We start from the raw sequence: 57,671 nt of genomic DNA on the forward strand, positions 1-57,671 counted from the left end.
ATTGGCAAAAAGCGCGGTGAGTCCAAGAAGGTTTCTTTCGAGAAACCCAAGGAAGAAGAGCCCAAGCAGCTAACCCAAGAGCAAAAGTCCGGCAATTACCAGGCGAAGTCTGGCTTCAACTTTGCCCCAGCGGGTTCGAAAGAACCCGAGAAGGCAGCGCAAGAAAAGCCACATAAGGCCCAACCACAGCAGGCTAAGCAGGAGCAGCAGCCGGCACCATCGGAGCAGTCGGAGCCCACCGCCACCGATATCGCGAATGCCCAGCTCAACGGTGAAGAGCCGCCGGCAACCAAGCGACCTGAACCGGCTAAGGATAAGGACGCTGCCCCCGAAAAGGCAGCCAAGCAGGAAGAAACGCAGCGCCAAGAACCTGCAGCCGGTGAGCAGCCAAAGAAGCCCGCAGAAACCAAGCAGCCTGCAGACGCCGATGGCGCCGGTGATGAGGCTAAAGTCGAGTCTGCTTCCACTCCGGAACCCAAGTCCAAGCCTGCCGCGGATAAGACCGAAGGTAAGGGTGCTGCCGGAACGGCCGCTGCCGCTGCAGCCGCCACTGGGGGAGTCGGCGCCGCTGGAGCTGCCGCTTCTGCTGACAGCAAGGAATCCGCCGCAGATAACGAAGCGGAAAAGGAAGCTGCAGGCCAAGCAGAGGATCACTCTGGCAAGCCGGATTCCGCACAGGCTTCTACGCCTGCTTCTGGTGAGAAGGAAGCAGAAGAAAACGAAGCAAAGGGCAGCGAGCAATCCGCTCCATCTGCCGCCGAGAAACCTGCGGCAGAGAGCACAGGCGACCACGGCACGCTGGACCATGAAGAAAAAGACCCAGAAGACGTTGTATCCGTCGAGGCCGCCGAGGTAGAAGACGAATCACCGGTCTTTGACGCGGTGGTAGATGATAAAGACGCAGACCACATCGAGGAACGCGTCGATAACCACGAGGAAGCCGAAGAAGCTGCGGCTGCAGCCGATGCACAAACGGATGCTGCAGAAGCGGCCAAGGAACAAACCCCTGTGCCGGAGGGCGAGCCTGCCGCGGCGGGCCAGCCCACCGAAGACATCGCTCCTGCGGGAGGCCGTCTCGGCCGACTGCGCGGCCGCCTCTCTCGTTCCCAGAACGCCATCGGCCAAGGACTGATGGGAATCCTTTCCGCCGGAGACCTGGATGAAGACGCCTGGGAGGAAATCGAAGATACCCTCATCATGGCGGACCTTGGCACCAAGTCCACGATGAAGGTCACCGATTCTCTGCGTGACAAGATCGCTGAGCGTGGCGTGTCAAGCGAAGAAGAAGCGCGTGCGATGCTGCGTGAATGCCTCATCGAGGCCTGCCACCCAGAAATGGATCGCTCCATTCGGGCGATGCCTAATGACGGCAAGCCTGCCATCGTCATGGTCGTGGGCGTCAACGGCACCGGTAAGACCACCACCACCGGTAAGCTCGCCCGCGTCCTCGTATCGATGGACCACAGCGTATTGCTGGGTGCGGCAGATACCTTCCGCGCCGCAGCAGCCGATCAGCTAGAAACGTGGGGACGCCGCGTGGGCGCCGAAACCGTGCGTGGCAAGGAAGGCGCAGACCCTGCCTCCGTGGCCTTTGATGCCGTGGCCACTGGTGTGGAGCAGCAGGTCGATGTCGTCTTGGTTGATACGGCCGGCCGTTTGCATACCTCGACCGACTTGATGGATCAGCTAGGCAAGGTCAAGCGCGTTGTAGAAAAGAAGACCGAGGTTGATGAGGTTCTCTTGGTCCTCGATGCTACCGTGGGCCAAAACGGCCTGGCACAAGCACGGATTTTCCGCGAGGTCGTTGACATCTCCGGTGTCGTACTCACCAAGCTGGATGGCACGGCGAAGGGCGGCATCGTCTTCCAGGTGCAAGAAGAATTGGGTGTTCCAGTCAAGCTTGTGGGCTTGGGTGAGGGTGCCGACGATCTTGCGCCATTCGAAGTCGAAGGATTTGTCGATGCCTTGCTAGGCGAGAAATAGGGACTCCTTCCACCGCCTTAGATAACTCCCCAGTACCCCGGCTGCTGACAAAAGTGAGAAAGCCACGGGCGCTGGGGAGTTTTCTCTCGCCTCTGTGCCGTGCACGTATGCCCCCGCCAGCATGGGGTGCCGTGGATTACTGTGATCTGGATTGGGCTGGTGAGCAATGGTAATCTGATAGGGCTGTATTTAGTGATTCGGTGCGAAATTCGCACCAATCCAAGACAAGGTTCGTGAGGCAAGTATTTCGTGACGCTACTTTTTGCTGTCCTCCTTGCGGCATTGGCAGTGATCTTGGCACCGGTGACCGTAAAGGTCATGGACCGACAGGCGGGCTATCCATTAGCTGGCCTTTTTCTCATTGCAGCGGTGCTCATTGCTAAGGATTTTTCTGCCATTGCAGCGGGGGAGGAACTCAGTTTCCAAGCCACCTGGGTACGCGATTTTATTGCACCGGGGGTTGACGTAAGTTTCGCTCTGCGTGGAGATGCATTGAGCATCTTCTTCGCCATGTTGGCTCTTGTCATTGGCGCTGTTGTGTTGACCTACTCGGCAGCCTATCTCCCTAAGAATGAGGGGAATACGAGCTTTTATACACTGATGACGGCGTTCACGCTGTCCATCTTGTTGCTGGTTCTGGCCAATGACGTTGTTGTCCTCTTCCTCGCCTGGGAGCTTGTCTCCTTGGCTTCTTTCATGCTCATTGCGCGCTCTGGCTCTGGGGGAGAGGCAGGTTCCCAGCGCACCCTAATCCTGACGTTTATTGGTGGCCTTACGCTGTTGACGGCATTGGGCATTGCCGCAGTGACCACCGGCTCGACCACCATTTCTGAGATTCTCGCCTCCTCGGTATGGGATGATCGTCCGGGCGTGACCGCGAGCGTTGCCGTGCTAATCGCGGCTTCTGCCTTTACCAAGTCCGCTCAATTCCCATTCCACTTCTGGTTGCCAGAAGCCATGGCAGCCGCGACGCCAGTCTCGGCGTTCCTACACGCTGCGGCCGTGGTCAAGGCGGGCATCTACTTGCTCATTCGCTTCTCCACGATCTTTTACGACGTCGCGGTATGGAACTGGGTGCTCATCGTCGTCGGTATGGGTACGGCGGTTATGTCCGCGGTATTCGCAGTGCAAAAGACGGACCTGAAGAAGCTGACCGCTTATTCCACCGTGTCTCACCTGGGTTGGATCGTCGCCACCATCGGTGTGGGCACCCCGTTTGCTATCGGTGCGGCACTGGTACACACCTTGGCACACGCGCTCTTCAAATCCTCGCTGTTCATGCTCATCGGCGTCATTGACCATGAAGCAGGTTCGCGCGATATCCGCCGCCTTGGCCCGCTGTGGAATAAGATGCCGTGGACGTTTGGCTCTGTGGTCATCGGCGCTGCATCCATGGCTGCGGTACCACCACTTTTGGGCTTCGTGTCCAAGGAAGGCATGCTTACCGCCTTCGAGGACGCCCCAATCGGCGGCGCAGGCCAAGCGATCTTGCTCATCGTGGCAGGTATCGGTGCCTTCTTTACCTTCACCTACTCTGCAAAGATCGTCTTCGGCGCATTCTTCGATGGGCCACGGTCCATGGACGATGTCCACGAAGCCCCAGTTTCCCTGTGGCTTCCGGCAGCACTGCCGGGCTTTATGTCCCTGCCGCTCGTCTTCGTCCTGGGCATTTTCGATGAGCCTTTGGAGCATGCCGTTGGCGCCGTGGGCATGGAAACGCATTCTCACCTTGCGGTATGGCATGGAATCAACGTGCCATTTATCATCTCGTTCCTCGTGTTGGTGGCCGGCATCGCGGGCATCTTTGTCCGCAAGAAGATATGGTCGGCTTTCGAGGGACGCAACTTCATGCCGCGCAGCGGCAACGAGCTCCTGCAAAGCCTGCAAGATGGCTGCGCCAAGCTCGGCCAAGTATTGGGCAAGATGTCCGATTCCCACAATCCGTCCCGTCATATTCTCCCGATTGTCATCGTGGTTATTGTTCTTGCCGGTACTACCTTGTTCGGCGAGGGAGTCGACGGCGTACCGCTGCAGCCGCGCGTCGATGGGCTCGACAACCCGTGGGACCTATTGCCTTTGGGCATCATTGCGTTGTCCGTATTCGGGCTGGTGCGCACCAAGAACCGCCTTACCGGCGCCGTTATGATTGGTATCGCGGGTACGGGTGTTACCTTGCAGATGTTCCTCTTGGGCGCACCGGACGTGGCACTCACCCAGTTCATGGTGGAGGCCTTGTCTGTGGTCGTCATGATGATGGTGCTGCGCTACCTGCCGGAGACCTTCCAACCGGTTACGGATAAGTCCCGCAAGGTGGGCTCCATCGTTATCGCCGTATTGGCCGGTATTGCGGCCTTCCTCGGCGTCTGGGGCCTGATGGGCCGTCACGAACGCTCGGATCTGGCGCTGTGGTACCTCGACAAGGCACCGGATATCACGGGCGGCGATAACGTCGTGGCCACCATCATCGTGGAATTCCGTGCACTCGATACCTTGGGCGAGCTGTCCGTGCTGGGCATGGCCGCCGTCGTTATCGCAGCCATTACCACCACGCTGCCGCGCTTCCCGTTCAGCTCGGGCACGCGCCCAGCGCCATTCGGCCAGTCGCAGCTGAACTCCGTGCCGCTGCGCAAGGGAATCAATATTGTCATTCCTTTGCTCATCATCATGTCCGTCATCGTGTTCTTCCGCGGGCACAATTCCTCCGGCGGTGGATTCCCCGCTGCGCTCATCATGGGTGCGGCCATCGGGCTGACCTACCTTTCCCGTGGCTCCGATGAAATTGTCTTCGGCCGCATGACCCCAGTGCACCTGACCGGCATTGGCATTATTACGGCACTGTTAGCAGGCTTTATTGGCTACTGGCACGACGGCTTTGGCAATGGTGGTTTCCTCACCGCCTTGCACGGTGAGGCCTTTGGCCAGCACTGGACGACGTCCCTCATCTTCGACCTCGGTATTTACCTGGCAGTGTTGGGTATGCTCACGATGGCCATCAATGCCTTGGGCGGTTACCTCAGGCCTGGTACCGAGCGGGACTACCTTCCATGGATCCATGATGATGACTCGGCCCTGCCGGCGACGCCGCGCATTGCCGTTGAGGATGCGGACGATCCGTATCCAGACCCAATCAACCCGTCGACGGATCCGCTCGCTTTGCTTAGCCCCAAAGAGGCAAAGACAAAGAGAAAGCAACGTCGCCGTTCTAACGCCAACCGAGGAGGGGAGAAGTAATGATTCTCGCGTTAACTATCGCCATCCTCATCGGTGGCGCCGTCTACCTCATTCAACAACGCGGCTTGGTCCGCATTGTATTGGGCATGATGGCATTCGGCCACGGTGCCAACCTGACCTTGTTGGCCACTGGCGTGTATTCCTACCGAGGGGAGTCCTTTCCTTCGGAAGTCCCCCACGACCAGATGGCCGATCCGCTACCGCAGGCTTTCGTTCTGACGGCCGTTGTTATTTCCATGGCAACCTCGACCATCCTGTTGACCATGGCGGCAATGGGCAAAAACGATGACACCGATGTGGTGGAACCCGTCGATGACAACACCATCGACCACGCATTTTCTACCCTGGGCCGCGATGCCCAGAACCGAGCGATCTTGGAAGAATCCGCGAATGAGCTCGATCGCATTGGCCGGGTCGACCACGACACTCCCGTGGCTGAGCGCGGGGTAAATAGGAAGAAGGAGGATGAAAAATAATGGCTGATGTTGTAGCCCAACTTCTTCCGCTTTTCCCGGCAATTCCGCTCATTGCCGCGGCTTTTGCCTTGCTGGCGCCGTGGCGCGCTGTCCGCGATGCGATCATGCTCATCATCCCCGGAGTCGGTGTCTTTGCTGGTCTGGGGCTGTTGATCTACACCATGAATAATGGGGTAGTGGCGCATACCGTGGGCCTCTACGTAGGCAATGTGGGTATTCCTTTTGCAGCGGATGCCTTTTCCGCACTGATGATCATCACCACGATGATCGTGGCCTTTGGCGCTAACTGGTTCGCCATTGTGGGAGGGGAGACGAAATCTCGTTACTATCCTTCGCTCACCCTGATTCTTATTACCGGTGTGTGCGGTGCGCTGCTGACCGCTGATCTCTTTAACTTCTTCGTGTTCATCGAGGTCATGCTGCTGCCGTCCTACGGCCTTATCACCATGTCCGGCACGTGGTCACGCCTGGCGGCTGGTCGCGCGTTCGTCCTCGTCAACCTTTTCGCCTCCACGCTGCTGGTGGTTGGTGTCGGTTATATCTATTCCGTCACCGGCTCGGTTAACTTGGCTGCATTGCAGGGAGCTGCCGCCGGCAATGGCCCAGTGACCGTCGCCGCGGGGATTATTCTCATCGCGATTACCGCCAAGGCCGGTGTCTTCCCAGTGCAGTCCTGGCTGCCGCGTACCTACCCAGGAACGTCGGCTGCGGTGATGGGCCTTTTCTCCGGCCTGCACACGAAGGTTGCTGTGTACATGCTCTACCGGCTGTACGTGCAGCTTTTCGATCTTGAGCAGCGGTGGAACGTGCTCATCATCGTCCTCATGCTGATCTCTATGATGATCGGTGCGTTTGGCGGTCTGACCGAAAAGACCATTCGCCGCGTGCTGGGTTACCAGATGCTCAACGGCATGCCGTTCATCCTGGTGATGTTGGCCTTTACGTCGGAAGATCCGAGCCGCGCGCTGGCCGCCGGTATCATGTACACGATTCACCACATGGTGACCGTTGGCTCGTTGATCCTGGCTTCCGGTGCCATCGAAGAGACCTACGGCACGGGTGACTTGACCAAGCTATCGGGCCTCGCGCGCCGCGATACCATCATCGCCTGGATTTTTGCCGCTGGTGCTTTCTCCGTTGTGGGCTTCCCGCCATTCTCCGGCATGTGGGGCAAGCTCATGATTGTCTTCGAGGTCGCCCGCAACGGTGGCGCTTGGGCCTGGATTGCGATTGCCATGATCATCATCGCTTCCTTCGCAGCATTCTTGGCGATGTTGCGCGTCTGGCGCGAGGCCTTCTGGGGACAGGACTTACCCTCGGACAAGGTTCCCGATGAGCTCATCATCCGCAAGAAATTGATGGCGCCTTCTGCAGCGCTCATCTTGGTCTCGCTGGGCATGTTCATTTTCTCCGGCGTGGTTATTGATGCGGTGGAAACCGCAGCCGACCAACTGCTGGACACGACGGCTTATACTGACACCATCTTGGGCGATGACTCAGCCGCACTACCTAATATCGATGACATTCAGGAGGGCCGATAAATGCATGCCGTAGCTTATGCACTCTGGCTCATCAAAGAAATTTTCATTGCTGGGTTTACCCTGGCGATGTCAGCATTTAAGCCCGATAACGAATACCACCCGGTCATCATCCGGTATCCACTGCGCGTTACCAGCGCCTGGGAGATCTTCTGGTTCACCTCGTCCATCACCGCTACCCCTGGCACGCTGTCCTTGGGGCTCCGCGAACCACCGCGGAAGGGCTTGCCCCGCATCGTGCTAGTACAAGCGGTCCAGGGTTCCGATCCTGCGGCGATTGTGGCTGACTTAGCCGATATGGAAGAGCACTTGGCCCCGCGCGTCAAGAGCATCGACTATGGCGTGCCTGGGCAAGGGGATACGACGGAACTCGATGAGGCTTTCTACGAATTCCCCTTGGATACGCTCGGCCGCTATATGCGCTCACCGGATCTCGCGCGGGCGGAGGACACTCCGCTTTCGGAGAGGCAGGCGGACGTCGAAAAGCCCAAGCACCTCGCCCGGAAAATTCAACGCAGGAAGGAGACCGACCGATGATTGATTTTGCAACATTGTCCCCATTCGGTTGGGTTGTACTGGTGTGCGTGTTCATTATGGGCGGGGCCGCCTGGTGCGGGGTGCTATTGGCACTGCGCACCCGCGATGAGCTCACCCGCGCGGTGATGTCAGATATCGTCTTTTATGGCATGATCTGCATGTACCTCGGATGGTCAATGATTAACAACGCCCCATTGGCCTATGACATTGCCCTAATTGGCGCCATCGCGGCCGGTATTTTGCCGACCTTGTCTATGGCCCGCATCATTTCGAAAGGGCGGCGATAAGCCATGGCTGTTTACGAGATTATTGCTTCGGTTCTGCTCATTGTGGCGACCATCCTTGTGGTGGCAACGGTGGTTTCCTTGTGGCGCGCACCGGATGCCTTGACCCGTGCCAACCTGATGGGCCCGACCGTGGGGCTGGCGGTGCCGCTTATCATCCTCGCCAAGCTAGTGGTGGATTTTGGGCAGGATGGCTTTTCACTAGGCCTCCTTATCAAGGGCCTCATCGCGTGCTTTGGTGTCTGGATTATCGGCTCGGTGGGTTCGTTCTACCTGGGGCGTTCCATCTACGGTGTTGCGGTTACTGACGTTAAACACGCCAAACACAATAATGAGAAAATTCAGACCGTCTACGCTGATGAAGACGAAATCTAGGGTTATCCTTCCCTAGTGTGCAGCGCGGGTTCGTACTTTCTCCATGGAGGATGTACGGCCCGCGTTTCTTTTGGGCAGATGCGGTGCGTACAGCAGCGGATCCAGCCTTAATTTACCGGCTGCAACTGTAATTCGGGCACATTCGGAAGTTGTGCGGGGTTAGACTAGAACGCAGCATATCCGCGCCGCGCCTGGCCGCCGACTTATACTTTTCTTCAGGAGGATTAAATGAAACTAATTACCGCCATCGTTAAGCCGTTTACTCTGCCGGATATCCGGGAGGCATTAAAACAGCAGGATGTACACGGCCTTACAGTGACCGAAAGCCAGGGCTTTGGGCAACAGAGTGGGCACAGCGAGGTCTACCGCGGCGCCGAATACGCGACGGACTTTGTACCCAAGGTGAAACTAGAAGTTTTGACCGCTGATGACCAGGTGGAAGAGCTCATTGACGCCATCGTGGATGCCGCTTATACCGGCAAGATTGGCGATGGCAAGATTTGGATTACCCCGGTAGAAGACGTCATCCGTATCCGCACCGGGGAGCGCGGCGAGACCGCCCTTTAAGCAAAAATGGTGGCAGCATCCGCTCTTCGCAGCGAGGCTTATGACGCGGCGGTGCGCCTGCTTCAGGATTTAGATCTGCCGCCGCACACGGCGCTAGCTGCAACTGGCTCTTTAGCCAGGCAGGAGATGACTCCCTATTCCGATATTGATGTCATCTTGATCTTTCCGGAGGATTACGAGCCAGATCCCCGCTTGGTAGAGGACTTATGGTATCCGGTGTGGGATGCCAAGTATCGGCTGGATTTCGCCCTGCGTACCCCGCAGGAGTGCGCCGAAATAGCCTTGCAGGACACCTCGGCTGGCTTCGCACAATTGGATCTGACGTATATCGCCGGCGAGAAGCCGCTTGTCGATGACGCCCGTCAACGCCTCCTACACGCGTGGCGTCGACAGCTGCAGCGGGGGTTTGACCGCTTCGTCGATACCGCCATCGCACGGTGGAACCGTTCTGGCGCCGTTGCCACCATGACTAACCCGGACTTAAAAAACGGGCGCGGGGGATTGCGCGATATTCAGCTCCTGCGCGCTTTAGCCCTAGGAAATCTGTGCGATCTTCCTGCGCTGGAAGAAGAGCGGCGGTTGTTACTCGATGCACGGACCCTGCTGCACGTCAAGGCTCGCCGGCACCGCGATATTTTGGATCCGGACTTTGCCGCAGATGTCGCTGATGAATTGGGCTTCAGCAGCCGCTACGAGCTCACGGCGGCATTGGTTACTGCGGCTTCTGCTGTCGATGAAGCGGTAGAGCGTAGCTTGGCCACTGCCCGCGGCGTTTTGGGTAGCCGGGGCGCTGGTCCGGCGCAGGGGCGCGACCGTGTGCGCAGGCCCCTTGACGTGGATGTCGTGGCCGATGGCGCCGTGATCTCCCTAGCCCGCACACCCAATCGTGGGGATCCATGGCTGTTGACCCGAGTTGCGGCGGCCGCAGCGCGGACGGGTTATTCCGTTTCTGCGATGACATGGAGGGCGCTGCAGGAGTTACCGCCCCCGCCGGAGCGGTGGCCGAGGGCGGCCGTGGATGACTTTTTCGCCATTTTGTCTTCGCCATCTCATACCCCACGGGTGATTGCCGAGTTGGATCGCTATGGGCTGTGGGAGCGCTTGGTCCCCGAATGGGGTCATGTGCGCGGATTACTTCCTAGGGAACGCAGCCACATGCATTCCGTGGACTACCACTTGGTTGCCACCGTGACGCGCTGCGCCGAGGTACGAACCTCGGTGGCCCGCCCGGACCTTCTCCTCTTGGCCGCGTTGTATCACGATTTGGGCAAGGGGCATGACCGTCCGCACGAGCAAGTAGGGGCAGAGTTGGTGGCGCGGCAGGCCGCCCGCATGCGGTTTAATCTTGCTGATATTTCCCGCGTACAAACCGTGGTGGCAGAGCATACGACCCTGGCGCGATTGGCGGCGACGATGGATCCGAGTTCGGATGCCGCGCGCGATGCCCTATTAAATGCGTGTCATTATGACCAATTGACCATTTCGTTGCTTGCCACCTTATCCAAGGCGGATGCCTTATCGACGGGCCCTGGGGTGTGGTCCGCTCGCACCGCACAAGCACAGGCCCTTATCGTCGCCCGGGCCTTGGAGGCAAATAAGCCGCGCATAGTGACCCGCCCCTTAGTCCGGGTTCCGCAGGACGAGCATGGGGTAGGGCTTGCGGTTGATTGGCAGGAGGAAGTGGTCACCGTGACCTGGTCTGGTGCCAATAAAGCAGAGTTTAAGCGCATTTTTGCGCTGATTTCTGCCCTGGGGTGGACCATTGTGCGGGCCAATTTCGTGCGCGGTGATGCTAGCGGTTATCAGGCGGAGTTTGTCATCCGCACCGTGCAAAAGACACTTAGAGAGGCTGCGGAACCGGATAGGTTTATCCAGTCTTATAATTCGCGCACGTACACCGAGCTTCCCGATATCGCAGGTGAGCCCACGACGGCGGCCTTTAACGTGGGCGGCATTTTGGAGATTCGCACCGTGGAGAGAATAGGCGCGTTGGGCTATCTGGTGGAGGCATTGCCGGAGTTTATGTGGCTGCGCCATGAGATCCTGGGTGCCACGATGATTGTGCATGTGTTCTTTGGCGCTTCGGTTTCGCGCGCCCAGGTGGTGGGGAATGTGACCAGGGCCCTGGCTAGGGACTAAGATTGAATAATTGAACTTTAGATCGATCTAATTTAAGGGAGCGCATCCGTAGTGTTTGACTCACTATCAGACCGCCTACAGTCAGCCCTGGCGGGCCTGCGCGGCAAGGGCAAATTAACTGAGGCGGATATCAACGCCACGACTCGTGAGATTCGTTTGGCATTGCTGGAAGCTGACGTTTCTCTGACGGTGGTGCGCGGGTTTATCAAGCGCATCAAGGAACGCGCCCGCGGCGCGGAAGTATCCGAGGCACTCAACCCCGCCCAACAAGTTGTCAAGATCGTCAATGAGGAGCTCATTGAGATCCTAGGCGGCGAAACCCGCCGGTTGAACCTGGCTAAGAACCCACCGACCGTGATCATGCTGGCCGGCCTGCAGGGTGCTGGTAAAACCACCCTGGCGGGTAAATTGGCCAAGCACCTCACGAAGCAGGGGCACACCCCCATGCTTGTGGCCTGTGACTTGCAGCGCCCAGGAGCGGTGCAGCAGCTGCAGATCGTCGGCGAGCGCGCGGAAGTTCCGACCTTCGCTCCAGACCCAGGTACCTCCCTGGACTCCAATGACCACGAGATGGGCACCTCGCACGGGGACCCGGTGGACGTCGCCAAGCGCGGTATTGCTGAGGCGAAGCAGAAGCAGCACGATGTGGTCATCATCGATACCGCCGGCCGCCTGGGCATTGATGAAACCCTGATGACGCAGGCGCGCAATATTCGCGATGCCGTAAACCCGGATGAAGTCCTGTTCGTCATCGACTCCATGATTGGTCAAGACGCCGTGCAAACGGCGGAGGCCTTCCGCGATGGCGTGGACTTTACCGGCGTGGTTCTCACGAAGCTGGATGGCGACGCCCGCGGTGGTGCAGCGCTATCCATTCGTGAGGTGACCGGCAAGCCGATTTTGTATGCCTCTACTGGTGAGAAACTCGATGATTTCGATGTCTTCCACCCAGAGCGTATGTCTAGCCGCATCCTGGGCATGGGTGACCTGCTCTCCCTCATTGAGCAGGCAGAAGCCACCCTGGATCACCAGAAGGCCGAAGAAGCAGCCTCCAAGCTGGGCTCTGGCGAGCTCACGCTGAATGACTTCTTGGACCAGATGCTGATGATCCGCAAGATGGGTCCGATTGGCAACCTGCTGAAGATGATGCCTGGCGGCAAGCAGATGAATGAAATGGCCGCCATGGTGGATGAAAAGCAGCTGGATCGCATCCAGGCCATCATCCGCGGTATGACCCCAGAAGAGCGCGAGAGCCCGAAGATTTTGAACGCGTCACGCCGCAAGCGCATCGCCAATGGTTCCGGTGTGAGCGTTTCCGAGGTCAACCAGCTCATTGAGCGCTTCAATCAGGCCAAGAAGATGATGTCCAAGATGGCCGGCCAATTTGGCATGGGCGGTGGCGGACGTTCTGCCACCAAGAAAAAGCCAAAAGGCCGCAAGGGCAAAAACGGCAAGCGCAAGAAGGGTAAGGGTGGCGGCGGCAACCGCGGGCCCAAGATGCCAGGCGGAATGCCAGGAATGGGCGGCGGTATGCCGTCGATGGAAGAGCTACAGCAGCTGCAACAGCAGATGGGAGGCGGCGGTGCAGGCGGCCTCGGCGGTGGAAAGATCCCCGGCATGCCCAAGATGCCCAAAGGCATGGAGAATATCGACCTCGATAACCTCAACTTTGGCAAGGGCAAGAAGTAGCCGCGCAGAGACATAAATAAAAGGTGGCCCATTGCTTACAGGTAATGGGCCACCTTTGTGCGTGCCGTCGCGGGGAGCGTTTACACCGGATCGTTTTCCAAGGTATTGGGGTACGGCACTGGGGTGGCGCGCCGCGCGCCACCGGTGGTGGGGGCAGCTGGCGATTCCTCTAGTGCTGCCTCCGCCTCTTCAGGGGAGATTTCTGGCGCCTCTTGTTGGACCTTTTCGCCATTCAAGAAGGGCGTGAGGGCTTCTCGGATCATCGGCATCGCGGAATCCGCAAAGGCATTGGTGATGTGGTGCATATCGCGGTAGACCATGGTGTTTCCGATGATGACCGGGCAATCGCCATTAGCATCGCAGAACCACGGCGCGGTATCGAGGGACAGCATGTTTTCGTACTGCGATAGAACAACGGCACCTGGATCGTAAGGTTGGTAAACCTCCTCAAACCGCATGCCGCAGCCCACAGCGTCTTCAGTGGCAACGTAGCACTCATCGAATTCGCGCGGCTCCCCGTCCTCATCGAATCCCCACGGGTTATCGCGGAAACCCAGGAAGGGGATATCGCGCTTGGATAGTTCTTCCCAGAAGGCTTGGTAGCCGGCGGGGACCGCATCGGGCCCATGCCCGAATTCGTTTTGCGGGCGGGTGGTATTGGAGATAACCAACTCTGGCTGGGCTTCGGCGATGCGGTCCATGACCAGTTCACCCCACTCGGCGCATTCGGGGCTGACCGTGACGTCATCGCCAAGCTCGATGGGGCAACCTTGGCGCAAGAGGGGAACCAGCTTGAAACCCATCTCTCGGCCGAGGCGGTCGAGGGCAGAAGAATATTGTTCTGCGTGGGATCCTCCCACCAGATAGACTTCTTTTTCCGCGGTAGTATCGCCGAAAATGCAAGGGGTCTTGCCGTCCCTGCGCGTCTCAAAGAAGAAATCAGCGGGCTGAGTATCGGGCACGAAGCACCAGTTTGCAGCAACCGGCGGCTCAATGCCCCCGGCTACGATGGGATCTGGTTTGATTTCTACTCCGTCCGGCGGGGTGATGTCATTAATGAATGTCGTGGCTCCGGGATATTGCTGGGGATTGAGCATTTCCGCGTCAGCATTATTAATGGTGCGCAGCCACAGCGGCTGAATGAGAAGCAGCGCCGCGACGCAGCTGGCCACTACGACACCGCCGATGGCTCGACCGGCACCGGCACGGGTGGACAGACTAGAGACCGCCTTGTGGGCCGGAAGGTCCTCTGCCAAGGGTCGCTTGCGGTGCTGGCGCAGGGGGCGTTCGATGAAGCGATGCGTGATATCTGCAAGCAGCAGGGAGATGGCAATAATAATGATGCCCAGCCACCACGACGGGGTCTGCTGACCCAAGTACGAGGTGGACAGAATAAGCAGCGGCCAGTGCCAAAGGTACAGCGGATAGGCGACATCGCCTAGCCAGCGCGCCTTCTTAGAGGCCATGGCCTTGGATATCTTGCCGCCACCGCCCAAAATGATGAGCACGGCACCGCCCAAAGGCAAAAGCGAGAGCGGTCCTGGGTAGGCGGTGGTCTCTGCGATGATGGCGCCGGTAAAGACCAGCATGAAAAGGCCAAGGCCGGTAAACAGGTCATAAAAACGTGCAGGGATTTTCCATGCGGAACCGTAGATGGCTAGAACCGCACCGAGGGTCAACTCCCAGGCACGCGACCACGTGGAGTAGTAGTTTTCTGGCGTTCCGTGCAGCCCATGGCGCGAGGCATAGGCAAAGGACACGATGGTCACCACGATGAGAATGGGGCCGGCGATTTGGTTGACCGTGGGGAAGCGGCTGGTCCGCAGCGAAGATTGCTGCGGACGCCATTTCATAATCGCGGCCAGGATGAGGGCAAAGGCAATGCCCATCAGGTAGAACTGGCCCTGCACGGACATTGACCACATATGCTGCAGCGGGGAAGTATCGGCGGCGGCCGCAGTGTAGTCAGCGTTTTGGCGCGCCAGTTCCCAGTTCTGGTAGTACAGCATGGTTGCCGTAATTTGCTGGGTAAATTCAGTGCGCATGAGCTGCGGCGTGCAAAGGCGCACCAATATATACGTCACACCGATGACTAGGACGAGGCTTGGTACCAAGCGGCGCAACGTGCGCCAGATTGGCCACCATGGGTTCAAGGAGGCGTTGGGCTTGCCGGCATAGCGCAGCTGTGAGCCTAGGAAGAAGTAACCGGAAAGCAGTAAGAAGACATCCACGCCGCCAGATACGCGACCGACAAAGACGTGGTAGATAACTACGAGGCCAATTGCGATACCGCGCAGACCATCGAGGTCATAGCGGTATCGAAAGTTGCGTGGAGAATCATTTGTCATAAAACGTCATTTCGTGCGCTTGTTCACGGGAAACAAACGCGGCGTATTTCAAAGCCTTCTGTGGCAAAGGTTTACATTCGGCTAATAAGGGTACTCTTTAAAGGTCTCGAAGGCATAACGGGGCAAGGTAAAACGCGGGAGACGCGGAGATTTTAAAATACTGCCTGCACACGCTAAAATGGTTCGGGTTATCGCAGTAGTGCGAACTGCTGATGATAATGAGACGTTTCATTCTGCGTAACACCGTTCCCGTCTACGGTCGGCCGGTACGTCACGCGCAGATAAAATCCAAGGGTTGAACCGGCGTGCTAAACAGCGCGTGTCTGAACTGCCCAGTGACTAGAAAAGGAGCCATCATGGCTGTCAAAATTAAACTGCAGCGCGTAGGTAAGATCCGCGCCGCTGAATACCGCGTAGTTATCGCTGATGCTCGTACCCGCCGCAGCGGCAAGGTCATCGAGAACATTGGCATCTACCACCCGAAGGAAGAGCCTTCCCTCATCAAGATCGACTCCGAGCGCGCACAGCACTGGCTGTCCGTTGGCGCACAGCCTACCGAGCCTGTCTTGGCACTACTGAAGGTCACCGGTGACTGGCAGAAGCACAAGGGCCTGCCGGGCGCAGAAGGCACCTTGAAGGTTGCCGAAGAGAAGAAGTCCAAGCTGGACATCTTCAACGAGGCATTGTCTGAGGCTAATAACGGCCCAACCATCGAGGCCATCACCGAGAAGAAGAAGGCCAAGGAAGAAGCTAAGAAGAAGAAAGAAGCTGAAGAGGCTGCTGCAGCTGAGGCTGCCGCTGCTGCTGCCGGCGAGGCAGACGCTGATGCAGAAGATGCTGAGGAGTCCGCAGAGTAATCTGCTCGTTCTCTAGCGCCCTTCACTAATTAGGGCCGCTGTGCATAAACTTCATCCCCCACCCGATATCGTTGCATTTATGCGCGATAACGAGTGGGGGATTTTGCGCGCTCGGCCAGCGCGCGTCCATCACCAAGGCTAGTGGCTAGCGCTATTCACTGCGTGGCCGCAATTCGGGGTAATTGGCGTATACATCGCCCGGATCTTTAAAATCCATCCCTCGCAAGCTGCCTGCGACGACGGGTTTGAACAGCTTATAGATTTCCTCACGCGGCAGTTTTGACAGGGGCCCGTCAATGGCAAGCACGGTAAACCCGTGGACGGCGGACCACGACAGCAAGCTATTGTGTAGGAAATATTCTTTATCAGGCGTTTGGCCTAGGGCCTGGGCATGGCGGACCAAGAGATCGAAGTAGCGCTGAATCAGATTCAGGTGTTCGCTTTTTGGATCATCGGGAGTCGAGGGGTCCACGCCGAGCATAAAGCGCAGTGCCTTCCATTCCAGCATACAACGGAAGAAATTCGTTTCATCTAGGGCAAAATCGAGGTAGGCATACCCGATCTGCACGAGGTGGACGGGGAAGGCGAGGTCGCCAACTTCATCGGTGGTGCGGTGAAGGCGGCGCACGAGCTCATCGGTAGCTAGCTCGGCTACCTTATCGTGCAGTTCCTCCTGATCCTTAAAGTGCCGGTAGGCCGAGGTAGGGGACACTCCTGCCGCGCGGGTGATGGCGCGGATGGTAATAGCCTCTGGGCCTTTTTCCTTGCCTAATTGCACGGCGATCCGTAGCAGCTCGTCGTGGAGGTTTCCGTGGTGATAGGGCTTGTTATGAGACTGCGTTGTATCCAAAATCTGTCCTAACGGTGTGTGAATTCCAATTAGCCTGTAAGCATCGTTAAAAGCATTAGTGCAGGTTGCCTGTCCGGCTGCTCTGTGGGTGAGTCCGAGTTCACATCCGGTAGGGGTGCGGCAACGCTATGCACTATATAGGCCGGTAAGTGCACAATGTTACCTGGGGCTAGTGTGACCGTCTTCTCCCCGCAGGTGAAATTTACTTCTCCGCGTATCGCCTGCACGGTTATCGGGTGGGCGGCTTTGTGATCCGGCAAGGTTTGACCGGGGGAGAAACTGAAAAGGATGAGGTTTGCGCGCTCTCCGTTCAAGACTCGCTTGACCCCAGGGCGCTCGCGTTCAGGATCGGTGGGAGGTGCCAAAGCCACCAGATCCAGGTCGATCAAAGGTGAGTGCGGTGCCTCCTGATGTGCACTGCGTGGATCGGAAGACGGGTGGGGAGAGTCGTTCATGCTTCAAGCGTAATGCCTAAGAGCGAGGTTGTGGGGAGTGTGGCAGGAAATAAGAGCAACTGGGTGTATGCGGTAAACTCTGCGCCATGGAATTGATGATTGGGCGCGTCATTAAGTCGCATGGGATCAAGGGAGAAGTGGTGGTAGAGCCCACCACCGATGAGCCCGAGGTGCGCTTTGCGGTGGGAGAAAAACTGCAGGGAAGGCAGGGCCGCAAGGAACACGAATTGACCATCTCTGCGGTGCGCAGCCACAAGGGCAGGCTTTTGGTGACGTGCAAGGAAATTGCCGATCGCACCCAGGCGGAAAGCCTGCGTGGCACACAATTTTTCGCTGCCCCATTAGAGGATGATGGCGAGGGCTTTTATGACCACGAGCTTGAAGGCCTGCGCGTAATCCACGATGGAGAAGATATCGGCGCTGTGGCTTCCGTCGTACACGGTCCTAGCCAAGACCTCCTGGAGGTTGAGTTGTCTTCGGGCAGCACCGCCCTGGTGCCCTTTGTTCATGCCATCGTCCCCGAAGTGGACTTGGAAGCCGGCTCGTGCACCATCCAACCCCCAGAAGGGCTGTTGGATCTATGAGGCTCGATGTGGTGACCATCTTTCCGGAATACCTGCAGCCGTTGCGCCATGCCCTTTTAGGCAAGGCCATCGAGCAGGGCCGCCTCGAGGTGGGCGTGCACGATCTGCGTCAGTGGGCCACGGATGCGCATAAATCGGTCGATGACTCGCCTTTTGGCGGCGGCCCAGGCATGGTCATGAAACCCGAGGTATGGGGGCCTGCGCTTGACGATGTCGCACTCGGGACCACCGCCCCCACCCTTGATTCCTCCCTGCCGCACCTCAACCGCCCTCGCCATGATGAATTAGAGGGCGTCGAAGCTCGGGCGTATGGCGCCGATGCGGCGCACGATGATCGAGGGAGCGACAGTGAAGATGGCGATCTTCCGCTGCTTCTCGTTCCCACCCCGGCTGGGGCGCCGTTTACCCAAGCGGATGCGCGGGCATGGTCCACCGAGGAACATATTGTTTTTGCCTGTGGGCGTTACGAGGGCATCGACCAGCGCGTGGTGGAAGATGCGAAGAAGCGCTACCGCGTTCGGGAAGTATCCATCGGGGACTATGTGCTCATTGGCGGGGAGGTTGCCGTATTGGTGATAGCAGAAGCCGTAGTCCGCCTCATCCCCGGGGTATTGGGCAATAAGCGCTCGCATGAAGAGGATTCCTTTTCTGATGGCCTATTGGAGGGGCCGAGTTATACCAAACCGCGCGAGTGGCGCGGGCTTGCGGTGCCGGAGGTATTGATCTCTGGAAATCATGGGCTGGTAGACCGGTGGCGCCGAGAACAAGCGTTGGAGCGAACGTGGCAGCGCCGCCCAGAGTTATTGGACCAAGTGGAATTGAGCAAGGCGGATAAGGCTTATTTAGCGCAATTGCGCGAGCGTGAATCTGAAGGCAAGGCACAGTAATGCAGGTGAGTGTGGATCTTTCTGTGCTGATGCCCCGGGAAGAATGGGAAGAAAGCCAGGCAGGCATGCCAGAGAAATTGCGCGATGCAGGTTTTATGCCGGTAAATATTTTTGCCACAGTGGTTGCTCCGTCGCCGCCGGCAGATAGCCCGTTGGCCCAGGAATATGAACTCAGCAATGGAACCGCGGCGGAAGGGACGCCGTTGTGGCGGGTCATCGTCAATGGCGATACTGCCGCGCCCCTGCCTTCCGTCGCACCCATGGTGGCTGAGTGCCTGCCACCCACAGCGGTGTGGTTGGGAAGTTCAGAAATTGGGCATACCGAATTTGCGTGGTCGGTTGAGCCGGTATGGCGCGCAGATACCAGTGAAGAAAATTAAGGAAAATTTCCTGAAATACTTGTATTAGTGCTGGGTAGTGCTACTGTAAGGGCAGCACACACTCGCAGTTTTACTTGCTCTCCAAGGATTTCTCGCATGACTTCTCCCAATGGAAATGATTTTGGCGGATATAACCAACAGCCACAATATGGCCAGTACCCTGGGTATTCTCAGCCTGATCAGAGCCGCGGCGGGAATGGCGCCATGATTGCGGCGATCATTTTGGGAGTTGTGGCACTCCTTGCTATTGCCGCTGCGACCGTCTTTTTCGTGACCGGAAATAAGGATAATTCCAGCACTACCGCGCAGGAAACCCAATTCCAGCAAAAGGCTGATTCCTCAAAGGCTGATGACAAGGACGACGAGAAGTCGTCAGATAGTGAAGCTACCGTGACCAAGACCGAGCAGGCACCCGCGCCTGCCCCGGCACAGGCACCCGAAAGTAATGGCAATGGGCACTCGTGGGGCGACTACACGAGCTATTACCCTACGGGCCCAACGTCAGCACCTTTTGCTAAAAACGTCTACAACGCTTTCATGAATAATTGGGTGGCCGGTGGCGGAACGAATGCCACCTTGAGCGTTTATTCACCGACTACCGGTGGTACCTATACGATGTACTGCTCCGGCAGCTCCTCGCGGGTAAGCTGCACCGGCGGTGATAGGGCCCGGGTAGTCATCCACTAAATTGGGGCGTGTTTCATTCCTCTTCTTCCTGCTTTCAGCGTGCGGGAAGAAGAGGATTTTTATGTGTCCCGCACTGGCCGTCTGGGGCGGCGGAAAACGCATGCGGTAAATTGGGTGGGTCCCATACCAAGCTTTGAAATAGAAGTGTGAGGAATCTACGTGAATATTGCGGCCACCATCGCGGCGGAGATTGGCGCTCAAGAAACCCAGGTTTCGACGGCGCTAAGGCTTCTGGCGGAGGGAAATACGGTGCCTTTCATTGCGCGCTATCGCAAGGAGGTCACGGGTGGTTTGGATGACGCGCAACTGCGCACCATCGAAGAACGGGCCACCTACCTGCGCGAGCTGGAAGAGCGTAAAGAGACGATCCTTGCCGCCATTGAAGAGCAGGGCAAGCTTAGCGATGACCTGCGTAGCCAGATCCTCGCCTGCGATACCAAAGCGCGGCTTGAGGATTTGTATCTGCCGTATAAGAAGCGGCGCAAGACAAAGGCGGATATCGCGCGGGAAGCCGGCTTGGAAGAGCTGACCGACACATTGATTGCGCAGCCGAAAGCCCAGCCGGAGGAACTGGCGCAAGGTTATCTCACGGAAGGTTTCGCGGATACCAAGAAGGCACTGGAGGGTGCGCGCTCCATTCTCATCGATCGGTTCGCGCTCGATGCGGACTTGGTCGGTGGCGTGCGCGAGCGCATGTTTAACCAGGGTGCCATGCAAGCGCAGGTGGTGGAAGGAAAGGAAGCCGAGGGCGCGAAGTTCAAGGATTACTTCGACTTCAACGAGCCTTTTTCTTCGCTTCCTTCCCACCGCATTTTGGCGCTCCTGCGCGGGGAGAACGAGGGAGTGCTGCAGTTGCACCTCGATGCGGGTGACGATGCCGACTACGAGGACCTGATTGCGGATCGGTTCGAGCTAGATCGCAGCTCCGCGTGGCTGGATAATGCCGTGCACTGGGGATGGCGCACCAAGTTGTATGTTTCCTCCAGCCTGGATGTGCGCATGCGCCTGAAAGAGGTAGCAGAAGAAGGCGCGCTTAAGGTCTTTGCCACGAACCTGCGCGATGTGCTGCTTGCCGCACCAGCGGGCCAGCGCGCCACCATCGGCCTCGATCCGGGCTACCGCAACGGCACCAAATGCGCCGTGGTGGATAAAACAGGCAAGGTACTCGATACCACCATCGTCTATCCTCACCAGCCGCAAAACCAGTGGTCGCAGGCGGTACAGACCCTGTCCACGCTGTGCGCGCGGCACTCGGTTGACCTCATGGCCATCGGCAATGGCACTGCCTCCAGGGAAACAGAAAAGCTCGCGCACGAGATTGCTGACTTGCTCAAACAAGCTGGCGGCCAGCGGCCGACGCCCGTCGTGGTCTCCGAATCCGGTGCATCGGTCTACTCTGCTTCGCAACTGGCGGCGGAGGAATTTCCCGATATGGACGTCTCGCTGCGCGGCGCGGTCTCCATTGCCCGACGCCTGCAGGATCCGCTGGCAGAGCTGGTGAAAATCGATCCTAAGGCCATCGGTGTGGGCCAGTATCAGCACGATGTGAACCAGACGTCGCTGGCGCGCACGCTGGATGGCGTGGTGGAAAGCGCCGTCAATGGCGTCGGCGTTGATCTCAATACGGCCTCGGCGCCGCTGTTGGAGCGCGTGGCGGGTGTTAATCCCACCATTGCCGCCAATATCGTGGCCTACCGCAATGACAACGGTTCTTTTGCTACCCGCAAGGAGCTGAAGAAGGTGCCGCGCTTGGGGCCGAAGGCCTTTGAACAGTCTGCGGGCTTCCTGCGCATTAATGGGGGAGCGGACCCGCTCGATGCGTCCGCAGTTCACCCGGAGGCCTATCCCATCGTGACGCGGATAGCGGAGCAGACGGGGCTGGGCATCGGCGAGCTCATTGGCAATACCCGGGTACTGGACAAGCTGGATCCCGCCGATTTTGCCGACGAGACCTTCGGTATTCCTACCGTGAGCGATATTATCGCCGAGTTGGATAAGCCCGGCCGCGATCCGCGCCCTGAGTTTAAGACCGCTACCTTTAAGGAAGGCGTGCATAAGGTCTCTGACCTTACTCCAGGCATGGTTTTGGAGGGCACGGTCACCAATGTGGCGGCTTTTGGCGCGTTTGTCGATGTCGGAGTGCACCAAGATGGCCTTGTTCATGTCTCTGCCATGAGCCATCAATTTGTTTCTGATCCCCACGAGGTGGTGCGCTCTGGCCAGGTGGTCAAGGTCAAGGTGATGGAGGTCGACGTCGATCGCCAGCGCATTGGACTGTCGCTGCGGTTGGATGATGAGCCAGGCCAGCCCGCGCCGAAGCGTCGCGGCGGCGATTCGCAGCGCGGATCCGGCAAGCGCGGCGGTCAAAAGCCCTCGCGCGAAGCGGGGAAGAAGGGCGGCCGCAACTCCGATCGCGGAGGCTCCCGCGGGCGCCCGGCAGCCAAGGGGACCATGGCCGCTGCCCTGAAGAAGGCCGGCTTCTAACCTCTCATTTCAGCGGCCTACCAGCACCGCAGGGTGGGCCGTTGCCTGAGGTCGCGGTGGGGAGAATTTCCCCTCCGACCGCGCACACGACAAAAATATGACCGCCACTTGCAGTCGATGCGGACTCCCGCGCCTTCTAATGGTAAGTTGGGCAAAACTAAATAAATGGCGTCCTTCCTCTCCTGCTTTAGCGAGGTACTCCTGAGCGGATGGGGAGTAAGGGAGGCGCCGAACTACTGCCATAAGGAGACAACTATGAGTCGTGCGGCCGATAGCAGCCACGGTGCCGAGGATACCGCAGAGATGCCTTCGATAAGCGGCGGGGAACACAAGGGCCGGGGAGCGCTGGGCTGGCACCGCCTCCTAGATTGGCGCCCGCGCAGTGCTTTGTCGCGGGTGCTTATCGTATTTTTCCTCGTTGCGCCCATCATCGTGGCTGGAACCATGATGTGGGCCATGTGGGATCCATCCAAGTACATGCGCAATATTAACCTCGCCGTGGTCAACGAAGACGCGGGCGTGGATAAGCAGGGCAAGCACACCAACTATGGCGACCAGGTGGTCAAGGGCTTGCTGGATACCGATTACCTCAACTTCTCTGAGGTTAACAAGGGCGAAGGCGATGAGGGACTGGTCAAGGGCGAGTACTTGATGGTCGTGACGATCCCGAAGAACTTTTCCGAACAAGCCGTCACCATCATCAGCGATAAGCCCGAAAAGCCTGAGATCAACTTCGCTAGCAATGACTACTACGGCACGAATGGCTCCGTGATTTCCTCCAGCCTCATTCCGCAGGTGCAAACCAGCGTGGAAAACGCCATTTCCAAAAAGTACGCAGACCAAGTCATCGAGGGGCTTACTAAGCTGAGCGATGGCCTGAACAATGCCTCGGATGGTGCGGGGCGCCTCGATGAGGGCGTCGGAAAGCTGCAAGAGGGCGGCGGGCGCGCGATTGAGGGCATCAACAAGCTCGACAATGGTGCGGGAACGCTTAATAACGGCACGGCCGAGCTCCTCAACGGAACGACGCGGTTAAATGACAGCGTCGGGCGGTTGAATGACGGTGCGGGTCGGCTGAGCGATGGCGCCGCGCGCCTCGATGACGGCGCCTCTCAGCTTGCCGATGGCTCCGACAAGCTCCTTGCCGGCACCGGCCGCCTCGCCGATGGTGCAGGCCAGATCGATGCCGGAGTCAATCAGCTCACGGGCATGCTCATCCCCGTGCTGAAACAAGCCCAAGCCGTGGTGCCCGGTCTTAACCAGCTGGTAGACGTTCTGCGCGGGCTTGGCATGAACCAACAAGCAGACCAGCTTTATTCCCTCGTATCCAAGCTCGATCCCGCATCCAGTGAAAATATGGTGGGGCAACTGGAAAAACTGTCCGCAGGTACCGGCCAGCTGCACTACAACCTGTCCGATCCGCAATCGGAATATCTGGGTGGCCTTACCACGCTGAACGGCGGGGCACACCGCCTGTCCGATGGCATTAAGGAATTGCGCGGTGGAGTCGGAACGCTAAGCAGCGGTACCGCACAGCTGCAGGACGGCGCGTCCCGCCTGCAGGATGGCGCATCTCGCCTCCACGATGGCACGGGCGCGCTCAAGGACGGCACCGGCCGGCTGATAGAAGGCGGAGCCGAGCTCAAGGGCGGCATGGATCGCCTCAAGGAAGGTTCCGGCGAACTATCCACGAAGCTTGCCGATGGCGCCGCCAAAGCCCCCACCGTTTCCCGTCCAGAGGATTCGGCGCAAAATATGGCGGTGCCCATCAATTTCACCGCATCTAATGTCCACCCCGTGCAAACGGTGGTCAACCCAGCGGATCCGACCGAGAAGAATATTACCGGCGGTGCCTCCATGCTCTTCGTGCTTGTATTCGGCTTCCTCGTGATGCTGCTGCTGGCGATGACGCTGCCGTACTACATGGCGCGTAGGGGAGCACGGGTAACTAGCCCTGCCCGCAGCGTATTCGGCGCTTTTGCCGCGCTAACCGGGCTGAACTTCCTCGTGCTGGCGTTTATGGCCTTGATGTCTTCTACCCTGGGATGGCAGCCGGCAAGCTGGTCCATGATCGCCCTCGTACTCGCTGCGATATCCGCCGTAGGTGCTGCGACCTACCAGTTCTTCCTAGTTACTTTTGGGCGCAAGATTGGTTCGGTCTTTGCCGCCGGCGCCTTCGCCCTGGGCGTGATGGTCTTTGGCGGGGTATGGCCAGTCGTGGCGATTCCGCGCGCGCTGAGCCTGCTGCACCCCTTCCACCCGATGTCTTATGCCAAGGATGCGTTTACCCGCGCCACCGATGGCATTCATGATGGAACGTTCTGGAGTGGGATTATCATCCTCTTTAGCATCACGGTGATTGCCGTGGGGGCCTCGTACCTTGTTTTCCGCGCGCGGCACCTGGGCACGGCGAAGATCCTCGATGAGCACCATTCCCGTTTCCGCTCGCCCATGCCCGCCTAGGGTGCCCCCCGGCCCGTTCGCCCCAGGTAGGGTAGTAAATCTGCGAAGCGGAGGAATTTGGAATTGGCCGGTTCCTATGGAAAAATAGTCCATTGTTCTATGTAACGGGCACGAACCGGTCAGGCTATGCGCCGCTAGGGTCCTCTGTCCCAAACTGAAAAGGAATATTGGTATGACCAACATTATCGACAAGGTCGATGCAGCACAGCTGCGCGACGACATCCCGTCCTTCCGCCCCGGCGATACCCTCGACGTCAACGTCAAGGTTATTGAGGGTAACAACGAGCGTGCACAGCTCTTCAAGGGCATCTGCATCCGCCGCCAGGGCTCCGGTATTCGCGAGACCTTCACCGTGCGTAAGGTTTCCTTCGGTATCGGTGTAGAGCGTACTTTCCCGGTTCACTCCCCGAACCTCGAGTCCATTAAGGTCTCCCGCCGCGGCCGCGTCCGTCGTGCGAAGCTGTACTACCTGCGCGATCTGCGCGGCAAGAAGGCTCGCATCAAGGAGCGTCGCTAGTTCTAGCGCCGCTGCGCGCAGCGTTTCTCTCCCTTCCTTTCTCACATTCACAGTGCTTGAAAGGGAGGGAGTTTTTATTGTGTCCTCTTCAAATCATTTCGATTTCCTGTGAATCGACCCGCAGCCACGGGAGCCAATCCGGATCGCGGGCACGCAGTTGCTAGGATCTGACGGGTGAACAACGAAAGCATCTCGCAGGGCAAAGAAGCGGCCACGGAGAAGGCATCCACGGAGAAAAAACAAATGCCGTGGTGGCTGGAGACTCTCGTGGTCGTCCTTTCCGTGCTGGTGGTCGTGGGGCTATTCCAAAACTTCATTGGCCGCCAATACGTGATTCCCTCAGGATCCATGGAGCCGACGCTGCACGGTTGTGAGGGATGCACCAATGACCGCATCTTTACAGAAAAAGTCTCCTACTACGGCGATAAGGGCCCAGAGCCAGGAGACGTCGTGGTCTTTAAAGGCACGGACGACTGGAACTCGAGTTACGTGTCACCGCGCTCATCCAATTCCGTCATTCATGGCATCCAGGATGTGTTGAGCTTTATTTCCCTGGCGCCGCCAGATGAAAATACCCTGGTCAAGCGCGTTATCGCTACCGGTGGACAGACAGTGTCGTGCCAAGAGGGTGATCCCGCGGTCATGGTGGATGGCAAGCCCATCAATCAAGACTACGTACAGGACCCGCCGACTTACCCGGTGGATGAGTCGACCGGATCGGAAGCCTGCGGCGGCCCGTACTTCGGCCCGGTAAAGGTGCCCGAAGACAATATCTGGGTCATGGGGGATAACCGCACCGCGTCTGCCGATTCGCGCTACCACATGAGCGATAATTTCCACGGCACGATTCCCGTAGATAATGTGCGCGGAAAGGTGCAGTTCGTATTCTGGCCGTTCAACCGCATTGGTGGGGTCGATGACCCAGACATCCAAAGCTAAGCCGCAACAACAGCGCCTGCGCACCCGCGATTTCCTCGCGCCGGTCATAGGCGGCTTCGTGCTCTTGGTCCTATTGCAGGCCTTCGTCGGCCGGATGTATGTCATTCCCTCCGCATCGATGGAACCCACACTGCATGGCTGTACTGGCTGCGATAATGACCGCATCGCGGTGCAGAAGATGAGCTATTACTTCCACGACCCAGACCCGGGCGATGTCGTGGTATTTGAAGGACCAGAATCCTGGAATACCGAATTTGAAGTCCAGCGCTCCGAAAACGTGCTGGTGCGCGGTGCCCAAAATGCCCTTGCATCCGTGGGGCTTTTGCCCAATGGGGAAAATATCTTGGTCAAGCGCGTTATCGCCACCGAGGGCCAGACGGTCAAGTGCGAAGAGGGCGATTCCGCGGTGATGGTGGACGGTGAACCAATAGATCAGAGCTTCACGTTGGATCCTCCCGAGATTCCGGTGGATCCCGGCTCTGGCTCGCAGGCTTGTGGCGGCGAGTACTTTGGCCCCGTGACCGTCCCGGAAGGCAATATGTGGGTCATGGGGGATAACCGCACCAATTCTCTTGATTCCCGCGCGCACATCGGCGACCACCTGCAAGGCACCGTGCCGGTAGACAATGTGCGCGGCAAGGTAGAAGCCGTGGTCCTGCCCGTATCGCGCTTTGGTGGTATCGACGATCCGGATATCCAGGATGCGGCAGCTTAAGCAGCAGCGCACCTTTGAGGTAGCGCTGGCCCGGGCGGGGCTCGGCCCCGTCGCTGGGGTGGATGAAGCCGGCCGCGGTGCGTGCTGCGGCCCCATCACCATCGCCGCCTGCATCCTGCCCGAGCGCATCGTGGGTGAATTGGATACCTTAACCGATTCCAAAAAGCTCACGCCCCGCCAACGTGAGAAGCTCTTTCCCATCATTAAAGACAAGGCTGTGGACTGGTCTGTGGTGCATATTGAGGCAGGGGACATCGACAAGCGCGGCATCCAGCACGCGAATACCTCAGGCATGCGCAGGGCGGTAGCGCGCCTGGACAAGCGCCCGGGCTATGTGCTTTCCGATGCCCTCTTTATCCCCGGCCTTACTCAACCTCACCTGCCCATCATCGGCGGGGATGCGGCGGCGCGCTGTATCGCGGCGGCAAGCGTGTTGGCCAAGGTAAGCCGGGATCACCTCATGCGGGATCTGGATGAGCGCTTTCCGGGCTATGGATTGGTTGGGCATAAGGGCTATGGCACTAAGGCGCACGAGGCCGCGATTGCCGCTTTGGGGGCGAGCCCGGAACACCGCATGAGCTACAGCAATGTGCAGCGCGCCCATGCCCAATTCACTGCGCGTGCCTAGCGAAATTTGTGGTTTCTGCGCGCTAAGCTAGGGCGAGCTATCCCATCTTTTGGAGGTCCAAGTGAGTGCAGAGGAACTCGAAAACTACGAGGCAGAGGTAGAGCTGTCCCTTTACCGCGAATATCGCGATGTTGTCAGCCAGTTTTCTTATGTCGTAGAAACCGAGCGCCGTTTCTACCTGGCCAATGCCGTAGAACTGATTCCCCATACCGCCGGGCCCGATGTGTACTACGAGGTGCGCATGTCCGATGCCTGGGTATGGGATATGTATCGTTCCGCGCGCTTTGTGCGCTACGTCCGCGTCATTACCTACAAGGACGTCAATATCGAGGAACTGGATAAGCCGGATTTCATCATGCCGGACTAGGGCTTAGCGCTCCTGTCAACTCGGCGCCCGCTCCATCCCGCCGCAGCTGTGGATAACTATTCGTGAAGCCAGAGTTATTCACATCTGCGGCGGTTTTCTGGTTTTCGGGCTTGTAGCCTGCCCACATCCTGCGGTGTTCTGTGCGTGCAGTACAAACAGCACGAAAGAAGAGGACACCGCACATGCAATTTGCATCCGATAAACACTTGGCCACGAAACGCCCTCGGCATAGACAACAGCTAGGCAAGCGTGGCGAATCAATTGCCGCGCGCTACCTCCGCCAGCGGGGTTTCGAGATCATCGCCGCCAACGTTAGCTACCGTGTGGGAGAAATCGATCTGATCGCCCGCGAGCCAGATGGAACCATCGTCTTTGTCGAGGTGAAAACCCGCTCTACAGCGAGCTTTGGCATAGCCGAGGCTGTAACTCCACACAAGCTTTCGCGCATGCGCAGGGCCGCTGTCCAATGGTTAGATGGCAAGCCGCTTTCCACGGTGCGCTTTGATGTCATAGCTCTCGTGGTCAAAGGCGAGGGTTTTGAGCTAGAGCACTTTACGGGGGTCGATGATGGCTCTCGGTAAATGTTTAGCAGTCTCCCTACACGGCGTGCTGGCCCGCGTTATCACCGTAGAAGCGAATGTGGGGCACGGGCTTCCCGGAATCCATGTGGTGGGACATGCGGATACTGCGATATCTGAATCCCGCGACCGCATCAAGACCGCAGCCGCGAATTCCCGCTTGCCATGGCCGAAAACCAAGGTCATCGTGTCCATGTCTCCAGCCTCTCTACCAAAATCGGGCTCCCACTTTGACCTGCCCATGGCCCTTGCGATTCTCGCCGCCCACGTAGAACAACACGGAGCTGACTACGCGCGCTTCGTGCAGGCGCCCAGCCGGGTTCTCGAAGAAACCTTGGTGCTCGGGGAACTGGGCCTGGACGGCACGGTTAGAGCGGTACCCGGCATTATCCCAGCGCTTCTTGCCGCCCGCGAGGAGGGAATTACGACGTTGGTAATTCCGCCAGGAAATGCCGCCGAGGCCACCCTCGTGCCCGATATGAATGTGCTGGTTGCAGCTACGCTTTTTGATGCCTTTGCCTGGGCGCTAGGAGAGCGTGACCTGCCTCGCGCTGCCGAGTGCTGCTCTGACCAACCCGCACCGGCGCCCGCGCAGGAGCGCCTCGACTATTGCGATATAGCCGGCCAACACCATGCCAAATGGGCGGCAGAAGTCGCCGCCGCCGGTGGGCACCACCTGTTGATGATCGGCCCACCAGGCTCGGGAAAATCCATGATCGCCTCGCGCCTGCCCAGCATTCTTCCTGACCTGAGCCCGGACCAGATGGTAGAAACCACCGCTATCCACTCGCTGACGGGAACCCCTGGTGAAGTGGTCTCTCATGCTCCCTTCATCGCCCCGCACTCTTCGGTTACCCGCGCAGCCCTCCTCGGTGGTGGAAGCGGCCATCCTCGCCCAGGTGCGGTGAGCCTGGCGCATAACGGGGTGCTATTTCTCGATGAGGTCAGCGAGGTAAGCGCACCGGTCCTCGACGGCATGCGGGCACCTTTAGAAGAAGGCCATGTCCGCCTGGCACGCGCGCAGCAAGAAATAGACTACCCGGCGCGTTTCCAACTCATCATGGCCGCCAACCCTTGTCGGTGCGCCGCCGAGGATCCCTCAAAATGCACCTGTAATCCACGTGACCGCCTTAATTATCTATCGAATCTGTCGGGACCCTTGCGCGACCGCTTGGACATGGTGGTCACCCTGTCTGGGCAGTCAGCCACCATTAACGCGGAGGGCGAAGAGTCATCTGCCGCCATTGCTGAGCGGGTTGCCGCTGCCCGCGACCGCGCCCGGGCGCGCTGGGCAGCCGATGGTATTCCCGCACGCGTCAACGGCGCCGTGCCCTCGTCCTATTTGCGCCGGCACCGCCCGGCTTCCGAGTCCGCGATGATCATGTTGTCTGCCTACCTTGCCGAGGGCGAGATTTCACAGCGCGGCATCGACCGCGTCCTGCGCGTGTCGTGGACCTTGGCGGATTTGCACGGCAGCTCCACACCCGATCTCGCGGAAGTGGGCCAAGCCCTCGATCTGCGTTCGAGCCAGACGGTGGGGAGGCTTTCGGCATGAGCGATCTTGATTTATCGACTCCACTTGCCACGTGGGTATATCTCAATCGCGTGGTAGAGGGCCCGTCTGCCTCCTTGCAGGCCTTGCTGGAGCACCATTCGGCAGAAGAGATTGCCCACGGGATTTATCACCGAGCCGATTGGATCGGGCCTCTTTTAGCACGCACGGCCTCGCGGTTTGATTGGGTGCGGCAGAAAGAAGATCTCGCTGCGGCAGAGCGCGTTGGGGCGCGCTTGATTACGGCCGATAGCCCGGAGTGGCCAGCAGTGGCATTTTCTTCTGCCTTTGGCTTCTACCAGAATGGCGCGGACGCGCCGGCCACGTTCGATGAGCAAGCGGTGCCTCCGCATAGCTTGTGGGTACGCGGCTCAGCGCTGAAACCCGAGGTAGGGCAGGCCGTTGGAATCGTGGGCACGCGCGCCATTTCGCGCTACGGGTGGCAAGCAACCCAAAGCGTGGTCTCGGGCCTAGTGAATCATGAATGGACTATCGTCTCCGGCGGCGCCTTGGGCGTAGATACCGTGGCGCATGAGACCGCCTTGCACAACGCGGGTCGCACTATTGCTGTCGCCGCATGCGGGATCGATAAGAATTATCCGGCCCGCAACGGCGGACTCTTTGACCAGATAGCCGATAATGGCTGCATCGTCTCCGAATTCGCTCCAGAAACTGCACCCAAGCGGCATCGCTTCCTCATTCGCAACCGCCTTGTTGCGGCGCTAAGCCAAGGAATCGTGGTCATGGAAGCGGCATATCGCTCGGGCGCGCTTAATACCCTCAACTGGGCAGAAGCCTTGGGGCGCGTTGCCATGGCGGTGCCGGGACCAATTACGACGAGCGGTTCGCTCGGGTGCCACCAGCGCATCCAGGACGGGCGGGCCCAGTTGGTCGCCAGCGCTGATGAAGTCCGCGCCCTGGTGGGCCGCGCCGGGACGGTTGATCCGGAGGCGCAGTATGAAATGAATTTTGCGGCGTCTTTAACGCAGCGATTATCGCGGAATGAGCTGCGGGTCTTTGACGCGACCCCGCCGCCGGGCAGCCCTCCGGCTACTGCTGAAGATATTGCGCGGGACGCGGGGTTCCGCCTGCCCCTCACCGTCCACTTATTGCTTGCCCTAGAGAAAATGTGTGTGATCGTGCGGGAAGGAAATAACTGGGTTCGCTTAGAGATGGGCTGAAAAGCAAGTAAACTCGTGGGGTATGAGTGATAAACGGAAGGCCGCAGAAAGTCATGGCCCGGTCAGGCAAATGGACGAGGCAATCGAGGACTTTGCGGACTTCCAACTCCATGTCAAAGGCCGTGCGGAGGCCACGGTGCGTGGCTACCGCGCGGACTTAAAAAACCTGGCCCAAGACATCGATACATTTGCGGACTTTAGCCTCAATAACCTGCGCCAGTGGCTAGGAAATGCGGTTGCAGAAGGAAAGGCGCGCGCAACGCTGGCGCGCAGGACTGCCTCAGTTAAAGCCTTTTCTACCTGGGCGGAAAGGGAAGGCTACCTCACCCGCGATGTTGCGGCACGATTGGTAACACCGAAGGTGGGCCAGCATCTCCCGACGGTGATGGCACCGCAGCAGGCGGGCGAACTTGTGGGCAATGCGGTTTCTGTCGATGAAGCGCATTTTCAGCGCGATAGCGCCATTTTGGAGGTGCTCTATGCCACCGGAATGCGCGTGGCGGAATTGGTCCGCCTCGATATAGAAGACGTGGACTTTAAGCGGTCCACCGCACGTGTTACCGGTAAGGGAAATAAGCAAAGGGTCGTGCCCTTCGGCGCTGCCGCAACCGATGCCCTGCAGCAGTGGTTAGACGGCGGGCGCAAAGAAATGGCGCGAGGAGATACCCGCGCCATCTTTGTAGGCAGCAGGGGAGCGCGCATTGACCAGCGCCAGGTGCGGCGCATCGTGGACAAAGCTGCCACGATTACCGGCACAAGCGGCCTAACACCTCACGGGGTGCGCCACCTTGCGGCTACACACCTCTTAGAAGGCGGCGCGGATTTGCGCGTGGTCCAAGAGTTACTGGGTCACTCGTCTTTGAGTACCACACAGATTTATACGCATGTTTCCGCAAAGCGGCTAAAGCAGGTCTATTCCCAGGCCCACCCGCGGGCCTGAGTGATTCTTATAAAGGCTTGAGCCGGATGACCGGCATATCCAGCAGGCTTAAGGGGTCGATGTAGCTGTCTTTGGCAATCCGCGCGCCCCAATGCAGCCCTGGTGTGCCGTCTACTGGGTGGCCGAGTTTGCCTATGGTTTGGCCCTCGTGCACCGCTTGGCCTTGGGTAACGCTCGCGTGCACGGGTTGATACGTGGTGCGAATGCCATCGGCATGGTCAATCGACACGACCGGAGTTCCTGCAACGGTGCCGACAAAAGCCACGGTGCCGGATTCGGCGGCGACGACTGGGCTGCCAATTCTTAGGGCCATATCGACGCCTCGGTGGCCCGCGCTCCACTTATGCTCGGGCTTATCAAACCCGCGCAGCACTCGCACCGGGCGCGGTTTACCCGAGGCGGGATCGACGTATGCGGCAGCGGGCGCCGCGCACAGTAGCACCAGCGCACCAGTGAGGATGGTGGCGAGGGTGGGGATAAGGGGGCATCGGCAAGCGGCGGTGTTTCGTGGTCGTGGCAATGGGTGCATGGGGCACAGTGTGGAGCGCTGCGGTCAATAATGCCCGGCGAAGGGTGGACCGGCTGTGGATAAACTAGCAGCGGTGGGGCGGAAGAAACTCGAGTGACAATCGAGGTGAAACGCCCAGAGAAACTTGTGGAAAAGTGCTCGTTCGGTTTGGAAAATCCAGCTGGCTGGGATTATTGTCTTCTATAGCAGTGTGTCCGCTGGGTGGTAACCATCACGGAGGCATTGACTACGCGCGACGAAGTTGTCGCATCCTGCATCAAGGGTGTGGCGGCCCGGCAGCTGACGTGGTCCTTGGAAACAAGGTGTTAGCAGGGCCTTCGTTGCTAGGGTGCGGAATAAAACACCGCACATTTGGAAAACCGAAAGACAATTAAAAGAAAGCGAGCGAATCATGGCAGTTGTAACCATGCGCGAGCTCCTCGACGCTGGTGTGCACTTTGGCCACCAGACCCGTCGCTGGAACCCGAAGATGCGTCGTTTCATCTTCACCGACCGTAACGGTATTTACATCATCGACCTGCAGCAGACGCTGACCTACATCGATGAGGCATACGAGTTCGTTAAGGAAACCGTCGCTCACGGTGGCACCATCCTTTTCGTTGGCACCAAGAAGCAGGCGCAGGAAGCAGTTGCTGAAGAAGCAACCCGCGTCGGCATGCCCTATGTCAACCACCGCTGGTTGGGCGGCATGCTCACCAACTTCCAGACCGTGTCCAAGCGTCTGAAGCGCATGAAGGAACTTCAGGCTATGGATGAGCGCGAGGACGGCTACAAGGGCCGCACCAAGAAGGAAGTTCTGATGCTCAACCGCGAGCGCGCCAAGCTTGAGCGCGTTCTGGGCGGCATCTCCGAGATGGCCAAGACCCCGTCCGCACTGTGGATTGTTGACACCAACAAGGAGCACATCGCGGTTAAGGAAGCTCACAAGCTGAACATCCCAGTTGTTGCCATCCTGGACACCAACTGCGACCCGGATGACGTTGACTTCCCGATCCCGGGCAACGATGACGCAATCCGCTCCACCAAGCTGCTGTCCGGCATCGTGGCTTCTGCCGTCGAAGAGGGCAAGAAGGCTCGCGAGGAGCGCCAGCTTGCAGCTGCTAAGGAAGCTGCCGGCGATTCCGCAGAGAAGGAACAGCGCGATGCTGAGGCTGCTGCGGCCGCATCCGATCCTGCTTCTGCAGAAAAGGCTGAGGAAGCACCCGCAGACAAGCCTGCACAGTAGGCCTGCCTCTTGTGAGGATACTTTCTTAACTGCACTTAATTGAATACCCCACGCACATTTTGGTGTGGGGCAGCTAGGGAATAATTCCTGTACAAGGCTGTTTACCTAACCCCTACCACCGTGTGCTACGGCGGTGGGGGTTACTTTTATCTATGCTGGAGGCGGCTAAAATTAGCCTCAGTACGACCGCATTGATGAAGGTAAAATGGGGTGGATATCCCCACCCAAAGACGGCGCGAGTCCGCTTCTTCGGCTACGCTGTCTCAACGAACACTGATTGATTTTTCAAGGAGGATCGCCCTAACTATGGCGAACTACACTGCTGCAGACGTGAAGGCACTGCGCGAAGCAACTGGCTCCGGCATGCTCGATTGCAAGAAGGCCCTGGAAGAAAACGGCGGCGACTACGACAAGGCCGTTGAATTCCTGCGCATCAAGGGCGCTAAGAACGTGTCCAAGCGCGCTGACCGCGAGGCTACCGAGGGTCTCGTTGCCGTATCCGGCAACACCATGGTTGAAATCAACTGCGAGACCGACTTCGTGGCAAAGAACGAGGGCTTCCAGTCTTTCGCTAACAAGATTGTTGAAGCTGCAGCCGCAGCCAAGGCTAACTCCCCGGAAGAACTCAACAACGTAGAGATCGAAGGCCAGAAGGTCTCCGAGTTCGTTGACCAGGAGTCCGCAAAGACCGGTGAGAAGCTGCAGGCACGTCGTGCAGTCACCGTCGATGGCGACAATGTTGCTGTCTACCTGCACCAGCGCTCCGCTGACCTGCCTCCTGCAGTCGGTGTCTTGGTTTCCTACGAAGGCAACAAGGAAGGCGCACACGCTGCCGCTCTGCAGATTGCAGCTATGAACGCTGAGTACCTGAAGCGCGAAGACGTTCCTGTAGAGATCGTCGAGAAGGAGCGCTCCATCGCTGAGGCCACCACTCGCGAGGAGGGCAAGCCTGAGGCTGCGCTTCCAAAGATCGTGGAAGGCCGCCTGAACGGCTTCTACAAGTCCGTTGTTCTGCTGGAGCAGGCTTCCTTGTCCGATAACAAGAAGACCGTCAAGCAGGTCGCAGAAGAGGCCGGCACCACCATTACTGGCTTCGTCCGTTACGAGGTTGGCGCTTAAGTCTAAGCCCGCTTTTTAGCCTTTAAAGCCCACGGGAGGTACGCCCTCTCAGTGGGCTTTTCTGCTGTCTAGGGGCAGTGGGGAAGGGGTGGCTGCTGGCCTGTGGTGCGGTGTGGGGAAGCGGCGGCTGTGTGGGTAAGATGGAAAAGAAATAAAATCAGCCCGCGCAAAAGGAGACGATGAAGGCGTGACTTCTGCAGACGAAAAGCGAACCGGATACAAACGAGTAATGCTGAAACTCGGCGGCGAAATGTTTGGCGGAGGCAAAGTCGGAATTGACCCGGACGTTGTCGACAATGTAGCTCGCCAAATCGCCGAAGTGGCTGAGCAGGGGATCGAAATCGCTGTGGTGATTGGCGGCGGCAACTTCTTCCGCGGTGCAGAGCTCTCGCAGCGTGGCATGGACCGCGCCCGCTCTGACTACATGGGAATGCTGGGCACGGTCATGAACTCGTTGGCCCTGCAGGACTTCCTGAAGCAAAAGGGCGTTGATTGCCGCGTGCAAACGTCTATCAACATGGCGCAAATCGCCGAGCCGTACCTGCCACTGCGCGCTGACCGCCACCTGGAGAAGGGCCGCGTCGTTATCTTCGGTGCCGGCATGGGCATGCCGTACTTCTCCACGGATACTACGGCCGCGCAGCGCGCACTAGAAATTGGCGCCGATGTCCTCTTCTTGGCCAAGGGCGTTGATGGCGTGTACTCCGACGACCCACGCACGAACCCCGATGCGGAGCTCTACACCCAAATCACTCCGCGCGAGGTCATTGAAAAGGGCCTCAAGGTCGCCGATGCAACCGCCTTCAGCCTGTGCATGGACAATGACATGCCGATCTTGGTCTTCAACCTCTTGGAAGAGGGGAATATCGCCCGCGCGGCCAGTGGTCAGGTTATCGGCACGCTGGTGCAGTCCTAATTCTAAAACGGCACAGAACCTGCTACCTTTTATACAGCTACCCCTCAACGTTGAAGGATGATTCAGCCTCATGATCGATGACATTCAGCTCGAAGCAGAAGAGCACATGACCGCTTCCGTCGAGCACACCCGCGAGCAGCTGGTGACCATTCGTACCGGACGCGCGAACCCGGCGATGTTCAACGGGCTCATCGCGGAGTACTACGGTGCGCCGACCCCGATTACTCAGATGGCTACTATCTCTGTTCCAGAACCGCGCATGTTGCTCATCAAGCCATACGAGCAGTCCATGATCCAAGAGATTGAAAACTCCATCCGCAACTCGGACCTGGGCGTTAACCCCACCAACGATGGCCACGTACTGCGTGTGACCGTTCCGCAGTTGACCGAGGAGCGCCGTAAGGAAATGGTCAAGCTGGCCAAGAGCAAGGGCGAAGACGGCAAGATTGCCATCCGTAATATCCGCCGCAAGGCCATGGAGCAGCTGAAGAAGCTCCAAAAGGATGGCGAAGAGGGCGAGGATGAGGTCCTTGCCGCAGAAAAGGAAATGGAAAAGATTACCGCTGGTTACGTCGATCAGGTTGACAAGCTAGTGGAAAACAAGGAATCCGAATTGATGGAGGTCTAGGCCTTTTCCGCTGCCGCCGCGCCCACATCGGCCGGCGGCGCTTTTCTATACGTAGTATTTTTGTATAGGAAATAGATAAGCCCCGCGACGCGCATACAACGCCAAGTGAAAGGAGCCGGTCACGGTGAGTGACGCCTTGAACCGCCGATTGCCGCAGCCGAAAAATGGTCCCGGCCGTGACTTGCCGGCGGCTATTGGAGTAGGCGTGGGACTTGGCGCCCTCGTCGTCCTCGCCGTCTGGGCTGGCCCCTTGGCCTGGTATGCGGTGGTAGCCGTCGCGGTCGGCGGGGCAATGTGGGAAGTCCTTACCCGCTTGCGGGAGAACTCGTACTATATCCCGCGCACCCTGTTAATCATTTTGGGCCAAGCCATGGTGTGGATTTCTTGGCCGCTCGGCGCGCCCGGCCTCGTGGCCGTCTACGTCACCGCCGTGCTCATTTTGATGTTCGGCAGACTTTTTCATAACGGGCGGCATCGCCCACCCATCAATTACCTGCGGGACATGTCCGTCGGTATCTTCGTGCTGACGTGGATTCCACTGTTTGCGACCTTTGCAGCGATGCTGTCGCTGATTTCTTCCCCGGTGGCCAGCGGCGCCGCTTCCATCATGGTCTTTATGTTGTGCGTGGTCGCCTCCGATACGGGCGGCTATGTCGTCGGCGTCATGTTTGGTTCCCACCCCATGGCACCGGCCGTGAGCCCGAAGAAATCCTGGGAGGGATTTTGCGGCTCCATCGCCTTCGGCATCATCGTTGGGGCGCTTTCCGTCCACTTCCTCTTGCACCACTCGGCGTGGGTAGGTGCCTTGATGGGCCTTGGCCTTGTTATTTGCGCCTCGCTGGGTGACTTGGTGGAATCGCAATTTAAACGAGAGCTGGGCATTAAAGACATGTCCCACATTCTCCCTGGACACGGCGGCCTTATGGACCGCCTTGATGGCATGCTTCCCTCTGCCATGGTTACTTGGGTGGCCATGAGTTTTATGGCAAACATTGCGGTCTAATCCGAGCTGGGGCCACCGCGTGTCAGAGGGTGCTGAATATAAAACCGCCGCTTCCCGCTGCGTCACCGAAATAACATTTCGGGGGGGCAGGGAGGAGAGCGGCGGTAGGGCTATTTAGCCTTGGGCCTGCTTGCGCAATTGGCGGCGCAATTCGAGCATGCGCCACACACCCACAAGCGCCATGATGAGAGCGCCGCCAATGGTAAACATCAGGTAGGCAATGCCTGCTGGGAACTGACCCGACCAGCCGAGGAAGTTCATAGGAACTTCTTGCTGGTTTTGCAGAATGAAGATGATCAACACGATCAGCAAGAGGAAGCCTACGATGAGAGCTGCCCAGGTGCTAGCGGCGAACGAGCCTTGGGCTTTTTGTGGTGCGGCAGCGGGTTCGGTGGTGCCGGCGCCGGTGGAGACTTCCTTGCTTCCAGATTCGGCCAGAGCAGCATGATCTTCTGCCGCGGTGGCCTCATCATCGGAGGTGGAAAAGTCATCTTCGGGGTATTTCGGATTGGTCATATATCCATTATTTCTGTAAACCCTTCCAAAATTCCACTTGGCTATAAATTGAGGCGTTCCCAATTGGAAAAGTACCGGTAAACCGTGGAAAGATGGGCATCATTATGGCTCAACCAGTAAAACTTAACTTCTCCGCGCCGCGGCGCGGTCTGCCACCCAAGCACTTTGCGGATCTCTCTGAAAGCGAGCGCATCGATAAGCTCGCAGACATCGGCCTACCTAAATTCCGTGCTAAGCAAATTGCCAAGCACTACTACGAGCATCTTACTGACGACGTCGAAGAGATGACGGATATCCCCGCCGGCAAGCGCGAGGAGGTGAAGGAGGCATTCTTCCCTGAGCTCATGAAGCCTATTCGTACGACTTCTACTGATGATGGGGAGACCACTAAGTCCCTGTGGCGCTTGCACGACGGCACCCTATTGGAGTCCGTCCTGATGCGGTACCCCGGCCGTGCTACCTTGTGCATTTCTTCCCAGGCTGGCTGCGGAATGGCCTGCCCGTTCTGTGCTACCGGGCAGGGCGGACTAGACCGCAACCTTTCTACAGGCGAAATCGTCGAACAGTTCCGCCACGCAGCCGCAGCAATGGCGGCCGAAGGCGGACGCTTGTCCAATGTGGTCTTCATGGGCATGGGAGAGCCGCTGGCAAACTACAAGCGCGTGGTCCAGGCGGTGCGCCAGATTACCGGCCAGGATGGAACGGGCTTTGGGCTCTCGCAGCGCAATGTGACCGTATCCACCGTGGGTTTGGCACCTGCCATCCGCAAGCTCGCGGACGAAGACCTTGCCTGCACGCTTGCGGTGTCGCTGCACACGCCGGATGATGAGCTGCGCGATAGCTTGGTTCCGGTAAATAACCGCTGGTCCGTTGATGAGGTCCTCGATGCCGCACGGTACTACGCCGATAAATCCGCCCGCCGCGTGTCTATCGAGTACGCCCTTATCCGGGATAAGAATGACCAGGATTTCCGCGCCGATATGCTGGGCCGCAAGCTGCACCAGAAGCTCGGCTCCAAGGTGCACGTCAACGTGATCCCGCTCAACCCGACGCCGGGCTCGGAATGGGATGCAGCTCCCAAGGCGCGGCTTAATGAATTCGTGCGCCGCGTCCAGGCACAGGGAGTGCCGTGCACTGTGCGTGATACTAAGGGCGATGAAATCGCGGCAGCCTGTGGCCAACTTGCCGCCGATGAACGAGAAGACATGTCGGCCTAAGAGCCCGCTGTCACAGCCACCTAGGCATTTTTGGATAAGTGCTTAGGTGGTTTTCTCGTTGTATTCTGCGTTTACACGTGCGGTGCAGTCAAACGCAGTACGGCTACGTACCCGGTAAAACCACAAAACCGCCGAGCCCCTCGCATTAAGGCGGCCCGGCGGTTTTCCGTAGCTAGGATTACAGCGCGTGCTTGCCGGAGCTTACCTCGGCAGCGTCGGACGCGGAGTCAACACGCAGGTGGGCTACGCGGGAAGGCTCGATATTCAACGCGCGCAGCTGGGAGTCGGTCAACTCGGTGTAGGCACCGGATACGGTCTTCTGGTCATAAGTCCAGTCCCGTTCTTGGTGGTCGGCCGGCTTATTATTAGAGGTGATGGTGCGCACCTGGTTGAGCTTCGGCTCGAAGGTGAAGATGAGCAGGCCCACAACCAAAAGGACGGTCAGGGCGACGAGCCAGACGGTCTCCACGTGGCCCTTGTGGTTACCAAAGTTGAAACCAATCATGAAAATCACGGAGATCCAACCCGCGATTTGCACACCAGAGCGGCTGATGCGGGACCAACCGAAGCCTGCGGATGGAACATCTTCGGTAGAAACACCGTCATAAACCTGCGGTACCGGCTTGTGGGAAGACACTTGCTCTCCTTCGCTATCGCGTGTGTCCTTTTATCGAGGGCACACCAATGCCATTTGACTGCCTACTATTTTAAAACATCGTGGCTGCAAAGGCGATTAAACACCCCCGCCTTCTTGCCCGGATCCACCCCATAGCCGGGCGGCGTAAATGACCGCTAGGGTAGAGGGGTGACTACTCAGCGAATACTTATTCTCGGCTCCACCGGCTCTATTGGCACGCAAGCATTAGAAGTGATTGCAGATAACCCCGATAAGTTTGAGGTCGTGGGCATTGCTGCGGGCGGTTCTAACCCGCAGCAGATCATTGAGCAGGCCCGCGCCTTCAACCTTTCGTTTGACCACATTGCCGTGGCACAGACTGCGGCGGCTGCGGAGGTTTCTGCTGATTTAGGCGGCACAGTACTTTCCGGCGCCGGTGCAGCCGAAGAGCTGGTGCGCTCGGTTCCCGCCGATACCGTGCTCAATGCCCTAGTGGGCTCCCTCGGGCTCAAGGCCACGCTGGCTACGCTGGAAATCGGCGAGTACCTCGCGCTAGCGAATAAGGAGTCCTTGGTTGCCGGCGGCACGCTGGTCACGAAATCCGCGCGGCCAGGCCAGATCATCCCCGTGGATTCGGAGCACTCTGCGATGGCGCAATGCCTGCGCGCGGGCGAAGAGAGCGAGCTAGCCAAGCTCGTTCTCACGGCCTCGGGCGGCCCCTTCCGCGGTCAGACGCGTGAGCAGATGTGGGACGTTACCCCGCAGCAAGCCGCGCAGCACCCTACATGGTCCATGGGGCAGATGAATACGCTGAATTCAGCCACCTTGATCAATAAGGGGCTCGAGCTCATTGAGGCCACGCTGCTTTTTGATATCGAGCCAGAGCGCATCGATGTCACGGTTCACCCGCAGTCGGTCATTCACTCGATGGCCACTTTTAAAGATGGCTGCACTATCGCCCAGGCCTCTCCGCCATCGATGAAGCTGCCCATCTCCCTGGCGCTGAATTGGCCCCAGCGTGTGCCGGGGGCGCAGCCGGCGCTCGATTTTTCACAAGCGCATACGTGGCATTTTGAGCCGCTTGATGATGTCTCTTTTCCCGCCGTATCCCTCGCCCGCGAGGCTGCGGCGCAGGGAACTGGAGTGATTTATAACGCTGCCAATGAAGAGGCCGCGGCGGCCTTTTTGGCCGGGCGTATCCACTTCCCAGAGATTGTTGATGTTGTAGGCGAGATCCTCGGGGAGTCTTCCCAGTTTGCTGGTGTAGTCTCTACCCTCGATGAAATCCTCGCCGTAGAGGGTGAGGCTCGCAGGCGCGCGAATGCGCGCATTGACCGTTTAGCTGACTAGAAAGCTTTCTTTAATGGCAAATTTGCTGGGCATAGTGTTTTTCGCCCTTGGCATCGGGCTGACCGTGGCACTCCATGAGGCAGGGCATATGTTTACTGCCCGCGCCTTTGGCATGCGGGTGCGGCGGTATTTCATTGGCTTTGGCCCGCGCGTTTTCTCCTTCCGCAAGGGGCATACCGAATACGGCCTTGCCGCGTTCCCGGTGGGTGGATTTTGCGATATCGCCGGGATGACCGCGCAGGATGAATTCCTTACGGAGGAAGAAAAGCCCTATGCAATGTATAAAAAGCCATGGTGGCAACGCATCATCGTTCTTGCAGGCGGTATTGGGGTTAACCTCATCCTCGGCTTTGTCATCTTGTATTTCGTGGCGATGACTGCGGGGCTACCCAACCCAGATGCCGATGTGCGCCCGCGGGTGGGGGAGGTAACCTGCACCGCTGACCAAAAAGAAAACCAGGAGCTGGAATCGTGCACCGGGAACGGGCCCGCTGGTAAGGCCGGTGTCCAGGAAGGCGATATCATTCTCGCGCTCGATGGCGAGCACCTTGATTCCTTTACGCAATTGCGCGATGAGGTCATGCAGCGCCCCGGCGAGACCGTGACGCTTACCGTAGAGCGAGACGGTGAGGAAAAAGACTTCTCCATCGAATTGGAAACGGTCAAGCGCCTGAATCAGCAGGGCGACTTGGTCGACGCCGGTTCGATCGGGCTGAGCAATGAGGTCCTCGACATCGTCGAGAAGTATTCAGCAACGCAGGCGGTTCCCGCAACGTGGCATTTCACCACCTATTCGCTCGAGGCCACGGTGGAGGGAATCAAACAATTCCCCGCTAAGGTACCGGGCGTGGTGGCCTCCATCTTTGGCCACGAGCGGGATGTCAACGGGCCGATGTCTGTCGTCGGTGCATCGCGGGTTGGTGGCGAACTCGTGGAGCGTTCCCTGTGGGCATCGTTCTTCATGATGCTGGCGACGCTAAACTTCTTCCTTGCCCTGTTTAATCTCATTCCGCTGCCGCCCTTTGACGGCGGCCATATCGCGGTCATCTTGTATGAGAAGATCCGCGATGGCATTCGCAAATTGATGGGCAAGCAGCCGCTGGGTCCGGCCGATTACACCAGGCTTATGCCCATCACCTATGTCATGGCGGCCTTACTTATGGCGCTGGGCGTAGTGATAATCATCGCGGATGTGGTCAATCCGATCAGGCTATTTGGCTAGGTTCGTTAGCCCCTGTGCCCGCCGCGCGGCGTGAGTAGAGCGCCCAACGCTTAGCGCACGTGTGCAGCGCGAGCGCGCACTTTAGCGCTTAACCATCTAGTGCTAGAGTGGGGACGTTCAACACTTATTGTGCAATAACATTTAGCAACGAGCCACGAGCTAGAAATAAGGAGCATTCATGTCTAGTCCTATTGGTCTAGGAATTCCTGACGGGCCTCCGCCAGTATTGCACCCGCGCCGGAAAACGCGGCAATTGCACGTAGGCCCAGTGGGCGTTGGTTCTGACTACCCAATTTCGGTGCAGTCGATGACTAATACCAAGACCCATGACATCAACGGCACCCTGCAGCAAATCGCACAGCTTACTGCCTCTGGCTGCGATATCGTGCGCGTGGCCTGCCCAAAGCCGGTGGATGCGGAGGCGCTGCCGGCCATCGCCAAGAAATCCCCGATCCCGGTCATCGCGGATATCCACTTCCAGCCCAAGTACATCTTCCAGGCTATCGATGCTGGCTGCGCGGCAATTCGCGTCAACCCCGGCAACATCCGTGAATTTGATGGCCGCGTTAAAGAAGTGGCAAAGGCCGCTGGCGATGCGGGAATCCCCATCCGCATTGGCGTCAATGGCGGTTCGCTGGATAAGCGCCTGTTGGAAAAGTACGGCAAAGCCACCCCAGAGGCGCTCGTGGAGTCCGCTATCTGGGAGGCGGGCCTGTTCGAGGAGCACGGCTTTGGCGATATCGCCATCTCCGTTAAGCACTCTGACCCGGTCCTGATGGTGGAGGCTTACCGCCAGCTGGCCGCGCAGACCGATTACCCACTGCACTTGGGTGTGACGGAAGCGGGCCCGAAGTTCATGGGCACCATTAAGTCCTCCGTCGCTTTCGGCGCCCTTTTGGCAGAAGGCATCGGCGATACGATTCGCGTCTCGCTGTCCGCCCCGCCGGAAGAAGAGGTCAAGGTGGGAGACCAGATTCTCCAGTCCTTCAACTTGCGGCCGCGCAAGCTGGAAATCGTGTCCTGCCCGTCGTGCGGCCGCGCGCAGGTGGACGTGTACAAGCTGGCGGAAGAAGTTACCGCCGGCCTCGAGGGAATGGAATTTCCCATCCGCGTTGCCGTCATGGGTTGCGTCGTCAACGGCCCGGGCGAGGCCCGTGACGCCGACTTGGGCGTGGCGTCCGGCAACGGCAAGGGCCAGATCTTCGTCAAGGGCGAAGTGGTGCGCACCGTGCCGGAAGACAAGATCGTGGAAACCCTCATTGAAGAGGCAATGCGCATTGCAGATGAGCAAGGTCTCGAAGCCGTGGACGGCGCTAAGGCCGATGTCCGCGTGACGCAGTAAGCCGCATTCTTCAACGCGCTAATTTTTAATGGACTGCCCCGCACCTCGGTGTGGGGCAGTCTTTTTTGCTGCATGCGCTGCTAATGTGCCAAAGCATGAAGAAGTTATTCGCACTGGTTGCTACGGTCTCGCTTGCTGCAACTGGTGTGGTTGCTTGTACCCCTAAGCCCGTATCTGCACAGCCGGTGGCAGAAGAGTTCATTGAAGGCATGGAGAGCCGAAATAACGAGGGCTTGGAGGAGCTTACGGATTCCCCCGATGACGCCACGCAGGCCCTCGATGATACTTATTCGGGCTTGCAGGCAGAGGGCCTCGATATTGAACTCGAGGGGGTAAAGCAGGACGAAACCGTGGCCACGGCGGATTATAAGGTCACGTGGGATCTGCCCAAGGACCGCAGCCTGAGCTATACCACGCAGATGACCTTGACCAAGGCCGAAGATGAGTGGACGGTGCGGTGGAAGCCCAGCATTATTCACCCGGACTTGGGCGCGCACCAGCACTTGGAGCTGCGCGCCTTGGAAGCCACGCGCGCCAGCGTCGTCTCCTCCAACGGGGTGGAGCTGATGAGCCCCGGGTTGAATTACCGCGTCATCGTGGATACGAGCTCGCTTTCCGATGTCCGCCCCACTGCCTCCAAGGTCAGCAGCGCCCTTGCTGCGGCGCACCGCGAGGACGACTCGATCGCGGAGGTGGACGCCAAAGAGCTCGCCGAAAAGCTAGAAAAGGCAGATTCTGCCTATTCGGTGGGCCTTTATACAGAAGAGCAGGAGTCCGTCATCCGCGCCAAGATGGAGGGGATGGACGGCGTCCGCATTAATGAAGAACCCGCGCTGGTGACCCGGGACCGCGGCCTCGCACCCGATCTCTTATCGCGCGTGCGCTCGGCCGTCAATGACGAGCTCGACGGCGAGACCGGCTGGTCCATTGCCGTCGTCAATGAGAACGGTGCGGCGCTTTCCGATGTCGAAAAGCATGCGCCCGAGGCCGCCCCTTCCATCAAGGTTGGCTTGGATTATGACGTCCAACGCGCGGCCCAAGAGGCAGTGGATCAGCGCTCGGACGCCCAGGCCATGCTGGTGGCCATCCGGCCTTCCAATGGCGATATCCTGGCTGTAGCGCAGACCGAAAAGGCGGACGAAGACGGCGACGTCGCCTTGCAAGGCCAATACCCGCCCGGCTCGGTTTTCAAGATCCTTACCGCCGCTGCGGGCGTGGAAAAGCAAGACCTGAACACGGATACCATCGTTCCGTGCCCTGGCACGATGGATATCTATGGCCGCGTGGTGACCAACTACAACGCGTTCTCGCTCGGCAATGTGCCGTTAAGCCGGGCCTTCGCCCAATCGTGCAATACCACCTTCGCGGATATTTCTACCAAGCTGGCACCCGGTGAGTTGAAGGAGACCGGCAAGAAGTTTGGCTTCGGGGTGGATTATGAAATCCCCGGGCTCACCACTACGACCGGCTCGATTCCGGAGGGCAAGGAAGTACTGGAGCGCACCGAAGCCGGTTATGGTCAGGGCCACGACCTTGCCAGCCCGTTCGGCATGGCTATGGTTTCTGCCTCTGTGGCGGCGGGAAAGACCCCAACGCCGAAGCTTATTGAGGGCCGCGAGACCAAGGCCTCGGATAAGCCGGCGCAGATTTCTGAGGACGTGTTGAATAACGTGCGCGGCATGATGCGCCAGGTGGTCACCAGCGGTACCGCTCGCGGAATACAAGCAGGCGGAACCATTTACGGCAAGACTGGTGAGGCCGAGATCAATGAAGGCTCGCACGCGTGGTTTACGGGCTACCGGGAAGAAGACGATATCGCCTTCGCCACGCTCGTCGTGCTGGGCGGTGGCTCTGAATCCTCGGTAGCCATTACGGATAACTTCTTGCGGAAGCTGGATGATTACCGCTCGCGTCCCAATGATGGCCCAGCGCCGATGGTCGAATAATCCGCAGCCTCGGACGCGATACCCGGATACTGCGCTACGCGGTATGAGGACTACCATGGGCAATTATGAGTACTCGTGGAAAATTGAAGCCAGGTAAGCCAACCCCCATCCGGCCCGTGCCAGACGACATCGAGCGCCCGGAATATGTGTGGAAAGATGAGGTACAAGAGGCCATTGGTGAGTCTTTTGTACAGTCCCCTGAAGTGATTGAGAAGATGCGGGAGGCCTGCAAGATTGCGGCCAACGCGCTGAAGGAAGCCGGCAAGGCCGTAAAGCCTGGCGTAACGACGGATGAGGTCGACCGCGTGGCGCACGAGTATATGTGTGACCACGGTGCGTACCCGTCCACCCTGGGATACCGGGGATTTACCAAGGGCACCTGTGTATCGCTTAATGAAATCGTCTGCCACGGCATTCCGGATACCACCGTGATTGAAGAAGGTGACATCGTCAATATCGATGTCACCGCTTATAAAAACGGCGTGCACGGCGATAATAACGCCACCTTCTTGGCCGGTGACGTATCAGAGGAGCACCGCCTATTAGTAGAGCGCACCAAAGAGGCAACGATGCGCGGCATTAAGGCCGCAAAGCCTGGCCGCGAGATTAACGTTATCGGCCGCGTTATCGAGTCATATGCCAAGCGCTTTGGCTACAACGTTGTACGCGATTTCACCGGTCACGGTGTAGGACCCACCTTCCACAATGGGCTAGTGGTTTTACACCACGATTCCACCACGTACCGCGATATCTTGGAACCGGGCATGACCTTGACGGTAGAGCCGATGATCAATCTTGGTTCGCTGGATTACGATATTTGGGATGATGACTGGACCGTGCAGAACCGGGACGGTAAGTTCACCGCCCAGTTTGAGCACACCTTGGTCATCACTGATGATGGCAATGAAATCCTGACCATCCCAGATGAGGATTAATCGCTAGGGCCTTTCTTAAAAGGCTCTAGGCACGGCGAAAGCCGCCTCCCTAACCACTCGCGTGAATGAATACTCCGCGTGGTCGGGGAGGCGGTTTTAGCTATGGGGCTAAGGAAGCCTTAGTCCCATTCGAGGCCCAAGATGGCGTTTTCTACAACCTCGGGAAGGGCTGGGTGGATCCAGTACTGCTTGCGGGCAAAGTCGCGCAGGTCGATCTTATAGGTCAGCACGGTAATCAGCTGCTGGATCAGGGTGGAAGACTGCGGGCCCATCAAGTGGGCGCCGAGGAGCTGGCCCGTCTTGCGATCCGCAATCAGCTTGCAAATACCCGTGGTATCTTCCATGGCCCAGCCGTAGGCCACGTCGCCGAAGTTTTGAATCTTCACGGTGACATCGAAGCCCTGCTCCCGGGCTTCTTCTTCCTTCAAGCCCACCGTGGCGATCTGCGGGTGGGTGAAGATGGCAGCAGGAACGTTGTCGTGCGGAAGCTCCTGCAGATCCTCTGGGTGGAGCAGGTTGTGCTGGATGGTGCGGGCTTCGGCGTTGGCGACGTGCTTGAGCATGTAGGGCGAAGAGACATCGCCAAGCGCCCAGACGCCTTCTGCATCCGTGAGGCCATGAGCATCGGTGGAAATGCGGCCATTGTCTAGCAGCTTGATGCCGGCCTTGTCCACATCCATGAGATCGCCATTCGGCTTGCGGCCGGTGGCAACCAGGATTGCGTCTGCCTCGAGGGTCTCGCCATTGTCGAGCTCGAGCTTCACGCCCTGGTCGGTTTCTTCCAGCTTGGTGCCGTTAGCAATCCGCACATCAAAACGCTCGCGGGCAATGTCGTTAAAGCGCGAGGAGAGATCGGAATCGAGGTGGCGGAGCAACGTCTCGCTGCGGTTGACCACGGTGACCTTGGTACCGAGGCCATCGAAGACGTGGGCAAATTCCATGGCGATATAGCCGCCGCCCACGATGATCAGGCTTTCTGGTTGGCGGTCCATCCGCATGATGTCTTCGTTGGTGTAGTACTTCACGCCGGAATTGGCGTAGACCTCAGGGATTACCGGGCGGGAGCCAGTAGCGACGACGATCTGATCGGCGCTGACGACGTGATCGCCGGTCTGGATGGTCTTAGGGCCAACGAAGCGAGCGTGCTCGTCGTAGACGGTGATATTTGGGGTCTTGTCGCCGCGGCGGTAGTCCTCACCGCTTTGGGCGATCTGGTCGATGCGGTTGTGGAAGACGCGCTCCACAATGGAGCTCCACTCCACGTTGTTGACTTGGGCATCAATGCCAAGACGCTCGCCTTCGCGAGCGGCGAGGGCGACATCGGCGGCGTAGACGTACATCTTGGTGGGGATGCAGCCGACGTTCAAGCAGGTGCCACCGAAACGGCCCTTTTCGATGATGGCAATCTTCTTATCGTGAAAGTCGCGGTTAGCAATGGAGTTGCCGGAACCGGTGCCGATGATGATGAGGTCGTAGTGTTCCTCTGCGGCAGGAGTATTTGCTGTATCAATTGTGGTCATATCTGTACCTTAATCTATGTGTCCAATTCGGATATTTATGCTGGTGTAGGGGCATCCACGATGGTGGGAAGCCAGGCATCGCACGCTGCGAAGGCCTCTTCTAAGGGTTGGGGGAGGGACAAAAAGACATCGTGGCGCGCGCCTTCGATGGAATGCAGCGTGTAGTGGGCATTGAGCTCTTTCGCCCACCGCCGGGTCTGGGCGACATCGATGATGCAATCGGCGTGATTAACCGCATCGCAGTACGGAGTTCCCAATAGGGAGCGGGTAGATTGCAGCGTCAATACGGGGACCCCAGCATTAATGCGGCCGCTGTGTATGGCATCGAAACCGTGGAATACGGCGGCTAGCCATCCGATATATTTCTTATGCCCGGCTAGGGGCTTCATGCTGAGGTCGTAGTCCCATTCGCCGTAGAAGTCCCTGTGCACCGATTCGCCATAGGCAGTGAGGTTGCCCCCAGGTAAGGCGGTCTTGGGTGCGATTTTGGCGGCGGAATATATGACAGGCTTCAGCGCGGAGACCGCCCAACCGGGAACGCCCATCATGTCGAGCCAAGGACTATTGAGGATTAGTCCTTTCAGGCGGGAGAAGCGCTCCGCATCATGGCGGCGTAAAAAATCCATCCACAGCGGCGCAATCAGGCCTCCGGTGGAGTGGGCCATAACGATTACCTTGTCGTTTGCAATGGCATCGAGGGCCGCGGAAAGATCCGCGTAATATAAGGCCAAATCCGAAACGTAGTGCCAAGACTGGCCTGGCCGATGCGAGCGGCCGCATTTGCGCAGGTCAACCGCGTAAAAGTCATAGCCTTGCGCCGCAAAGTGTTCTGCAACGTGTGAGTGAAAGAAGTGGTCAGTCATCCCGTGCAGCCACACCAAGGCCGGGCGGGAAGGCGATGAAGAATCGGCAGAGCCCGCCGCCGCGGAGCCTTCAGCCGAGCCTGGCATATAGCGGACGAGGGTGGTGACAACTTCCCCCTCGCCATCGGGATCGGGACCAAGGTCGAGGGTGGCTGATTGAAAATCGGGGCCGAGCATATCGGGCCCCCATGACGGAGTTGCTGTAGCCATGACACGAGTCTAGTCAACTCTAGGGGCTCGCTACGGGAGCTGCGTGACCTGCCATTATTTCCGCACAATGTGAAGTGTATTACACGACGTCCTATATTGTGGTGACCAGGGTGGGGGAGAAAAACCAATCGAGAAAAGAAAAGCGTAAGGTAAGGCGTTAATGCGTGACACATCGGCAGGTTGTCTGTGCAAAACAGTCGCGGTGTGGGGCGCAAAGCGCTTAAAATATATGGTGCAGAATGCGCCGATGTATATAAATTTTCAATTCGAAGAGGTTATAACACAGTGTCCTCAGCAAAGAAGACAGCACAAGTTGTAGATGAGGTTGATGTCGCACTGGTCGGTGCCGGCATCATGAGCGCCACCTTGGGCGCTATGCTCCGCGAGCTGGAGCCGAGCTGGACCCAGATGATCTTTGAGCGCCTTGATGGCCCCGCCCTGGAATCCTCCTCCCCATGGAATAACGCCGGTACCGGTCACTCCGCTCTGTGCGAGCTCAACTACACGCCAGAGAAGAACGGCCGCATCGATATCTCTAAGGCGATTGCAACTAACGAGAAGTTCCAGAAGTCACGCCAGTTCTGGTCCCACCAGCTCAACAATGGCATCCTGACTGAACCCAGCGAGTTCATCAACCCAGTCCCGCACGTGTCCTTCGCGCAAGGTGAAATCCAGGCGGACTACTTGAAGCGCCGCTACGAGGTGCTGAGTGAAAAGCACATGTTCCCCGGCATGCAGTTCTCTGATGATGAATCCACCTTTGCGGAGAAGCTGCCGCTCATGGCAGAGGGCCGCGACTTTTCCAATAAGGTCGCTATCTCTTGGACCGAAGTTGGCACCGACGTGAACTTCGGCGCCCTGGCCAAGCAGTTCCTGACCGCGGCGCGCGCATCTGGCACGGAGATCCGTTACGGCCACGAGGTCTTCGATATCGACCGCGACGGAAATGACTGGAAGGTTTATTCCAAGAATAAGCACACCGGCGATATCACCGTGGTGAAGGCGAAGTTCGTCTTCGTCGGTGCCGGCGGCTACGCCCTGGACTTGCTCCGCAAGGCAAAGGTGAAGGAAGTCGCAGGCTACGCCGGATTCCCCATTTCCGGTCTGTGGTTGCGTGCCAAGAACCCGGAGCTCATTGAGCAGCATCAAGCCAAGGTTTACGGTAAGGCTGCGGTGGGTGCTCCTCCGATGTCCGTGCCGCACTTGGATACTCGCGTTATCGACGGCGAGAAGGGCCTGCTCTTTGGCCCGTACGGCGGCTGGAGCCCGAAGTTCTTGAAGAAGGGTTCCTACCTGGATCTCTTCAAGTCCATCCGCCCGGATAACATCACCTCCTACCTGGGCGTTGCCGTGCAGGAATTCGGCCTGACAAAGTACCTCATTGATGAGGTGCGCAAGGACTTCTCTGACCGCGTTGATTCCCTCCGCGAATACGTTCCGAATGCGAAGGAAAGCGACTGGGAGACCGTGATTGCCGGCCAGCGCGTACAGGTCATCAAGCCTGCAGGTGCACCGCGTTTCGGTTCCCTCGAGTTTGGTACCGCATTGGTCAATAACCAGGAAGGCAATATTGCCGGTCTGCTCGGTGCCTCTCCGGGTGCTTCCATTGCCCCAGCCGTCATGCTGGAGCTGCTGGAGCGTTGCTTTGGCGAGCGCATGATTGACTGGAGCGATAAGATTCGCGAGATGGTCCCGTCCTATGGCATGAAGCTAGCCAATGATGAGGACTTCTACAACGAGATGTGGGAATACACCCAGAAGACGCTGAAGCTGGAGCGCTAAAACGCCTTCGGCTTGAGGCTAAGTCCTCGGCCGCAAGCCCTCCGCGCAGAACGTATTGCGCGGAGGGCTTTGTGCTGCGCACCCCCTGAATTCGGGGTACCAGAAAATTAGGTACCGCAGTAGGTGAGAAAACCTGCAAGCCCATTCGGGTCGGGCTGTTCGTAGGGCGGATGCGGCTCCCACGGGTGGGTCACGGCGTGGAGGAGCTCAGTAAAGGGCTTAATATCGCCAGCCTCGGCGGCGCGCAGCGCGGCTTCGACGGCCATGTTGCGGGAAATAACCCGGGGCATGGCAGCATCCACGGCATCCGGGGCGGGGTGAGTGGCTAGGTAGCTATCCAGGAAGTCCGTACCTGTGAAGAGCTCTTGGGCAGGAAGGGTGTGGCCGCGGGCGGCATCGGCAAGCGCACGGTGCGCCAACGTGATATCCGGGCGAGATAGCTGCATCGCCGTAAGGTAGGCTGAGGCGACCTCGGTGGTGGTATCGAGGGCCGCGGCTATATCGCTGCGGCGTTGGGTGGCGAATTTCGCCTGGAACCCATTGATGGCCTCTTGCGCGAAGTCGACCCCGGCATTGATATCGGCATCGAAAAGCGGCACCAGCGATTCCGCGAGCCGGGCAAGGTTCCAGCCCAGGATGGCTGGTTGATTGCCAAAGGCATAGCGTCCCTGCTGGTCAATGCTGGAAAATACCGTATCGGGAGAGTAGGACTCCATAAAGGCACAAGGGCCATAATCAATGGTTTCGCCGGAGATGGTGGTGTTATCCGTATTCATCACCCCGTGGATAAAACCCAAGCGCATCCACGAAGACACGGTGGCTATCTGGCGGTCCATCACCCCCTGGAAGAATTTCCGGTAATCTGCCCCAGGATAGTGGCGCGCGATGGCGTAGTCCGCGAGATCCCGGAGGTGGCCGGACTGAGCAGCATAGTGAAAAGTACCGACCCGGATATGGCTGGCCGCCACGCGGACCAGGACGCCCGCCGGCTGCACATGGCCGCGCTGGATGGGCCGGCCGGTAGAAATCACGGCGAGGGAACGCGTGGTGGGCACGCCGAGAGCATGCATGGCCTCAGAAATCAGGTATTCGCGCAGCATGGACGAGAGGGTGCCGCGGCCATCAGCACCCAGGCGGGAATAGGGGGTTAGCCCCGTGCCCTTGGCGCGGAGATCCCACAGTGTGCCGTCTTTTTCCACCTCGCCCAAGAGCATGGCCCGGCCATCGCCCATCTGCGGGTTGAAGGAGCCGAATTGGAAACCGGAATAAGCCATGGCATGCCCGCCGCCGCGGCCCAAGAGGAAATCCAGGCCGTCTGCAGAGCGCAGCCAGTCCGTATCGAGGCCCAGCTGTCGGGCCAGCTCCTCATTGAGGACTACGAGCTTAGGATCCGGTTGTTGCTCGCCCTGCGTTGCCGCCACTAAGTCCGGCAGGTGCTTTGCATAGTCGTGGTGTAGGTTCATTTTAGACCTCCAATTGTCCTTGCACGCGGATGTGGATGCGGCCGCCAACCCAGATATCGGCGCCGTCATCGTGGATAAAGACCTCACCGTCTCTTCCCAGCTGGCTGCCCTGGCGGGCGGTGTAGCGGGTAGGGACCAACCCGCGCGAGCGCATGAATTGTGCGGCACCGCCGTTGAAGGAACCGGTGACCGGATCCTCGAATTCTGCGGTAAACGCGCGCACTTCATAAGCAGCGGAATCAGTACCCGCGCCGCTATTACACGTGCCCACCACGCCCACCTTGGGGCGGGTTGCGGCGGGCTGAACCGCGCGCACGGCCGCCGCATCGCGCAGCTGTATAAGCCGCCAACCGGGCCCATTATCCACCCAAGCGGAATCGATGACATCTGCTTCTGCGATATTCAATCCCGCGCAAGCCTCTGCAAGTTCGGCACTGCTCAGCGGCCCGCTCGCACGCAGGGGAGGTGTGGCAAAAGAATAAATTACTGCGCTTTCGCGCACGGAGACCATTCCCACCCCGCATTCCTGCACTATGGTGCCCTCCTTCTGCGGTTCATTGCCGAGCGCCCGCCAGACGGCGGCGCTACCCAAGGTGGGGTGGCCGGCGAAATCAAATTCTTCGTGCGGGGTAAAAATGCGCACGCGATAGTCCGCCGCGGGATCGGTGGGCTCGAGCAAGAACGTAGTTTCAGAAAAATTGGTCCAGTGCGCGATGGCTTGCATCTGCTGCGTCGAGAGCCCATCGGCATGGGCCACGACGGCGAGCGGGTTACCGGAAAACGCCGAGGTGGCAAAGACATCGACTTCAAAGAACTGGAGCTGCATGCCCGCCAGTCTAGTCAGCCCGGGGGATGACGCCGGCTGGTTAGTTTCTGCGCTAGCCTTGCCCTTATGTCTAAGCTTTGGCCGGATCGTGTGCGCGACTGGATTGGCCCGCCGTGGCGAATCATCATTCCCGTGTTCTTTGGCGTACTTTTGCCCAATGCCGCGAACTTTTTACACACCGATTCGCCCTTCCAGGCCATCGTCGCGGTCTTGTACACCGTCGGCATCCCGCTGGCGCTGTGGCTGCATCCCAAGCTGCAAGAAAAGTCCATTTTCTTCGTTGCCGGCACCATGACGCTGTGCATTTTCACGCCCTTGGCCTCCCTGGCAAACTTTCACGCCCCGATTTTTGCCTACACGGCATTTCTCATCGGCACGCACTCGCGCAAGCGCTTGCGCTATATCTGGCTTGCCTGGATTGCCCTCGGCTCCTTGGCCGGAACGACCGCAAGCCTATTTGGGGAAAAGTTCTTCGCGGGTAGCGACATCGGCCTGGGCGATGCGACCATGAGCCCGCTGCTTGCCTATGCCGGCACGGTCCTGCTCGGCTGGCCGGTCTTGGGCTTTTTCTACCTGCTCGGCACCAATAATCGGAAGCGCCGGGAGGGCCAACAGCTGCTCATCGAGCGCGCGGAGATGGCCGGTGCCGTCGAGCGCAACCGCATCGCCCGCGAGATGCATGACATCGTCGCCCACAACCTCGCTGGCGTCATTGCGCTTGCCGATGGCGCCCGGTTCGCCGCCGCCAAAGATCCCACCGTAGCAACGGAGGCGCTCGATACCATCGCCTCTTCTTCCCGCGAATCCTTAAAACAGATGCGCAGCCTGCTATCCGTCTTGCGCGAAGAAGACGCGCGCGGGGAAACCAAGGCCCCAGGCACCTCAGACATTGCCGGACTGTTCTCGGAAGCCCGGCGCGCGGGCTTTGATATCACCGTCTACGGCATGGAAAAGCTACCTACCGATAGCGATGAGCTCTATCAATTCACCATCTACCGCATCGTGCAGGAGATGCTGACGAATATGCTCAAATACTCCAGCCAAAATAGGGGAACCCTGCGCTTTCGCAGCGATAAGTCGGCGCTTACTATCGAAGGGCACAACCCCATGGCACAGCCTGACGAGGACCACAGCCCAGGCTATGGGCTCATCGGGATGAAAGAGCGCGTAAAGGCCTATGGTGGCAGTGTGTCCACCAAGACCGAGGATGGAACGTTTGCAATCACCGTGGAGGTACCGCATGTCTAATCCGGGGCAGGAACCTGAGCCCATTCGCATTGCGCTTGTCGATGACCAACCGCTCCTGCGCGCCGGGTTCGCCATGCTGATCGGCTCGCAGGAGGATATGAGCGTGGTCTGGCAGGCCTCCGATGGCGATGAGGTACTGAGCCTTGCGCGGCAAGAGCCCGTCGATATCATCCTCATGGACGTGCAGATGGCGCGGGTCAACGGCATTGCGGCCACGGAGGAAGTTCTCCCGGAATGTCCCGATACCAAGGTCATCATGCTGACCACCTTTGATGACCAAAACTTTGTCCACGGTGCAATCTCTGCCGGGGCTTCTGGATTCTTGCTCAAAGACGTCGAACCCGAGGAGCTGCTCTCAGCCATTCGCACCGTGCACTCAGGCGAGGCCGTGCTCTCACCGCGCATTACCGCTCAGGTGCTCCAACAAGTCCGCAGCGAGGATAGCGGGGAGGAGCACCCGGCTTCGCATACCGCCGCGGACGCACAGTCCGGCTCTGATCCCGCAACGACCCCGCCTTCAGCGGAGCTTACCCCGCGCGAAATGGATATTTTAAGGCTTATGGCATTGGGGTATTCCAATACCGAAATATCCGAAGAGGAATTTGTCTCCATGGCAACGGTCAAGACCCACGTGCGCCACGTGCTGACCAAGACCGGGTCCCGCGACCGCGTCCAAGCCGTGCTGTATGCCTATACCCATGAGGTGGTCACCGTAGAGGAGCTGCTTTCTCATCCCCAGGGATGAACGATTAAATCCGCCTCGAGGATGGTTACTTCGCGCCGGGAAAGCGCCAGGATAAAACCATGCTCACAGTCACACAGCTTTCCAAGAAATACGGTTCCTTTACAGCAGTAGACAACCTCTCCTTCGAGGTTCCCGATGGCCAGGTCACCGGGTTCCTTGGACCCAATGGTTCCGGCAAATCCACCACGATGCGCATGTGCGTCGGTCTAGAAAATCCCACTTCCGGCACCGCCACTTTCGATGGCACCCCATTTCGCGAACTACCCGATCCCGCCTCCACGGTGGGAACCCTGCTCGATGCCAACTGGTTCCACCCCGGCCGCAGCGCTCGCGCGCACCTGGGCTATATGGCGGCGCTGCAGGGGGTATCGATGGATCACGTCGATGACACCCTGGAGCGCGTCGGGCTCGGAAAGGTGGCGAAAAAGCGCATCGGGGGCTATTCGCTTGGCATGAAGCAGCGCCTGGGCCTCGCCTGCGCCATGGTCGGACAGCCCAAGCATCTGCTACTCGATGAGCCCGTCAACGGCCTCGACCCTGAAGGCGTGCACTGGATGCGCGACCGCATCCGCGAATTCGCCGCCGGGGGATGCGCCGTGCTGGTGTCTTCCCACCTGCTCTCAGAAATGCAGCTCACGGCGGACCGCCTAGTGGTCATCGGCAAGGGCAAGCTCGTCGGCGAAGGCACAGTAGAAGAATTCGTCAATGCCTCCGGTGCTACCACCGTGGAGGTCGTGGTGGACCAGCCAGAAAAGCTGGCCCGGCTGCTGCACGATTCGCAGGCGGAGACCTCCTTTGATGGGGAGGTTCTGCGCATTACCGGCTTAGACCGCGACGAGGTCGGCCAATTGTGCTTTGACCACCGCATCCGCATCAGCAGCCTTGAGGTCAAGCACCCCTCCTTGGAAGACGCCTTCCTCGGCGCTACCGCAGACCACCTGGATTACCGCTCCGCATAACTCGCTTAAGAAAGGCAGATGACGAGCCATGAATACCATCGTTTCCGAATCCCGCAAGATATTTTCCCTGCGCTCTACGTGGGTCTACCTCGCAATCATCACCGTTGGGCTGACGGCCGCCAACGTGCTGATGGGAGCTATCCGCAATGACGACAGCGCCCTCCAATCTTCCGACGTGGCCATTGGTGCCATCTTTGCCGTCGTCATCATGATCTTTTCCTCGGCCACGTTGGTCGGCGGCGATCTACAAAAAGGCACCGTAGCCTGGAGCTACCTATCCACCAATCGGCGCTTGCAGGTGCTCTCGAGCCAAATACTCGTGATCACCGTAGCTAACGTGGCGGCCGCAGCCTTGGCCGGTATCCTTGGAATGCTGCTCAACAGCGCGCTCGGCGGATCTTATGACTTCTCCAGCTTCGTACACTACCCAGATAACGCAGTATTCCTCTTCACCTTTGTGGAATACATCGTCTACACCCTGCTGGCCACAGGCCTAGCATATATCCTGCGCAGCGGTACTTTTGCGGCGATGCTGCTCATTATCGAATACTTCGTCATCGAAAGCGTGCTGACCTCGATGGACATGGGCTGGGCCAAATTCATCCTGCAGATTTTGCCCGATGCCAACCTGCGCACCTTCTTCCAAGGCCAAGACACCTTCGGGCTCATGGCCCCGCAGTGGGTATCCGGTGTCATCGTACTGGCCATGGTGGTAGCTGTCCTCGGCGGGGCCGCAGCCGTCCAGCGCCGCCGCGCCGTGGTCTAAGCTCCTAGCAGGCACTCACACCCTACGGGGATACGATGAGTGTAAGCTCCTGCGAGCCGTGCGGTGGTTCCTCCACCGTCATGCCAGCAGCGCGCGCGATCGCGGCGACATCGGCGGCGCTGAAGGCATCGGCAGGCGAAAGCGCCAGTTCCCGGGCCAATAGGCCCTTATAGTGCTTATTAAAGTGGCTGACCACCTTGCGCGAGCCATCCGGCTGCACGCTTTCTACCCGCACCGTCACGGCCGAAGGCAGCCTACCCAGCTGCTGGTAGGTGCCCGAGCGCAGATCCACAACCAGCTCATCGATGTTTTCTAACGCCTGCGTTACCTGCTTGCCCCAATAAGACTTCATCGTGCGACCGCCCAGCTTGGAACCGCCCGATAAGCGGTAATGCGGGATAGGGTCGCCCGCGCGCAGGAGCCCGAAGAGGGCATCGCCAATAGCAAGGCGCCGCCAAGAAGGAAGGGTGGATGCCGAAAGGGCATCAAACAGC

Annotated in this window: 52 protein-coding genes and 1 pseudogene (2 of these 53 running past the window's edge); 42 read left to right on the forward strand and 11 right to left on the reverse strand. The window is 58.7% G+C overall.

Annotated features, from left to right (window positions below):
- From ftsY to ffh, 10 genes are all read left to right on the forward strand, one after another.
- Nucleotides 1-1,983, forward strand: the 3' portion of a protein-coding gene (gene ftsY / locus ABRP93_RS00275) for a signal recognition particle-docking protein FtsY (RefSeq protein WP_349886430.1). It extends 69 nt beyond the left edge of the window; the window shows 1,983 of its 2,052 coding nt (coding positions 70-2,052); the start codon falls outside the window, past its left edge; its stop codon occupies nucleotides 1,981-1,983.
- Between the two features lie 249 nt (nucleotides 1,984-2,232).
- A complete protein-coding gene (locus ABRP93_RS00280; protein WP_349886431.1) occupies nucleotides 2,233-5,214 on the forward strand; it encodes a DUF4040 family protein in 2,982 nt (993 codons plus the stop codon).
- The gene (locus tag ABRP93_RS00285) at nucleotides 5,214-5,690 is read left to right on the forward strand and encodes a sodium:proton antiporter (RefSeq protein WP_023022937.1); all 477 of its coding nucleotides are present in this window, start codon (nucleotides 5,214-5,216) and stop codon (nucleotides 5,688-5,690) included. The genes ABRP93_RS00280 and ABRP93_RS00285 overlap by 1 nt, the downstream gene beginning before the upstream one ends.
- The gene (locus ABRP93_RS00290; RefSeq protein WP_349886432.1) at nucleotides 5,690-7,231 is read left to right on the forward strand and encodes a monovalent cation/H+ antiporter subunit D family protein; all 1,542 of its coding nucleotides are present in this window, start codon (nucleotides 5,690-5,692) and stop codon (nucleotides 7,229-7,231) included. The genes ABRP93_RS00285 and ABRP93_RS00290 overlap by 1 nt, the downstream gene beginning before the upstream one ends.
- A complete protein-coding gene (locus tag ABRP93_RS00295; protein ID WP_349886433.1) occupies nucleotides 7,232-7,765 on the forward strand; it encodes a monovalent cation/H+ antiporter subunit E in 534 nt (177 codons plus the stop codon).
- Complete coding sequence (locus ABRP93_RS00300) at nucleotides 7,762-8,052, forward strand: cation:proton antiporter (RefSeq protein ID WP_005278611.1); 291 nt, start codon at nucleotides 7,762-7,764, stop codon at nucleotides 8,050-8,052. Before ABRP93_RS00295 ends, ABRP93_RS00300 begins: the two co-directional genes overlap by 4 nt.
- Nucleotides 8,053-8,055: 3 nt before the next feature.
- Nucleotides 8,056-8,424, forward strand: a complete 369-nt coding sequence (locus tag ABRP93_RS00305) for a Na+/H+ antiporter subunit G (RefSeq protein WP_005283678.1) — start codon at nucleotides 8,056-8,058, stop codon at nucleotides 8,422-8,424.
- Nucleotides 8,425-8,652: 228 nt separating this feature from the next.
- The gene (locus ABRP93_RS00310; protein WP_023022932.1) at nucleotides 8,653-8,991 is read left to right on the forward strand and encodes a P-II family nitrogen regulator; all 339 of its coding nucleotides are present in this window, start codon (nucleotides 8,653-8,655) and stop codon (nucleotides 8,989-8,991) included.
- Nucleotides 8,992-8,997: 6 nt separating this feature from the next.
- A complete protein-coding gene (locus tag ABRP93_RS00315) occupies nucleotides 8,998-11,130 on the forward strand; it encodes a [protein-PII] uridylyltransferase (RefSeq protein WP_349886435.1) in 2,133 nt (710 codons plus the stop codon).
- A 51-nt stretch (nucleotides 11,131-11,181) separates the two neighbouring features.
- Nucleotides 11,182-12,819, forward strand: coding sequence for a signal recognition particle protein (gene ffh / locus ABRP93_RS00320; RefSeq protein ID WP_023022929.1), 1,638 nt, complete (start codon nucleotides 11,182-11,184; stop codon nucleotides 12,817-12,819).
- A gap of 80 nt (nucleotides 12,820-12,899) precedes the next feature.
- On the opposite strand, the gene ABRP93_RS00325 is transcribed toward ffh, so the two are convergent.
- Nucleotides 12,900-15,167 (reverse strand): acyltransferase family protein, encoded by a 2,268-nt coding sequence (locus ABRP93_RS00325; protein ID WP_023022928.1) that lies wholly within the window; start codon nucleotides 15,165-15,167, stop codon nucleotides 12,900-12,902.
- A 356-nt stretch (nucleotides 15,168-15,523) separates the two neighbouring features.
- Here ABRP93_RS00325 and rpsP point away from each other — a divergent pair, with 356 nt between their 5' ends.
- Nucleotides 15,524-16,024, forward strand: coding sequence for a 30S ribosomal protein S16 (gene rpsP / locus ABRP93_RS00330; protein ID WP_023022926.1), 501 nt, complete (start codon nucleotides 15,524-15,526; stop codon nucleotides 16,022-16,024).
- Nucleotides 16,025-16,175: 151 nt separating this feature from the next.
- On the opposite strand, the gene ABRP93_RS00335 is transcribed toward rpsP, so the two are convergent.
- Nucleotides 16,176-16,874 (reverse strand): TetR/AcrR family transcriptional regulator, encoded by a 699-nt coding sequence (locus ABRP93_RS00335; RefSeq protein ID WP_034659129.1) that lies wholly within the window; start codon nucleotides 16,872-16,874, stop codon nucleotides 16,176-16,178.
- A gap of 29 nt (nucleotides 16,875-16,903) precedes the next feature.
- Nucleotides 16,904-17,329, reverse strand: a complete 426-nt coding sequence (locus ABRP93_RS00340; RefSeq protein ID WP_051138367.1) for a cupin domain-containing protein — start codon at nucleotides 17,327-17,329, stop codon at nucleotides 16,904-16,906.
- A gap of 86 nt (nucleotides 17,330-17,415) precedes the next feature.
- Between ABRP93_RS00340 and rimM the strand changes: the two genes are divergently transcribed.
- From rimM to ABRP93_RS00415, 15 genes are all read left to right on the forward strand, one after another.
- A complete protein-coding gene (gene rimM / locus ABRP93_RS00345) occupies nucleotides 17,416-17,913 on the forward strand; it encodes a ribosome maturation factor RimM (protein WP_023022920.1) in 498 nt (165 codons plus the stop codon).
- A complete protein-coding gene (gene trmD, locus ABRP93_RS00350; RefSeq protein WP_349886439.1) occupies nucleotides 17,910-18,800 on the forward strand; it encodes a tRNA (guanosine(37)-N1)-methyltransferase TrmD in 891 nt (296 codons plus the stop codon). The genes rimM and trmD overlap by 4 nt, the downstream gene beginning before the upstream one ends.
- Nucleotides 18,800-19,180: a hypothetical protein gene (locus ABRP93_RS00355; RefSeq protein ID WP_349886441.1), complete on the forward strand. Its 381-nt coding sequence runs from the start codon at nucleotides 18,800-18,802 to the stop codon at nucleotides 19,178-19,180. Before trmD ends, ABRP93_RS00355 begins: the two co-directional genes overlap by 1 nt.
- Nucleotides 19,181-19,276: 96 nt before the next feature.
- Complete coding sequence (locus ABRP93_RS00360) at nucleotides 19,277-19,867, forward strand: hypothetical protein (RefSeq protein ID WP_349886442.1); 591 nt, start codon at nucleotides 19,277-19,279, stop codon at nucleotides 19,865-19,867.
- Between the two features lie 159 nt (nucleotides 19,868-20,026).
- Nucleotides 20,027-22,351 carry a Tex family protein gene (locus tag ABRP93_RS00365; protein WP_349886444.1) on the forward strand — a complete coding sequence of 775 codons (2,325 nt, stop codon included), beginning with the start codon at nucleotides 20,027-20,029 and terminating at the stop codon, nucleotides 22,349-22,351.
- 255 nt (nucleotides 22,352-22,606) lie between these two features.
- Nucleotides 22,607-24,814 (forward strand): YhgE/Pip family protein, encoded by a 2,208-nt coding sequence (locus ABRP93_RS00370; RefSeq protein WP_349886446.1) that lies wholly within the window; start codon nucleotides 22,607-22,609, stop codon nucleotides 24,812-24,814.
- A gap of 172 nt (nucleotides 24,815-24,986) precedes the next feature.
- A complete protein-coding gene (gene rplS / locus ABRP93_RS00375; protein ID WP_005278655.1) occupies nucleotides 24,987-25,331 on the forward strand; it encodes a 50S ribosomal protein L19 in 345 nt (114 codons plus the stop codon).
- 243 nt (nucleotides 25,332-25,574) lie between these two features.
- Complete coding sequence (gene lepB / locus ABRP93_RS00380) at nucleotides 25,575-26,270, forward strand: signal peptidase I (protein ID WP_369707576.1); 696 nt, start codon at nucleotides 25,575-25,577, stop codon at nucleotides 26,268-26,270.
- Nucleotides 26,248-26,985 (forward strand): signal peptidase I, encoded by a 738-nt coding sequence (gene lepB / locus ABRP93_RS00385; RefSeq protein ID WP_023022907.1) that lies wholly within the window; start codon nucleotides 26,248-26,250, stop codon nucleotides 26,983-26,985. Before lepB (ABRP93_RS00380) ends, lepB (ABRP93_RS00385) begins: the two co-directional genes overlap by 23 nt.
- Nucleotides 26,963-27,613, forward strand: coding sequence for a ribonuclease HII (locus ABRP93_RS00390; protein WP_198010488.1), 651 nt, complete (start codon nucleotides 26,963-26,965; stop codon nucleotides 27,611-27,613). The genes lepB (ABRP93_RS00385) and ABRP93_RS00390 overlap by 23 nt, the downstream gene beginning before the upstream one ends.
- A 61-nt stretch (nucleotides 27,614-27,674) precedes the next feature.
- Complete coding sequence (locus ABRP93_RS00395) at nucleotides 27,675-27,980, forward strand: DUF2469 domain-containing protein (RefSeq protein ID WP_005278666.1); 306 nt, start codon at nucleotides 27,675-27,677, stop codon at nucleotides 27,978-27,980.
- Nucleotides 27,981-28,162: 182 nt separating this feature from the next.
- On the forward strand, nucleotides 28,163-28,561 hold the full coding sequence (locus ABRP93_RS00400; RefSeq protein WP_349886449.1) for a YraN family protein: 399 nt from the start codon (nucleotides 28,163-28,165) through the stop codon (nucleotides 28,559-28,561).
- On the forward strand, nucleotides 28,548-30,113 hold the full coding sequence (locus tag ABRP93_RS00405; protein ID WP_349886497.1) for a YifB family Mg chelatase-like AAA ATPase: 1,566 nt from the start codon (nucleotides 28,548-28,550) through the stop codon (nucleotides 30,111-30,113). The genes ABRP93_RS00400 and ABRP93_RS00405 overlap by 14 nt, the downstream gene beginning before the upstream one ends.
- The gene (dprA, locus tag ABRP93_RS00410) at nucleotides 30,110-31,291 is read left to right on the forward strand and encodes a DNA-processing protein DprA (protein WP_349886450.1); all 1,182 of its coding nucleotides are present in this window, start codon (nucleotides 30,110-30,112) and stop codon (nucleotides 31,289-31,291) included. The genes ABRP93_RS00405 and dprA overlap by 4 nt, the downstream gene beginning before the upstream one ends.
- Nucleotides 31,292-31,313: 22 nt before the next feature.
- Nucleotides 31,314-32,231: a tyrosine recombinase XerC gene (locus ABRP93_RS00415; RefSeq protein WP_349886452.1), complete on the forward strand. Its 918-nt coding sequence runs from the start codon at nucleotides 31,314-31,316 to the stop codon at nucleotides 32,229-32,231.
- Nucleotides 32,232-32,238: 7 nt separating this feature from the next.
- Here ABRP93_RS00415 and ABRP93_RS00420 read toward each other — a convergent pair whose 3' ends face one another.
- Nucleotides 32,239-32,760: a M23 family metallopeptidase gene (locus ABRP93_RS00420; protein WP_349867629.1), complete on the reverse strand. Its 522-nt coding sequence runs from the start codon at nucleotides 32,758-32,760 to the stop codon at nucleotides 32,239-32,241.
- Between the two features lie 391 nt (nucleotides 32,761-33,151).
- On the opposite strand from ABRP93_RS00420, the gene rpsB reads away from it, so the two are divergent.
- The 5 genes from rpsB to ABRP93_RS00445 all read left to right on the forward strand — a co-directional run bounded on the left by rpsB (nucleotide 33,152) and on the right by ABRP93_RS00445 (nucleotide 37,651).
- On the forward strand, nucleotides 33,152-33,985 hold the full coding sequence (gene rpsB, locus ABRP93_RS00425; protein WP_005278684.1) for a 30S ribosomal protein S2: 834 nt from the start codon (nucleotides 33,152-33,154) through the stop codon (nucleotides 33,983-33,985).
- A 306-nt stretch (nucleotides 33,986-34,291) separates the two neighbouring features.
- Nucleotides 34,292-35,104 (forward strand): translation elongation factor Ts, encoded by an 813-nt coding sequence (gene tsf, locus ABRP93_RS00430; RefSeq protein WP_349886454.1) that lies wholly within the window; start codon nucleotides 34,292-34,294, stop codon nucleotides 35,102-35,104.
- Nucleotides 35,105-35,333: 229 nt separating this feature from the next.
- Nucleotides 35,334-36,020: a UMP kinase gene (gene pyrH, locus ABRP93_RS00435; protein ID WP_051138368.1), complete on the forward strand. Its 687-nt coding sequence runs from the start codon at nucleotides 35,334-35,336 to the stop codon at nucleotides 36,018-36,020.
- Nucleotides 36,021-36,090: 70 nt separating this feature from the next.
- Nucleotides 36,091-36,648, forward strand: a complete 558-nt coding sequence (gene frr / locus ABRP93_RS00440; protein WP_023022888.1) for a ribosome recycling factor — start codon at nucleotides 36,091-36,093, stop codon at nucleotides 36,646-36,648.
- 124 nt (nucleotides 36,649-36,772) lie between these two features.
- Nucleotides 36,773-37,651, forward strand: coding sequence for a phosphatidate cytidylyltransferase (locus tag ABRP93_RS00445; RefSeq protein ID WP_023022886.1), 879 nt, complete (start codon nucleotides 36,773-36,775; stop codon nucleotides 37,649-37,651).
- Nucleotides 37,652-37,765: 114 nt separating this feature from the next.
- Here the strand turns inward: ABRP93_RS00445 and ABRP93_RS00450 are convergent, their stop codons facing one another.
- Nucleotides 37,766-38,167 carry a LapA family protein gene (locus ABRP93_RS00450; RefSeq protein WP_349862815.1) on the reverse strand — a complete coding sequence of 134 codons (402 nt, stop codon included), beginning with the start codon at nucleotides 38,165-38,167 and terminating at the stop codon, nucleotides 37,766-37,768.
- A 104-nt stretch (nucleotides 38,168-38,271) separates the two neighbouring features.
- On the opposite strand from ABRP93_RS00450, the gene rlmN reads away from it, so the two are divergent.
- Complete coding sequence (gene rlmN / locus ABRP93_RS00455; RefSeq protein ID WP_349886456.1) at nucleotides 38,272-39,384, forward strand: dual-specificity RNA methyltransferase RlmN; 1,113 nt, start codon at nucleotides 38,272-38,274, stop codon at nucleotides 39,382-39,384.
- A gap of 178 nt (nucleotides 39,385-39,562) precedes the next feature.
- Here rlmN and ABRP93_RS00460 read toward each other — a convergent pair whose 3' ends face one another.
- Entirely contained in the window at nucleotides 39,563-40,021 is a 459-nt protein-coding gene (locus tag ABRP93_RS00460; protein WP_023027917.1) for a DUF2631 domain-containing protein, read from the reverse strand.
- 168 nt (nucleotides 40,022-40,189) lie between these two features.
- Here ABRP93_RS00460 and dxr point away from each other — a divergent pair, with 168 nt between their 5' ends.
- From dxr to map, 5 genes are all read left to right on the forward strand, one after another.
- The gene (dxr, locus tag ABRP93_RS00465; protein WP_349886457.1) at nucleotides 40,190-41,350 is read left to right on the forward strand and encodes a 1-deoxy-D-xylulose-5-phosphate reductoisomerase; all 1,161 of its coding nucleotides are present in this window, start codon (nucleotides 40,190-40,192) and stop codon (nucleotides 41,348-41,350) included.
- Between the two features lie 13 nt (nucleotides 41,351-41,363).
- The gene (locus ABRP93_RS00470; protein WP_023022877.1) at nucleotides 41,364-42,572 is read left to right on the forward strand and encodes a M50 family metallopeptidase; all 1,209 of its coding nucleotides are present in this window, start codon (nucleotides 41,364-41,366) and stop codon (nucleotides 42,570-42,572) included.
- A gap of 178 nt (nucleotides 42,573-42,750) precedes the next feature.
- On the forward strand, nucleotides 42,751-43,914 hold the full coding sequence (ispG, locus tag ABRP93_RS00475; RefSeq protein ID WP_023022875.1) for a flavodoxin-dependent (E)-4-hydroxy-3-methylbut-2-enyl-diphosphate synthase: 1,164 nt from the start codon (nucleotides 42,751-42,753) through the stop codon (nucleotides 43,912-43,914).
- A gap of 95 nt (nucleotides 43,915-44,009) precedes the next feature.
- Nucleotides 44,010-45,860, forward strand: a complete 1,851-nt coding sequence (locus ABRP93_RS00480) for a penicillin-binding transpeptidase domain-containing protein (RefSeq protein ID WP_349852733.1) — start codon at nucleotides 44,010-44,012, stop codon at nucleotides 45,858-45,860.
- Between the two features lie 65 nt (nucleotides 45,861-45,925).
- Entirely contained in the window at nucleotides 45,926-46,795 is an 870-nt protein-coding gene (map, locus tag ABRP93_RS00485) for a type I methionyl aminopeptidase (protein ID WP_349867644.1), read from the forward strand.
- Between the two features lie 119 nt (nucleotides 46,796-46,914).
- Here the strand turns inward: map and mtr are convergent, their stop codons facing one another.
- Together mtr and ABRP93_RS00495 are read right to left on the reverse strand one after the other, a co-directional pair.
- A complete protein-coding gene (gene mtr, locus ABRP93_RS00490) occupies nucleotides 46,915-48,315 on the reverse strand; it encodes a mycothione reductase (RefSeq protein WP_023022869.1) in 1,401 nt (466 codons plus the stop codon).
- A gap of 35 nt (nucleotides 48,316-48,350) precedes the next feature.
- Nucleotides 48,351-49,388, reverse strand: a complete 1,038-nt coding sequence (locus ABRP93_RS00495; RefSeq protein WP_034659133.1) for an alpha/beta hydrolase — start codon at nucleotides 49,386-49,388, stop codon at nucleotides 48,351-48,353.
- Between the two features lie 285 nt (nucleotides 49,389-49,673).
- Here ABRP93_RS00495 and mqo point away from each other — a divergent pair, with 285 nt between their 5' ends.
- A complete protein-coding gene (mqo, locus tag ABRP93_RS00500) occupies nucleotides 49,674-51,170 on the forward strand; it encodes a malate dehydrogenase (quinone) (RefSeq protein ID WP_023022865.1) in 1,497 nt (498 codons plus the stop codon).
- Between the two features lie 107 nt (nucleotides 51,171-51,277).
- On the opposite strand, the gene ABRP93_RS00505 is transcribed toward mqo, so the two are convergent.
- Nucleotides 51,278-52,633 (reverse strand): protein adenylyltransferase SelO, encoded by a 1,356-nt coding sequence (locus ABRP93_RS00505; RefSeq protein WP_349886459.1) that lies wholly within the window; start codon nucleotides 52,631-52,633, stop codon nucleotides 51,278-51,280.
- Nucleotide 52,634: 1 nt separating this feature from the next.
- Entirely contained in the window at nucleotides 52,635-53,459 is an 825-nt protein-coding gene (locus ABRP93_RS00510) for a PhzF family phenazine biosynthesis protein (protein ID WP_023022860.1), read from the reverse strand.
- A gap of 66 nt (nucleotides 53,460-53,525) precedes the next feature.
- On the opposite strand from ABRP93_RS00510, the gene ABRP93_RS00515 reads away from it, so the two are divergent.
- From ABRP93_RS00515 to ABRP93_RS00530, 4 genes are read left to right on the forward strand one after another with little or no spacing between them, the layout of a single operon-like run.
- Nucleotides 53,526-54,707 (forward strand): sensor histidine kinase, encoded by a 1,182-nt coding sequence (locus ABRP93_RS00515; RefSeq protein ID WP_023022858.1) that lies wholly within the window; start codon nucleotides 53,526-53,528, stop codon nucleotides 54,705-54,707.
- On the forward strand, nucleotides 54,700-55,452 hold the full coding sequence (locus ABRP93_RS00520; protein ID WP_349886461.1) for a response regulator: 753 nt from the start codon (nucleotides 54,700-54,702) through the stop codon (nucleotides 55,450-55,452). Before ABRP93_RS00515 ends, ABRP93_RS00520 begins: the two co-directional genes overlap by 8 nt.
- Before the next feature lie 59 nt (nucleotides 55,453-55,511).
- Nucleotides 55,512-56,411, forward strand: coding sequence for an ABC transporter ATP-binding protein (locus ABRP93_RS00525; protein WP_284630974.1), 900 nt, complete (start codon nucleotides 55,512-55,514; stop codon nucleotides 56,409-56,411).
- A gap of 28 nt (nucleotides 56,412-56,439) precedes the next feature.
- Nucleotides 56,440-57,177 carry an ABC transporter permease gene (locus tag ABRP93_RS00530; RefSeq protein WP_023022852.1) on the forward strand — a complete coding sequence of 246 codons (738 nt, stop codon included), beginning with the start codon at nucleotides 56,440-56,442 and terminating at the stop codon, nucleotides 57,175-57,177.
- A 22-nt stretch (nucleotides 57,178-57,199) separates the two neighbouring features.
- On the opposite strand, the pseudogene yaaA reads toward ABRP93_RS00530, so the two are convergent.
- Nucleotides 57,200-57,671: pseudogene (yaaA, locus tag ABRP93_RS00535) on the reverse strand (peroxide stress protein YaaA); it runs 252 nt beyond the window's last position.

Origin of the sequence: Corynebacterium sp. KPL2850 (assembly GCF_040225855.1) — a bacterium.
GTDB lineage: Bacteria > Actinomycetota > Actinomycetes > Mycobacteriales > Mycobacteriaceae > Corynebacterium.

Bases quoted from the DNA above. Each gene is read 5' to 3' on its own strand.
- ABRP93_RS00285 (WP_023022937.1), top strand. From the start codon at position 5,214: ATGATTCTCGCGTTAACTATCGCCATCCTCATCGGTGGCGCCGTCTAC.
- ABRP93_RS00290 (WP_349886432.1), top strand. From the start codon at position 5,690: ATGGCTGATGTTGTAGCCCAACTTCTTCCGCTTTTCCCGGCAATTCCG.
- ABRP93_RS00295 (WP_349886433.1), top strand. From the start codon at position 7,232: ATGCATGCCGTAGCTTATGCACTCTGGCTCATCAAAGAAATTTTCATT.
- ABRP93_RS00300 (WP_005278611.1), top strand. From the start codon at position 7,762: ATGATTGATTTTGCAACATTGTCCCCATTCGGTTGGGTTGTACTGGTG.
- ABRP93_RS00305 (WP_005283678.1), top strand. From the start codon at position 8,056: ATGGCTGTTTACGAGATTATTGCTTCGGTTCTGCTCATTGTGGCGACC.
- ABRP93_RS00310 (WP_023022932.1), top strand. From the start codon at position 8,653: ATGAAACTAATTACCGCCATCGTTAAGCCGTTTACTCTGCCGGATATC.
- ABRP93_RS00315 (WP_349886435.1), top strand. From the start codon at position 8,998: ATGGTGGCAGCATCCGCTCTTCGCAGCGAGGCTTATGACGCGGCGGTG.
- ABRP93_RS00325 (WP_023022928.1), bottom strand. From the start codon at position 15,167: ATGACAAATGATTCTCCACGCAACTTTCGATACCGCTATGACCTCGAT.
- rpsP (WP_023022926.1), top strand. From the start codon at position 15,524: ATGGCTGTCAAAATTAAACTGCAGCGCGTAGGTAAGATCCGCGCCGCT.
- ABRP93_RS00340 (WP_051138367.1), bottom strand. From the start codon at position 17,329: ATGAACGACTCTCCCCACCCGTCTTCCGATCCACGCAGTGCACATCAG.
- rimM (WP_023022920.1), top strand. From the start codon at position 17,416: ATGGAATTGATGATTGGGCGCGTCATTAAGTCGCATGGGATCAAGGGA.
- trmD (WP_349886439.1), top strand. From the start codon at position 17,910: ATGAGGCTCGATGTGGTGACCATCTTTCCGGAATACCTGCAGCCGTTG.
- ABRP93_RS00355 (WP_349886441.1), top strand. From the start codon at position 18,800: ATGCAGGTGAGTGTGGATCTTTCTGTGCTGATGCCCCGGGAAGAATGG.
- ABRP93_RS00360 (WP_349886442.1), top strand. From the start codon at position 19,277: ATGACTTCTCCCAATGGAAATGATTTTGGCGGATATAACCAACAGCCA.
- ABRP93_RS00370 (WP_349886446.1), top strand. From the start codon at position 22,607: ATGAGTCGTGCGGCCGATAGCAGCCACGGTGCCGAGGATACCGCAGAG.
- rplS (WP_005278655.1), top strand. From the start codon at position 24,987: ATGACCAACATTATCGACAAGGTCGATGCAGCACAGCTGCGCGACGAC.
- lepB (WP_369707576.1), top strand. From the start codon at position 25,575: ATGCCGTGGTGGCTGGAGACTCTCGTGGTCGTCCTTTCCGTGCTGGTG.
- lepB (WP_023022907.1), top strand. From the start codon at position 26,248: ATGACCCAGACATCCAAAGCTAAGCCGCAACAACAGCGCCTGCGCACC.
- ABRP93_RS00400 (WP_349886449.1), top strand. From the start codon at position 28,163: ATGCAATTTGCATCCGATAAACACTTGGCCACGAAACGCCCTCGGCAT.
- ABRP93_RS00405 (WP_349886497.1), top strand. From the start codon at position 28,548: ATGGCTCTCGGTAAATGTTTAGCAGTCTCCCTACACGGCGTGCTGGCC.
- dprA (WP_349886450.1), top strand. From the start codon at position 30,110: ATGAGCGATCTTGATTTATCGACTCCACTTGCCACGTGGGTATATCTC.
- ABRP93_RS00415 (WP_349886452.1), top strand. From the start codon at position 31,314: ATGAGTGATAAACGGAAGGCCGCAGAAAGTCATGGCCCGGTCAGGCAA.
- ABRP93_RS00420 (WP_349867629.1), bottom strand. From the start codon at position 32,760: ATGCACCCATTGCCACGACCACGAAACACCGCCGCTTGCCGATGCCCC.
- rpsB (WP_005278684.1), top strand. From the start codon at position 33,152: ATGGCAGTTGTAACCATGCGCGAGCTCCTCGACGCTGGTGTGCACTTT.
- tsf (WP_349886454.1), top strand. From the start codon at position 34,292: ATGGCGAACTACACTGCTGCAGACGTGAAGGCACTGCGCGAAGCAACT.
- pyrH (WP_051138368.1), top strand. From the start codon at position 35,334: ATGCTGAAACTCGGCGGCGAAATGTTTGGCGGAGGCAAAGTCGGAATT.
- frr (WP_023022888.1), top strand. From the start codon at position 36,091: ATGATCGATGACATTCAGCTCGAAGCAGAAGAGCACATGACCGCTTCC.
- ABRP93_RS00450 (WP_349862815.1), bottom strand. From the start codon at position 38,167: ATGACCAATCCGAAATACCCCGAAGATGACTTTTCCACCTCCGATGAT.
- rlmN (WP_349886456.1), top strand. From the start codon at position 38,272: ATGGCTCAACCAGTAAAACTTAACTTCTCCGCGCCGCGGCGCGGTCTG.
- ABRP93_RS00470 (WP_023022877.1), top strand. From the start codon at position 41,364: ATGGCAAATTTGCTGGGCATAGTGTTTTTCGCCCTTGGCATCGGGCTG.
- ispG (WP_023022875.1), top strand. From the start codon at position 42,751: ATGTCTAGTCCTATTGGTCTAGGAATTCCTGACGGGCCTCCGCCAGTA.
- ABRP93_RS00480 (WP_349852733.1), top strand. From the start codon at position 44,010: ATGAAGAAGTTATTCGCACTGGTTGCTACGGTCTCGCTTGCTGCAACT.
- map (WP_349867644.1), top strand. From the start codon at position 45,926: ATGAGTACTCGTGGAAAATTGAAGCCAGGTAAGCCAACCCCCATCCGG.
- mtr (WP_023022869.1), bottom strand. From the start codon at position 48,315: ATGACCACAATTGATACAGCAAATACTCCTGCCGCAGAGGAACACTAC.
- ABRP93_RS00495 (WP_034659133.1), bottom strand. From the start codon at position 49,388: ATGGCTACAGCAACTCCGTCATGGGGGCCCGATATGCTCGGCCCCGAT.
- ABRP93_RS00505 (WP_349886459.1), bottom strand. From the start codon at position 52,633: ATGAACCTACACCACGACTATGCAAAGCACCTGCCGGACTTAGTGGCG.
- ABRP93_RS00510 (WP_023022860.1), bottom strand. From the start codon at position 53,459: ATGCAGCTCCAGTTCTTTGAAGTCGATGTCTTTGCCACCTCGGCGTTT.
- ABRP93_RS00515 (WP_023022858.1), top strand. From the start codon at position 53,526: ATGTCTAAGCTTTGGCCGGATCGTGTGCGCGACTGGATTGGCCCGCCG.
- ABRP93_RS00520 (WP_349886461.1), top strand. From the start codon at position 54,700: ATGTCTAATCCGGGGCAGGAACCTGAGCCCATTCGCATTGCGCTTGTC.
- ABRP93_RS00525 (WP_284630974.1), top strand. From the start codon at position 55,512: ATGCTCACAGTCACACAGCTTTCCAAGAAATACGGTTCCTTTACAGCA.
- ABRP93_RS00530 (WP_023022852.1), top strand. From the start codon at position 56,440: ATGAATACCATCGTTTCCGAATCCCGCAAGATATTTTCCCTGCGCTCT.